The 57,671-nt window shown below is 48.4% G+C and carries 58 protein-coding genes, 1 riboswitch and 1 other annotated feature (2 of these 60 cut by a window edge); of the genes, 12 read left to right on the top strand and 46 right to left on the bottom strand.

Annotated features, from left to right (window positions below; translation table 11 throughout):
- Both ASG16_RS19930 and ASG16_RS19925 read right to left on the bottom strand, forming a co-directional pair.
- Positions 1-180, bottom strand: the 5' portion of a protein-coding gene (locus ASG16_RS19930; RefSeq protein WP_056491089.1) for an IucA/IucC family protein. The gene continues 1,626 nt to the left of window position 1, outside the view; only the first 180 of its 1,806 coding nucleotides appear in the window; the start codon lies at positions 178-180; its stop codon lies off the left edge, out of view.
- A 219-nt stretch (positions 181-399) separates the two neighbouring features.
- Positions 400-1,527, bottom strand: a complete 1,128-nt coding sequence (locus ASG16_RS19925) for a D-alanine--D-alanine ligase (protein WP_056491171.1) — start codon at positions 1,525-1,527, stop codon at positions 400-402.
- A gap of 234 nt (positions 1,528-1,761) precedes the next feature.
- On the opposite strand from ASG16_RS19925, the gene ASG16_RS19920 reads away from it, so the two are divergent.
- Both ASG16_RS19920 and ASG16_RS19915 read left to right on the top strand, forming a co-directional pair.
- On the top strand, positions 1,762-2,253 hold the full coding sequence (locus ASG16_RS19920) for a hypothetical protein (protein WP_056491086.1): 492 nt from the start codon (positions 1,762-1,764) through the stop codon (positions 2,251-2,253).
- Positions 2,254-2,352: 99 nt separating this feature from the next.
- Positions 2,353-2,541: a DUF4177 domain-containing protein gene (locus ASG16_RS19915; RefSeq protein WP_056491083.1), complete on the top strand. Its 189-nt coding sequence runs from the start codon at positions 2,353-2,355 to the stop codon at positions 2,539-2,541.
- Between the two features lie 65 nt (positions 2,542-2,606).
- Here ASG16_RS19915 and ASG16_RS19910 read toward each other — a convergent pair whose 3' ends face one another.
- Positions 2,607-3,902 carry a class I SAM-dependent rRNA methyltransferase gene (locus ASG16_RS19910; protein ID WP_056491080.1) on the bottom strand — a complete coding sequence of 432 codons (1,296 nt, stop codon included), beginning with the start codon at positions 3,900-3,902 and terminating at the stop codon, positions 2,607-2,609.
- A gap of 89 nt (positions 3,903-3,991) precedes the next feature.
- Between ASG16_RS19910 and ASG16_RS19905 the strand changes: the two genes are divergently transcribed.
- Entirely contained in the window at positions 3,992-4,975 is a 984-nt protein-coding gene (locus ASG16_RS19905; protein ID WP_056491078.1) for a Na/Pi cotransporter family protein, read from the top strand.
- Here ASG16_RS19905 and ASG16_RS19900 read toward each other — a convergent pair.
- The 13 genes from ASG16_RS19900 to lepA form a co-directional block, all read right to left on the bottom strand.
- The gene (locus ASG16_RS19900; RefSeq protein WP_056491075.1) at positions 4,941-5,606 is read right to left on the bottom strand and encodes an LrgB family protein; all 666 of its coding nucleotides are present in this window, start codon (positions 5,604-5,606) and stop codon (positions 4,941-4,943) included. The genes ASG16_RS19905 and ASG16_RS19900 overlap by 35 nt on opposite strands.
- Positions 5,599-5,994 (bottom strand): CidA/LrgA family protein, encoded by a 396-nt coding sequence (locus ASG16_RS19895; protein ID WP_007727662.1) that lies wholly within the window; start codon positions 5,992-5,994, stop codon positions 5,599-5,601. The genes ASG16_RS19900 and ASG16_RS19895 overlap by 8 nt, the downstream gene beginning before the upstream one ends.
- Positions 5,995-6,095: 101 nt before the next feature.
- Positions 6,096-6,761: a deoxyribose-phosphate aldolase gene (gene deoC, locus ASG16_RS19890; protein ID WP_056491071.1), complete on the bottom strand. Its 666-nt coding sequence runs from the start codon at positions 6,759-6,761 to the stop codon at positions 6,096-6,098.
- A 4-nt stretch (positions 6,762-6,765) separates the two neighbouring features.
- Entirely contained in the window at positions 6,766-7,194 is a 429-nt protein-coding gene (locus tag ASG16_RS19885; protein ID WP_056491068.1) for an NUDIX hydrolase, read from the bottom strand.
- Positions 7,191-8,549: a tRNA (N(6)-L-threonylcarbamoyladenosine(37)-C(2))-methylthiotransferase MtaB gene (mtaB, locus tag ASG16_RS19880; protein ID WP_056491065.1), complete on the bottom strand. Its 1,359-nt coding sequence runs from the start codon at positions 8,547-8,549 to the stop codon at positions 7,191-7,193. Before mtaB ends, ASG16_RS19885 begins: the two co-directional genes overlap by 4 nt.
- A 101-nt stretch (positions 8,550-8,650) precedes the next feature.
- Positions 8,651-9,409: a 16S rRNA (uracil(1498)-N(3))-methyltransferase gene (locus ASG16_RS19875; protein WP_056491062.1), complete on the bottom strand. Its 759-nt coding sequence runs from the start codon at positions 9,407-9,409 to the stop codon at positions 8,651-8,653.
- An 18-nt stretch (positions 9,410-9,427) separates the two neighbouring features.
- Positions 9,428-10,369: a 50S ribosomal protein L11 methyltransferase gene (gene prmA / locus ASG16_RS19870; protein ID WP_047072560.1), complete on the bottom strand. Its 942-nt coding sequence runs from the start codon at positions 10,367-10,369 to the stop codon at positions 9,428-9,430.
- 99 nt (positions 10,370-10,468) lie between these two features.
- Positions 10,469-11,596, bottom strand: a complete 1,128-nt coding sequence (dnaJ, locus tag ASG16_RS19865; RefSeq protein ID WP_048032266.1) for a molecular chaperone DnaJ — start codon at positions 11,594-11,596, stop codon at positions 10,469-10,471.
- 150 nt (positions 11,597-11,746) lie between these two features.
- Complete coding sequence (gene dnaK, locus ASG16_RS19860; RefSeq protein WP_056491059.1) at positions 11,747-13,576, bottom strand: molecular chaperone DnaK; 1,830 nt, start codon at positions 13,574-13,576, stop codon at positions 11,747-11,749.
- A 51-nt stretch (positions 13,577-13,627) separates the two neighbouring features.
- The gene (gene grpE / locus ASG16_RS19855) at positions 13,628-14,173 is read right to left on the bottom strand and encodes a nucleotide exchange factor GrpE (RefSeq protein WP_056491056.1); all 546 of its coding nucleotides are present in this window, start codon (positions 14,171-14,173) and stop codon (positions 13,628-13,630) included.
- A 52-nt stretch (positions 14,174-14,225) separates the two neighbouring features.
- Positions 14,226-15,251 (bottom strand): heat-inducible transcriptional repressor HrcA, encoded by a 1,026-nt coding sequence (gene hrcA / locus ASG16_RS19850; RefSeq protein WP_056491053.1) that lies wholly within the window; start codon positions 15,249-15,251, stop codon positions 14,226-14,228.
- A 153-nt stretch (positions 15,252-15,404) separates the two neighbouring features.
- The gene (gene hemW / locus ASG16_RS19845; RefSeq protein WP_056491048.1) at positions 15,405-16,547 is read right to left on the bottom strand and encodes a radical SAM family heme chaperone HemW; all 1,143 of its coding nucleotides are present in this window, start codon (positions 16,545-16,547) and stop codon (positions 15,405-15,407) included.
- Positions 16,548-16,785: 238 nt separating this feature from the next.
- A complete protein-coding gene (lepA, locus tag ASG16_RS19840) occupies positions 16,786-18,603 on the bottom strand; it encodes a translation elongation factor 4 (RefSeq protein ID WP_048032261.1) in 1,818 nt (605 codons plus the stop codon).
- A gap of 191 nt (positions 18,604-18,794) precedes the next feature.
- Between lepA and ASG16_RS19835 the strand changes: the two genes are divergently transcribed.
- Together ASG16_RS19835 and ASG16_RS19830 are read left to right on the top strand one after the other, a co-directional pair.
- On the top strand, positions 18,795-19,283 hold the full coding sequence (locus ASG16_RS19835; protein ID WP_111914463.1) for an HIT family protein: 489 nt from the start codon (positions 18,795-18,797) through the stop codon (positions 19,281-19,283).
- Positions 19,261-20,139, top strand: a complete 879-nt coding sequence (locus ASG16_RS19830; RefSeq protein WP_056491045.1) for a GNAT family N-acetyltransferase — start codon at positions 19,261-19,263, stop codon at positions 20,137-20,139. Before ASG16_RS19835 ends, ASG16_RS19830 begins: the two co-directional genes overlap by 23 nt.
- Positions 20,140-20,193: 54 nt before the next feature.
- On the opposite strand, the gene ASG16_RS19825 is transcribed toward ASG16_RS19830, so the two are convergent.
- From ASG16_RS19825 to ASG16_RS19790, 9 genes are all read right to left on the bottom strand, one after another.
- Complete coding sequence (locus ASG16_RS19825; protein ID WP_056491042.1) at positions 20,194-21,198, bottom strand: hypothetical protein; 1,005 nt, start codon at positions 21,196-21,198, stop codon at positions 20,194-20,196.
- Entirely contained in the window at positions 21,168-21,716 is a 549-nt protein-coding gene (locus ASG16_RS19820; RefSeq protein WP_056491038.1) for a sigma-70 family RNA polymerase sigma factor, read from the bottom strand. The genes ASG16_RS19825 and ASG16_RS19820 overlap by 31 nt, the downstream gene beginning before the upstream one ends.
- A 57-nt stretch (positions 21,717-21,773) precedes the next feature.
- On the bottom strand, positions 21,774-22,787 hold the full coding sequence (locus ASG16_RS19815; protein ID WP_056491035.1) for a methyltransferase domain-containing protein: 1,014 nt from the start codon (positions 22,785-22,787) through the stop codon (positions 21,774-21,776).
- Between the two features lie 24 nt (positions 22,788-22,811).
- Entirely contained in the window at positions 22,812-22,985 is a 174-nt protein-coding gene (locus ASG16_RS30710; protein ID WP_157966778.1) for a hypothetical protein, read from the bottom strand.
- Between the two features lie 23 nt (positions 22,986-23,008).
- Positions 23,009-24,052, bottom strand: coding sequence for a dipeptidase (locus ASG16_RS19810; protein ID WP_056491032.1), 1,044 nt, complete (start codon positions 24,050-24,052; stop codon positions 23,009-23,011).
- Between the two features lie 253 nt (positions 24,053-24,305).
- Positions 24,306-25,121, bottom strand: a complete 816-nt coding sequence (locus ASG16_RS19805; protein WP_056491029.1) for an ABC transporter ATP-binding protein — start codon at positions 25,119-25,121, stop codon at positions 24,306-24,308.
- Positions 25,118-26,176 carry a FecCD family ABC transporter permease gene (locus ASG16_RS19800; protein ID WP_241970802.1) on the bottom strand — a complete coding sequence of 353 codons (1,059 nt, stop codon included), beginning with the start codon at positions 26,174-26,176 and terminating at the stop codon, positions 25,118-25,120. Before ASG16_RS19800 ends, ASG16_RS19805 begins: the two co-directional genes overlap by 4 nt.
- A gap of 24 nt (positions 26,177-26,200) precedes the next feature.
- The gene (locus ASG16_RS19795) at positions 26,201-27,220 is read right to left on the bottom strand and encodes an ABC transporter substrate-binding protein (RefSeq protein ID WP_056491023.1); all 1,020 of its coding nucleotides are present in this window, start codon (positions 27,218-27,220) and stop codon (positions 26,201-26,203) included.
- Positions 27,221-27,390: 170 nt separating this feature from the next.
- Positions 27,391-27,590, bottom strand: a riboswitch (cobalamin riboswitch).
- A 16-nt stretch (positions 27,591-27,606) separates the two neighbouring features.
- Positions 27,607-28,698, bottom strand: coding sequence for a M24 family metallopeptidase (locus ASG16_RS19790; RefSeq protein WP_007727724.1), 1,092 nt, complete (start codon positions 28,696-28,698; stop codon positions 27,607-27,609).
- A gap of 124 nt (positions 28,699-28,822) precedes the next feature.
- Here ASG16_RS19790 and ASG16_RS19785 point away from each other — a divergent pair, with 124 nt between their 5' ends.
- Positions 28,823-29,593 carry an alpha/beta fold hydrolase gene (locus ASG16_RS19785; protein WP_056491017.1) on the top strand — a complete coding sequence of 257 codons (771 nt, stop codon included), beginning with the start codon at positions 28,823-28,825 and terminating at the stop codon, positions 29,591-29,593.
- 51 nt (positions 29,594-29,644) lie between these two features.
- Here the strand turns inward: ASG16_RS19785 and ASG16_RS19780 are convergent, their stop codons facing one another.
- The 8 genes from ASG16_RS19780 to gpr form a co-directional block, all read right to left on the bottom strand.
- Entirely contained in the window at positions 29,645-30,550 is a 906-nt protein-coding gene (locus tag ASG16_RS19780; protein ID WP_056491014.1) for an ABC transporter permease, read from the bottom strand.
- 16 nt (positions 30,551-30,566) lie between these two features.
- Entirely contained in the window at positions 30,567-31,577 is a 1,011-nt protein-coding gene (locus ASG16_RS19775; RefSeq protein WP_082195900.1) for an ABC transporter permease, read from the bottom strand.
- A gap of 93 nt (positions 31,578-31,670) precedes the next feature.
- Complete coding sequence (locus tag ASG16_RS19770; RefSeq protein WP_056491011.1) at positions 31,671-33,326, bottom strand: ABC transporter substrate-binding protein; 1,656 nt, start codon at positions 33,324-33,326, stop codon at positions 31,671-31,673.
- Positions 33,327-33,438: 112 nt separating this feature from the next.
- The gene (locus tag ASG16_RS19765; protein ID WP_056491007.1) at positions 33,439-34,410 is read right to left on the bottom strand and encodes an ABC transporter ATP-binding protein; all 972 of its coding nucleotides are present in this window, start codon (positions 34,408-34,410) and stop codon (positions 33,439-33,441) included.
- Between the two features lie 18 nt (positions 34,411-34,428).
- The gene (locus ASG16_RS19760; protein ID WP_017247685.1) at positions 34,429-35,397 is read right to left on the bottom strand and encodes an ABC transporter ATP-binding protein; all 969 of its coding nucleotides are present in this window, start codon (positions 35,395-35,397) and stop codon (positions 34,429-34,431) included.
- A 313-nt stretch (positions 35,398-35,710) separates the two neighbouring features.
- The gene (locus ASG16_RS19755; RefSeq protein ID WP_007727739.1) at positions 35,711-36,019 is read right to left on the bottom strand and encodes a YqxA family protein; all 309 of its coding nucleotides are present in this window, start codon (positions 36,017-36,019) and stop codon (positions 35,711-35,713) included.
- Positions 36,020-36,024: 5 nt separating this feature from the next.
- On the bottom strand, positions 36,025-37,203 hold the full coding sequence (locus ASG16_RS19750) for a stage II sporulation protein P (protein ID WP_056491004.1): 1,179 nt from the start codon (positions 37,201-37,203) through the stop codon (positions 36,025-36,027).
- A gap of 140 nt (positions 37,204-37,343) precedes the next feature.
- Positions 37,344-38,444: a GPR endopeptidase gene (gpr, locus tag ASG16_RS19745; protein ID WP_056491168.1), complete on the bottom strand. Its 1,101-nt coding sequence runs from the start codon at positions 38,442-38,444 to the stop codon at positions 37,344-37,346.
- 177 nt (positions 38,445-38,621) lie between these two features.
- Here gpr and rpsT point away from each other — a divergent pair, with 177 nt between their 5' ends.
- Positions 38,622-38,897 (top strand): 30S ribosomal protein S20, encoded by a 276-nt coding sequence (gene rpsT / locus ASG16_RS19740; RefSeq protein ID WP_012685714.1) that lies wholly within the window; start codon positions 38,622-38,624, stop codon positions 38,895-38,897.
- A gap of 62 nt (positions 38,898-38,959) precedes the next feature.
- Here the strand turns inward: rpsT and holA are convergent, their stop codons facing one another.
- From holA to ASG16_RS19720, 4 genes are all read right to left on the bottom strand, one after another.
- Positions 38,960-39,997 (bottom strand): DNA polymerase III subunit delta, encoded by a 1,038-nt coding sequence (gene holA / locus ASG16_RS19735; protein ID WP_056491001.1) that lies wholly within the window; start codon positions 39,995-39,997, stop codon positions 38,960-38,962.
- 241 nt (positions 39,998-40,238) lie between these two features.
- Complete coding sequence (locus ASG16_RS19730) at positions 40,239-41,096, bottom strand: anti-sigma factor family protein (protein ID WP_056490999.1); 858 nt, start codon at positions 41,094-41,096, stop codon at positions 40,239-40,241.
- A complete protein-coding gene (locus ASG16_RS19725) occupies positions 41,096-41,641 on the bottom strand; it encodes an RNA polymerase sigma factor (RefSeq protein WP_012685711.1) in 546 nt (181 codons plus the stop codon). Before ASG16_RS19725 ends, ASG16_RS19730 begins: the two co-directional genes overlap by 1 nt.
- Before the next feature lie 53 nt (positions 41,642-41,694).
- On the bottom strand, positions 41,695-44,097 hold the full coding sequence (locus ASG16_RS19720; RefSeq protein WP_056491165.1) for a DNA internalization-related competence protein ComEC/Rec2: 2,403 nt from the start codon (positions 44,095-44,097) through the stop codon (positions 41,695-41,697).
- 204 nt (positions 44,098-44,301) lie between these two features.
- Between ASG16_RS19720 and asnB the strand changes: the two genes are divergently transcribed.
- The 3 genes from asnB (at position 44,302) to comER (ending at position 47,965) form a co-directional block, all read left to right on the top strand.
- Entirely contained in the window at positions 44,302-46,227 is a 1,926-nt protein-coding gene (gene asnB / locus ASG16_RS19715) for an asparagine synthase (glutamine-hydrolyzing) (protein WP_056490995.1), read from the top strand.
- A 119-nt stretch (positions 46,228-46,346) separates the two neighbouring features.
- Positions 46,347-47,057 carry a helix-hairpin-helix domain-containing protein gene (locus ASG16_RS31595; protein WP_056490992.1) on the top strand — a complete coding sequence of 237 codons (711 nt, stop codon included), beginning with the start codon at positions 46,347-46,349 and terminating at the stop codon, positions 47,055-47,057.
- A gap of 74 nt (positions 47,058-47,131) precedes the next feature.
- Positions 47,132-47,965, top strand: a complete 834-nt coding sequence (gene comER / locus ASG16_RS19705) for a late competence protein ComER (RefSeq protein WP_056490989.1) — start codon at positions 47,132-47,134, stop codon at positions 47,963-47,965.
- Positions 47,966-48,057: 92 nt separating this feature from the next.
- Here comER and leuS read toward each other — a convergent pair whose 3' ends face one another.
- From leuS to ASG16_RS19660, 9 genes are all read right to left on the bottom strand, one after another.
- Positions 48,058-50,475, bottom strand: a complete 2,418-nt coding sequence (leuS, locus tag ASG16_RS19700) for a leucine--tRNA ligase (RefSeq protein ID WP_056490987.1) — start codon at positions 50,473-50,475, stop codon at positions 48,058-48,060.
- A gap of 64 nt (positions 50,476-50,539) precedes the next feature.
- Positions 50,540-50,784: a binding site (T-box leader), on the bottom strand.
- 39 nt (positions 50,785-50,823) lie between these two features.
- Positions 50,824-51,573, bottom strand: a complete 750-nt coding sequence (locus ASG16_RS19695; RefSeq protein WP_056490985.1) for a class I SAM-dependent DNA methyltransferase — start codon at positions 51,571-51,573, stop codon at positions 50,824-50,826.
- A gap of 6 nt (positions 51,574-51,579) precedes the next feature.
- Positions 51,580-51,936, bottom strand: coding sequence for a ribosome silencing factor (gene rsfS / locus ASG16_RS19690; protein WP_047072622.1), 357 nt, complete (start codon positions 51,934-51,936; stop codon positions 51,580-51,582).
- Positions 51,936-52,526, bottom strand: a complete 591-nt coding sequence (gene yqeK / locus ASG16_RS19685; RefSeq protein ID WP_048032237.1) for a bis(5'-nucleosyl)-tetraphosphatase (symmetrical) YqeK — start codon at positions 52,524-52,526, stop codon at positions 51,936-51,938. The genes rsfS and yqeK overlap by 1 nt, the downstream gene beginning before the upstream one ends.
- Positions 52,510-53,103: a nicotinate-nucleotide adenylyltransferase gene (locus ASG16_RS19680; protein ID WP_056490983.1), complete on the bottom strand. Its 594-nt coding sequence runs from the start codon at positions 53,101-53,103 to the stop codon at positions 52,510-52,512. The genes yqeK and ASG16_RS19680 overlap by 17 nt, the downstream gene beginning before the upstream one ends.
- Before the next feature lie 14 nt (positions 53,104-53,117).
- Positions 53,118-53,408 carry a ribosome assembly RNA-binding protein YhbY gene (yhbY, locus tag ASG16_RS19675; protein ID WP_007727776.1) on the bottom strand — a complete coding sequence of 97 codons (291 nt, stop codon included), beginning with the start codon at positions 53,406-53,408 and terminating at the stop codon, positions 53,118-53,120.
- Between the two features lie 29 nt (positions 53,409-53,437).
- Complete coding sequence (locus tag ASG16_RS19670; protein ID WP_048032235.1) at positions 53,438-54,289, bottom strand: shikimate dehydrogenase; 852 nt, start codon at positions 54,287-54,289, stop codon at positions 53,438-53,440.
- 74 nt (positions 54,290-54,363) lie between these two features.
- The gene (gene yqeH / locus ASG16_RS19665; RefSeq protein ID WP_048032234.1) at positions 54,364-55,485 is read right to left on the bottom strand and encodes a ribosome biogenesis GTPase YqeH; all 1,122 of its coding nucleotides are present in this window, start codon (positions 55,483-55,485) and stop codon (positions 54,364-54,366) included.
- On the bottom strand, positions 55,482-56,006 hold the full coding sequence (locus ASG16_RS19660) for a YqeG family HAD IIIA-type phosphatase (protein WP_012685700.1): 525 nt from the start codon (positions 56,004-56,006) through the stop codon (positions 55,482-55,484). Before ASG16_RS19660 ends, yqeH begins: the two co-directional genes overlap by 4 nt.
- 214 nt (positions 56,007-56,220) lie before the next feature.
- Between ASG16_RS19660 and ASG16_RS19655 the strand changes: the two genes are divergently transcribed.
- Both ASG16_RS19655 and ASG16_RS19650 read left to right on the top strand, forming a co-directional pair.
- Positions 56,221-56,769: a TetR/AcrR family transcriptional regulator gene (locus ASG16_RS19655; RefSeq protein WP_173628766.1), complete on the top strand. Its 549-nt coding sequence runs from the start codon at positions 56,221-56,223 to the stop codon at positions 56,767-56,769.
- A 106-nt stretch (positions 56,770-56,875) separates the two neighbouring features.
- Positions 56,876-57,671, top strand: partial view of an MFS transporter gene (locus ASG16_RS19650; protein ID WP_056490980.1) — the 5' portion only. The gene runs 422 nt beyond the window's last position; the window shows 796 of its 1,218 coding nt (coding positions 1-796); its start codon is at positions 56,876-56,878; its stop codon lies beyond the right edge, outside the window.

Here is a 57,671-nt window from a genome sequence, read left to right as displayed (position 1 = left end):
CTGCTGCGGGAGTTCGCAATGAAGGTACGTACCAGTTGTACTCGGCTGGATGATTTTCGTTAGCTGCTTCGTAATCTCGTCTTTCCGATTGATCCACTCGCCCTTACCTGTTTCTCGGAGATAACAATTGAGAAAGCTCTGCATCGTTGCATGCTCTGCGATATGCTTGACTACGAACATGTTACCTCTCCTCTTGCTTGATCCAATTTTTTCATTCAAGCATTGCGACTTACATAACTGGTAAAACGTCCCATGTATAATGTAAACGATTATCATTCTCATTTCAAGTGATAATATTTAGCTTGTACAGTTAGGAGAGATAGTCTGACAGAAATTAGTTCCATCATCCTAGACAAAAAGAAAAAAGATGCCGATTCATCAGCATCTTTTTTCTCATGATTAATCCAACTCTTCCGCATCTACGACGTTGCGACCTTTATCCGCATGTCGCTCGATAGCGAGTTGCACCAGACGATCGATCAGCTCGCTGTAGCTCACACCTGCTGCTTGGAAGAGCATTGGGTACATGCTAAACGGCGTAAAGCCTGGCATCGTATTCACTTCGTTGATATAGAGTTTGTCGTTTTTCTCATCCCAGAAAAAGTCAACACGGGAAAGGCCAGAGCCATCGAGTGCTTGGAATGCCTGCTTGGCTATTTCCGCGATTTGTTCGGATACATGCTCGGGAACGATGGCAGGAATGGAAAGCTCTGTTCCCGCCCCCTTGTACTTGGCTTCGTAATCGTAAAATTCTTTAGCGGCAATGACTTCCCCAACGACAGAAGTCATCAGCTCTTCATTCCCCAAAACGCCAATTTCCAACTCACGGACTTGAACGAACTCTTCTACAATCAATCGGCGGTCGAATTTGGCAGCTACATCTAATGCGTGCTTGAGTTCCTCACGATTTCTCGCTTTATTAATCCCTACGCTGGAGCCCATATTCGCCGGTTTGACGAAACACGGAAAGCCGAGTTCACGCTCGATCCGATCCATGACATCGTCCTGGCCTTTTTCCCATTGAGAACGCAGCAAGCCTACATATTTCACTTGCGGAAGTCCAGCCTGTGCAAAGACGGTCTTCATCATCCATTTATCCATTCCGACAGCGGAAGCCATTACTCCGGTTCCCACGTACGGGATATTTGTCAATTCCAACAATCCTTGAATCGTCCCATCTTCGCCAAATGGTCCGTGAACCACAGGGAAAACAACATCCATTTGCTCATTCATGGCAAACAGCGCCCCTGGCTTGCTTGCGATTGCCAGCTCTTGCCCTGTCTCTGTTGCCTCGTTAATAACTGATGTTTTTGCCGATAAACGCAACGCTTCGATCTTATCCGGCAGTTGACCTGCCAGTGTTTCTCCAGTCACCCAAGAGCCATCCAATTGAACGTACACAGGTGTTACCTCATATTTATTTGCATCCACGGCCTGCATAATGGACATGGCCGTACGCAATGAAACTTCATGCTCTGAGGATTTTCCTCCATAAATAATGCCCAGTCGAATCTTTTGATTTCCCATCTGTGTCATGCTCCTTTCCCCTCCGTACGAAACCCGGAGAGTCTACCCAGTTTCTACTCTCTCCTATGCTATGCAAAAGCCCAACATCTGCTCTATTTACCGGGCCGAGCCCGTCATTTAGCATACACAAACCAAACGCCAAAAACAAGAGAAGCAAGTATCACCTGCTCACGTTTTTTCTCATACCATATAAATAAAATTCCTGTCATGGAGCTATTTTTTGGAGGGATTTCCATGAGAGATTATTTACTGTACTGCACGTACTGCTCTTCTTACACTTTATTGCACAGCTATGATAAGGACAGCGGCTCTTTCTTGGGGGAATATTCCCTGCTGCATAATAACTACACCCGTGACCCAATCGTCTTGAACAAATTTCTCCTTGCCCATCTCGGTCACACCATCCGTACCATTCCCTCTAAGACGGATGACTACCGCCATATCATCTGCAATGCATCACATTTTTTGGAGGATGATATTGACAAGTACGTGGAGGAAAGTCAGCAGCGGGCTAAATTCAAGGAGCGTGATCGGAAAAGCGAACGCGAAATTGGTCAGGTCCAGCTTTATCTGGTCGAGCATCTCTTGACCCACGAGCTTCAGAACTTAAGCCTGGCCCGCGCTTCTACCCCCGCCGAAGGACAAGTCTTTTTAGGCAAGGAACTCGGGTTCAAGCAGGCTCTCGATCTCGTCAGGCGTGTAAAAAATGACAAGCAATTGTCATGAGCACTTATTTCTTTATTCGAAACGATTCACATTCTTTTGCAACTCTTTCCGCTCGTCGCGCGTATAAAAAGAGAGACGATACAAGCGGGGGGAAAGAACATGTTTGAATACAAATTCGTCCGAGTTGAGCTGTCCTCTTTTCGACGCCAACCAAAAGAAGATTATCAGACCGTTGTCCACGAGCACGCCAAGGAAGGCTGGCGTTTGGTGCAAATCTTTGCTCCAAGCATCGGGGGCGACGGTTTGGCCAAATACTTCGAATTGATTTTTGAAAAACCAAAGGCTTAAATGAGGCTGAAGCCGAAAAGAAAAACAGCGCCGTATGAAAGCGGACGCTGTTTTTCTTTTTCTCTCTATCGACGATCTCTTACTTCAAAGATGGCAAATTTCAAGTAATGAGCCTCATCAGCCCCACTGATTTGCGGATGATCCTTGCCCGCGCCTCGCCATTCAATCAGGCGCAATATCTTTTTCGCATCGATCGCTGCTTCTTGGATCGTTTGCAGGAACAGCTCAGGGGACATATGGTACGAGCAAGACGCGGTAACGAGAAACCCACCTGGACGGACGAGCTTCATTCCGTTTAAGTTAATGTCTTTGTAACCGCGGCAAGCGCCCTTCACTGCTCCACGGGATTTCGCGAACGCTGGCGGGTCAAGAATGACCACATCCCAGCTCTTACCTGCCTCTACATTTTCACGCAAGTAATCAAACGCATTCGCCACCACAAAATCAACGCGATGCAAGAAGCCATTGAGTGTAATGTTTCGCTTCGCTGTTTCGATGGCGTGATCGGAAATATCGAGGGCTGTCACTTTTTTCGCACCGTGCTTGCAAGCATTCAGGGTAAAGGAACCAGTATGTGTAAAGCATTCCAATACCTCGGCGCCATCCCAAAACGGATTTTTGACCACTTTACCACGCTTGTCCACAGGCACCTGCTTTGTCTCGCCTTCTACCTCCATGCTCGTCAGGGTTATGCCGTGCTTTTCGCCCCAGCCTTTCATCAATGGCGCAATGGAAGCACGATTTTCCCGTTGATCATAGAAGAAGCCGGTCTTTTGCCCCTCTACGATATCCACATAGTATTTCAATCCGTTTTCTTCGATCAATACCTCACGAGGACACTCTCCGTACAGGACTTCTTTGCCCTGTGTCAGCCCTTCCAGTTCACGGACAGGTACATCATTGCGCAAATAAATACCGGTCGGTGCAAATACCTCTACCAATGCATCCCGAATCCAATCGATGCGCTTCTCCATCCCCAATGAGAGGACTTGAACAACCAAAGTGTCTTCGTAGCGGTCGACGATGAGTCCTGGCAAAAAGTCGGCTTCCCCGTAAATGACACGGCAAGCCCGTGGGTTATCCACAAATCTCGTCCGGAATTCTGCCGCTTCCTTGATTTTCCCCAAGAAAAAGTCGTAGTCGATCTCTTCTTTTTGGTCGTAGCTCAAAATGCGCACGATCATTTGTGAAGCTGGGTTGATGTAGCCCTTTGCCAAAAAATGTCCTTTGTGATTGGTGACCTCGACGATTTCACCTGGTTCTACATCCCCTTGAATTTCTAATACCTCTGATTGAAAAATCCACGGATGTCCTACTTCTAGCCGCTTTTTCCGATGTTGATTCAATAGCACACGTGCCATGCAGCTATTCCTCCTCTTGTCATGCTTGCCCTTGTACAGGCATAGCGTTATAGTAACTTGCTAAAAATGGACAGGGAGGAACGTATCTTGTGATAGTCTCCATCCTCGCCCCTTTTACCTTTGGGCTCACGTTTTTTCTTTTCGGTATGTACGCCATGCGCTCCGGCTTTCAAAACCTCGCCGGCAAAAAAATGGAAGAATGGATGGGGCGCTTTACTCGTACCCCACTCCATAGCTTCTGGATTGGTCTCTTCGCTACTTTTGTCTTACAAAGCTCCAGTGCAGTAACTGTCCTGACGATTGGGCTGACGAACGCAGGCATCATCCAGTTCACGCAAACCGTCGGCATCATTTTGGGAACCAATCTGGGCACGACCGTGACAACGGAGCTGGTTGCGCTCAAGCTCGAGTCCTTTGCCATCCCCATGCTCCTCATCGGAGTGGCTCTATGGCTGATGCCGCGCCGAAACATTCGTTGCATCGGTCTCGTCGTCGCCGGCTTCGGACTGATCTTCCTCGGTATCGATACATTGAAAGTCATGGCGAAGCCTTTGGAGCAGTCTGAGACGTTTCGTTCGCTTTTTCTGGAAAGCAGACATTCCATCTGGATCGGTTTGATAACCGGGATCATTTTCACCGCTCTCATTCATAGCGGTTCCGCTACGACAGTCATCACGATGGGTCTACTCAGTCATCAAATTCTTTCGATGGAAACGGCACTCGCCATTGTATTGGGCGCGAACGTCGGAACTTGCTTTACCGCTGTCATCGCTGCAATTGGCACGAATACGGCATCCAAACAGGTCGCATGGTGCCATACGCTCTTCAATGTTGCTGGCGCGATTGTTTTTTTACCGTTTCTTTCCCAGCTTGCCCTCGTCAGTGCATTTTTAACGGATAGTCCTTCTATGCAGATCGCTCATTCACAGACGATCTTCAATCTCGTCTGCTCGTTGGTCGCGCTGCCATTCGTCCCGCAGATAGCCCGGTTTATTCAATGGCTAATCCCTGATAAGCGTCGTCCTACTGACCACACCATTAGAAGGAAAATGGTATCAAGTAGATGGAAGTAATAACACCTGCCACGATCATTGCGACACTGGACGCTGCCGTTTGAACAGGAGAAACACGGTTCAGGCTAGCCGTGCCAATGGCGTGTGCACTCGTACCAATGGCGATCCCGATTGCCCAATCATCTTTGATTTTTCCCCATTTGAGAACAGGACGGGCAATCATCACACCGACCATCCCCGTCAGCGCGGTAAAAAAGGCTGCAAGTGCAGGTTCCCCACCTATGGACCGGCTCAGCTCCAACGCAATCGGGGTGGTCACAGATTTACTGAGCATGCTTTTGTATACGAGCTCATCTGAACCCAGACACCAATGAACCGCCATAACGACGAAGATCGCAACTGCGCAGCCTGCACATACACCAAGCATAACACCGCGCCAAATATGAGCAAATTCCTTGATCTGTTTAGCCAGTGGAATAGCGAGTGCCACCGTTGCAGGGCCGAGCCAAAAGGAAATCCACGATCCTCCGGCAGCAAACGCCTCCCAATCACCGCTAAACGCCCACCACATGGTCCAAACCAAGATTACAGCCACCAAGAGAGGCTGCAATCGTTGGAATCGAGCGTTGATCATTGTTGCGCCTTTGTACCCTGCTATGGATACCAAAATGGCGAAAAATGGACTAAGCATCCAGAGTCCTCCCCTCTTGCTGCAAGGACGATTCTGATTTTTGTTTATGATGCTTCAAATACCATTGCACGACTACGCCAGTCACAAGCATGACCAGCAACGGACCGAGAACCATCGATAGTATGATTGGCAATGGATTTTGCGTGAATACGTTTAAATAGGAAGCAACTCCGACGATGATCGGTACGAAAAAGAGCAACATATGTCGGATCAGAAAAGTACCCGCTTGTTCCACCCAATCCATTCGTATCCATCCCATACACAGTCCCAGTGTTAACAGCAGCATTCCCACCAGGTTCCCGGGCAGGGGAATATGCAGCCATTTGCTCGCAGCTACGCCTACCCCATAAAAAGCCAACAGGATGACGATTCCTTTAACAAATTTCATTTTGCTAATCTCCTCCCCGCTCCCTATCCTCTCTCTATAGGAACATCAGCATGTAGGACGGAAAAAGCCCGGCCTTACCTCGGCCAGGCTTTTCTTTCGTATTAGTATCCGCTGCCTGTTGTTTTTGCTCCAGTTACGATGGAAACACCGGAGCTTGTACCGATACGGCTCGCGCCTGCTTCGATCATCGCAACCGCTGTTTCGCCGTCACGAACGCCACCAGACGCTTTTACGCCTACATTTGGTCCTACGGTTTTACGCATTAGCGCGATATCTTCAACCGTTGCTCCACCTGTTGAAAATCCTGTGGAGGTTTTTACATAATCAGCACCAGCTTCTACGGAGAGCTTGCACGCAACTACTTTTTCTTCTTCGGTCAAGAGGCAAGTCTCCAGAATCACCTTCAAAAGAATATCACCAGCAGCTTGCTTCACAGCAGCGATGTCATTTTTGACAGTTTCCAGGTCGCCGGATTTCAGGGCACCTACGTTCAGTACCATATCTACCTCAGTTGCTCCGTTTGCAATCGCATCGCGGGTTTCGGCTGCTTTGGACTCAATGGTGCTCGCTCCCAGAGGGAATCCGATAACCGTGCACACTTTCACATCAGAGCCTGCCAGAAGTTCAGCAGAGCGTTTTACCCAATAAGGGTTTACGCATACAGACATGAAGTCGTGCTCTCTTGCTTCTTGGCACAGCTTGTCAATCATCTCTTGAGTAGCATCAGGCTTCAACAGCGTGTGATCGATATATTTGTTCATGTTCATAGAACTACACCTCTATCCCTAAATGTTCGAATGCAAGGCGAAAAATGCTGTCATTGTTTCGGTATCCTCGTTGCAGTTGCAAATCCCAAGCTTCCTTTGCTGGATGCCAATGAACATCATTGATTTCTTCTAGCTGTACGGTGATCTCCGTGTTGTAAGCTTCCACCAAATAATAATGGACTTCTTTGTCGATGGATTCGCCCGACACCGGATGCGTATACACGTAGGTGATCATGTCGAGCTTGGACCCCAATCGTCCTGCTACGCCTGTTTCTTCCAAAACTTCGCGCAGAGCCGTTTCTTCGATGGTCTCGCCCATCTCCTGCTTCCCTTTTGCGAGTGTTACTTTGCCATAGCGGTCTTCAATCAATAGGAGCATGTACTCTGTGTCTTGCTTCTGGTATACAACGCCTCCTGCCGATATCTCCCTCATATAGCTCGCTCCTTCAGGTAAGGAAGCGCCCCTGTTTCCACTACGCGAACAAAAGTCCCTTTGCAGTATTCCGAGCCTGGTTCATCCAGTCTGACCTTGCAAATCTTGCCGATCATGCTCTCATCGCCAGGGAAGACGACGTTCAGGTAGTTGTCCGAATAGCCCATCAGAAGACCGCTATCTGGTGCTTCCTTAAACGGACGCTCCGGAATGACTTCCAGTACATCCCCTACGAATTTCTTGGAGTATGCCAAGGTCAATTCCTGATTGAGCTCCAAAAGCTTCGCTACGCGCTCGTTCTTTTCCTCTTCAGGAATTTGATCTGTCATACGCGCTGCTGGTGTACCTGTACGCATGGAGTACGGGAATACGTGCATCTCGGCAAACCCGATTTTTTTCATAAACTCGTATCCATTCCAGAATTGCTCTTCGGTCTCACCCGGGAAGCCTACAATGACGTCAGTTGTAATTGCTGCTCCTGGCAATGCTTCGCGTACTTTGACCATTCTTTCGTAAAACTCAGCAGTCGTATACTTGCGGCGCATGCGTTTCAACACTTCGTCATCTCCCGCTTGCAGCGGTACATGCAGATGGCGCACGACACGATCGGAATTGTTGATGACCTCGATCACTTCATCGGTGATTTGGCTCGCTTCGATCGAACTAATACGGATTCGCTTGAGGCCTTCGACTTGATGAAGGTCAAGCAACAGCTTGGCCAAGTTGTAGTCTTCCAAATCCTCGCCGTATCCACCCGTATGAATCCCAGTCAAAACGATTTCCAGATAGCCCGCTTCTACCAGCTTTTGAGCCTGTTCAACGACGCTTTCCGGTTTGCGGGAACGCATCAGACCGCGCGCCCAAGGAATAATACAAAACGTACAAAAGTTATTGCAGCCCTCTTGAATCTTGAGGGAAGCACGTGTGCGATCCGTAAAGTTAGGAACGTCAAGCTCTTCGAACTCGCGAGCTTTCATAATGTTTCCTACTGCGTTGATCGGCGTGCGTTCTGCACGAATTTGATCCACGTACTCGATCAGCTTCTCGCGCCCTTGTGTACCAACTACGATATCTACACCAGGAATTTGCGCAATCTCACTTGGAGAGGTTTGCGCATAGCAGCCAGTTACAGCTACGATCGCCTCAGGATTACGGCGAATCGCACGACGAATCACTTGGCGGCTCTTCTTATCTCCTGTGTTCGTAACCGTACAAGTATTAATGACGTAAACATCTGCATCATCTTGTTCAAAGTCAACTCTCTCGTAGCCGTCTGCCTTGAACAATTGCCAGATGGCCTCTGTTTCATAGCTGTTTACTTTACAGCCCAATGTATGAAAAGCAACGGTAGACATTGCCATTCCTCCTTTTCCGTGAAAAACGTCTCGACGTTTTTCATAAAAGTGGATGCGACCGCTTGCGGTCAACGAAACGATCATGACCGTTTCGTTCCTGCTCATCCTTTGCGAAGTGATGAAGCCTTTCGTTCAAACTGATAGGAAGCGCAGGCCAAAACGTACTGGCTTGCCGTTTCCGTGCGCAAAATGCGTGGGCCAAGGGAAACTGTCAGGAACCCTTTGCTCTCTGCTTGGGCCACTTCCTCAGGAGAGAAGCCTCCCTCCGGTCCAACGAGAACGAGAAGGGAATCACCCGCAGTCATCTCTTCTAGCACTTGATGAATCGTGGTACTGCCTTCTTTTTCATAGGCAATGGCGCAATGCGTATACGACTGGCCAGCTTGAAGTATCTCACGAAATGAAACAGGAGATAAAAGCTCTGGCAAAACAGCACGATGAGACTGTTCAGCAGCCTCCTTGACAATTTTGCGCCAACGCTCCAGTTTCTTCGCTTCTTTTTTGGCGTCCAGCTTTACAATGGTTCGCTCAGAAGAAAACGGGAAAAAAGAGTACGCCCCAAGTTCCGTCCCCTTTTGCAAAATCCACTCCAGCTTCTCGCCTTTTGGAAGCCCCTGACCAATTGTGACCCGGATCGGCAGTTCTCGTTCTTCTTGGAGCATTTCCATTACTTCTGCCCGTACTTCCTTGGCAGAAAGATAGACAAGCTTGGCCCGTGCCGACTTGCCCGCTCCATCAGAAATGATGATTTCTTCGCCTTCCCGAGCACGCATTACATTTACGATATGGTGTACATCGTCTCCGACAATCGTTAGCTCATTCTCAGTAAAGGAATGTGGCTCGACAAAATATCGTTGCATCTCGCCAACCCCACTATTCTATCGTTTTTTTGCTACAATTGCTACCCAGTCATCGATGAAAATGGTTTCCACGACCTCAAGACCCGAAGCCGCCAACGCCGCTTTCACATCCGCTTCACGTGCAGCAATAATACCTGACGAAATAAAAGTGCCACCTGGTTTCAACACGCGGAATACATCGTCGGTGAAACGCACGATGACTTCTGCCAAAATGTTCGCCACGACCACTTCCACCTGCTCCTCGATGCCGTCTAGTAAGTTGTTTTGTCTTACGTTGATATGCTCATGCACTCCATTTAATTCGGTATTGGCCTGTGCAGAGCGAACAGCAACTTCATCCAAGTCCATCGCCAGCACATCTTTTGCTCCGAGCTTGATAGCAGCAATACTCAAAATAGCTGTGCCTGTCCCAACATCATACACTTGATCACCTTTTGCCAGATACTTCTCAAGTGCACGCAGACAAAGGATGGTCGTCGGATGTGTACCTGTTCCAAATGCCATGCCTGGGTCCATCTCAATAATAATCTCATCTGGATGCTTCGGCTCATACTCTTCCCATACTGGCTTGATAGTCATGCGATCAGACACATGGACTGGTTTGTAATATTTTTTCCAGGCGTGGGCCCATTCATCTTCGTGGACATCGTTTACGGCAATCGATGCCTTTCCGATATCCAAACCGTACTCGATCAACTGCGCCAATTGCTCTTTCAGCTCTTCTACAACGTCAAGCAGCTCGCTGCTGTCAACCGGCAGGTATGCTTTAACGAATACGCCCTCGGCCGGAAAATCATCAGGAGAAAGCTGGTAGATTTCGCCAAAGGGGGTATCCCACTCACGATAAAGCACCTCCGGGTCTTCAATTACGACACCATTGGCACCCAATTCATACAAGAGGCTTGACACCGCCTCCGTAGCCTCCGCTGTAGTATGGATACTGATTTCTGACCATTTCACGAATCTACCACTCCCCACATAAGCTCCCAATTGGGCTTTTCATTTAATCGACTTTGCTACATGAAACTTTAGGCAAAAAGCGGACAAAACCGCGACGGATTACTCGCCGCGGAATGCCCGTTTCATTTTTTCGAAAAAGCTTTCGTCTTCTCCTCCATGCTGTCCTGGCTTTTCTCCAGACAGTTCGGCGAGCTCACGCAACAATTCCTTTTGTTTATCACTCAGCTTGGTCGGTGTAATGACGCGCACTTTCACATGCTGATCACCGCGGCCGTTCCCACGCAAATGCGGAACACCTTTACCACGCAAGCGGAAGAATGTTTCTGTTTGGGTACCCGTCGGGATCTTCAACTTCACGCGACCATCGACAGTCGGCACTTCAATCTCATCTCCAAGTGCTGCCTGCGCGTAAGTAAGCGGAACCTCACAGTAAATATCATTTCCTTCACGCTCAAAAAACTCATGACTCTTCACACGCAATACGACGTACAAATCTCCAGGAGGTCCACCGTTTGCGCCCGGTTCACCCTCGCCTGTTACGCGCAATTGTGCTCCATCGTCCACACCCGCTGGGATGTTGAGATGAATTTTGCGGCGTACCTTGACACGTCCACTGCCACGGCAAGTTGAACATTTTTCTTTGACGACTTTCCCTTTGCCTTCGCAAGTCGAGCAAACACGGCGATTGACGATTCGGCCGAATGGCGTGTTCGCCACCACTTCTTGCTGTCCTGTACCACTACAAGTCTTACATGTATCTACTCCGGAACCAGGCTTCGCGCCAGAACCAAGGCACGTATCGCATTCTGCTTCCTTTGGAATTTCCACGTCAGTTTCTTTTCCAAAAATCGCGTCGATAAAGTCAATGCTGAGGCCAAATTGCAGGTCCGATCCTTTGCGTGGTGCATTTGGATTCGAACGTCTGCCGCCACCACCGAAGAACATATCAAAAATATCTCCGAAGCCGCCCATGCCTGATCCATCAAAACCTCCGCCACCGAAGCCCTGATTTGGGTCTTGGTGACCAAAACGGTCATACTGCGCACGCTTTTGTGGCTCGGACAGGATGTCGTAGGCATCCTTTACTTCTTTGAACTTTTCTTCCGCGTCAGCCTCTTTATTTACATCGGGATGGTACTGACGTGCCAGCTTGCGATACGCTTTTTTGATTTCATCAGCGTCCGCGTCCTTTGCTACGCCCAGAACCTCGTATAAATCACGTTTCATCTCCTACATCACTCCCATGACAGTCAACTGTTATCATAGCATGTGACAGACCTGAAAAAAAGTCAAAGTCAGCATTCCGTGACTTTGACTTTCATGGGTCACATCGTGGGAAGTGAGGGAAGATATCTCTCCCCTCACAGTTCCAGCGTGTTACTTTTTATCGTCTACCACTTCGTAGTCAGCATCAACGACATTGTCTTTCTTCGGCTCTTGACCTTCAGCGCCGCCGCCTTGTGCTGCTTGCGCTTGAGCAGCCTGCTCATAGAGCTTTACCGAAATTTGTTGGATGATCTCGGACAGTTCATCTTTCGCTGTCTTGATCTCTTCGAAGTTGCCGCCTTCCAGAGCCGCTTTCACTTTATCTTTCGCAGTATTAGCGCGATCGATTTCAGCTTGGTCGATCTTGCCTTCTACTTCTTTCAGTGTTTTCTCAGTCGTGAATACGAGTTGGTCAGCTTCGTTGCGAACTTCTACTTGCTCTTTGCGTTGTTTGTCCGCTTCTGCATTCAATTCAGCATCTTTTACCATGCGATCGATATCATCGTCGGACAGACCGGAGTTAGAAGTGATCGTGATACGTTGCTCTTTACCTGTACCCAGGTCTTTTGCACGTACGTTTACGATACCGTTCGCGTCAATATCGAAGGATACTTCGATTTGCGGGATACCGCGTGGCGCTGGCGGGATATCGGACAAGTTGAAGCGTCCGAGCGATTTGTTGTCGCCCGCCATTTGACGCTCCCCTTGGAGAACGTGAATTTCTACAGATGTTTGGTTATCCGCAGCTGTAGAGAACACTTGGGATTTGCTTGTTGGGATCGTCGTGTTACGATCGATCAGCTTGGTGAATACGCCGCCCAATGTTTCGATACCGAGGGACAGTGGAGTAACGTCGAGAAGAACGACGTCTTTCACGTCACCAGTCAGTACGCCCGCTTGAACAGCCGCTCCCAGTGCTACTACTTCGTCTGGGTTCACACCTTTATGTGGTTCTTTTCCTGTAAATTTCTTGATCGCTTCTTGTACCGCTGGGATACGAGTAGAGCCACCAACCAGGATAACGCGATCCAGTTCGCTCGGAGTCAGGCCTGCGTCTTTCAGCGCTTGACGAGTTGGGCCCATCGTACGCTCAACCAGTTCAGCAGACAGCTCTTCGAACTTCGCACGAGTCAGGTTCATCTCCAAGTGCTTTGGACCTGTTGCATCTGCTGTAATGAACGGCAGGGAAATGGTTGTAGTCAATACGCCGGAAAGGTCTTTCTTTGCTTTTTCCGCAGCGTCTTTCAAACGTTGTTGAGCCATACGATCCTTGGACAGGTCGATGCCATGCTCTTTTTTGAATTCGCTCACCAGGTAGTTCATAACAACATCGTCGAAGTCGTCTCCGCCCAGTTTGTTGTCACCGGAAGTCGCTTTTACTTCGAAGAAGCCATCGGACAATTCGAGAATGGATACGTCAAAGGTACCGCCACCCAAGTCGAATACGAGAACCGTTTGATCTTCTGTTTTCTCCATACCGTATGCAAGTGCAGCTGCTGTTGGTTCGTTCACGATACGCAGTACTTCCAAGCCAGCAATTTTACCAGCATCTTTTGTTGCTTGGCGTTGGCTGTCATTGAAGTAAGCTGGAACCGTAATCACTGCCTGCGTCACAGATTGACCGAGGTAGCTTTCCGCGTCTGCTTTCAGCTTTTGCAGGATCATAGCAGAGATTTGCTCAGGTGTGTACTGGTTGCCTTCCAGCGTTTCTTTATGGGTGCTACCCATGTGGCGCTTGATGGAGATTACGGTATTGTCTGGATTGGTGATCGCTTGGCGTTTTGCTGCTTCCCCAACGATGCGCTCGCCGTTTTTGAATGCTACCACGGATGGTGTGGTGCGGTTACCTTCCGCATTGGCAATAACGACTGGCTCGCCGCCTTCCATTACTGCTACACAAGAGTTGGTTGTTCCCAAGTCAATTCCGATTACGCGACTCATACAAAATGTCCTCCTAACACTTTACGTCTAGTGAATTTTCGTTTTTTGAGATTACTCGTTCACTTGAACCATCGCCGGACGAACGACGCGGTCTTTGAACATATATCCTTTTTGCAGCTCGGCTACCACAACACCTGATTCAAACTCAGGGTTTTGTGTTTGCATAACCGCTTGGTGGATGTGAGGGTCAAATGGGTTTCCTTTTGCCTCGATTGCAGCCAAGCCTTCTTTATCGAAAACTTGGACCATCTGACGATATACCATGTTTACACCCTCCAAAAGGGTGTCTACTGTCATGGATTCCTTGTCAGCGGCAAGTGCTCGCTCGAAGTTATCGAGAACTGGCAGAAGCTCTTCCACGATTTTAAGAGAAGCGTATTTAGCCAGATCTTCCTGCTCTTTGCGAACACGGCGGCGAAGGTTATCCATATCAGCCATGGCACGCAGCATGCGGTTTTGGTGATCCTCAGCCTGAGCCTTCCAGTGAGCAGCCTCTTGCTCCCAGTTCATCTCGGATGTTTCTGTTTGGTCTGCATCCTTTGCTACTTCTTCCTCGAGAGTCGGGTCTTGCGTTACTTTTTCCTCGCTCAACGTCACTACCTCCTGGCGGCTTTTCCCAGTCAAAAGACTGTTTAGCCATTCACTCCATTTATTTCTCAAACTGCGAAGTCAGCATGCGCGATAGGCCTTCCGCCAAATGGTTGAGCACAGTAATGACCTTGCCGTATTCCATTCGTGTCGGCCCAAGTATCCCCACCATTCCTACTGGCTTGCCTCCAAGCGAATAAGAAGTGGTAATAATACTGCATTGCTTAATCGCGTCTAGCTGGTTTTCCTGTCCGATGCGTACCGTGAGACCATCACCCTGCATGCCGATCACATTCATCAACTGATCGTGCTGCTCTAATAGCTCAAGAATATCCTTGACTTTATCCACGTCCCGGAATTCCGGCTGGTTCATGATCTTGGTAGCACCGCGTAAGTATACTCGTTCTTCTTCTTGTGTCAGCGAGTTGTTGAGGAGCTGAAGAATTTCTTCATACTGCTCCGTATGACGCTGCATTTCACCGGAAATCTCTTGATAAAGACGTTGCCGAAGCTGCCATAGTGGCACGTCGGACAGCTTTGCATTCAACAGATTGACGAGTCTCTCGATTTCTCCGGCACCAATGCCTTCTGGAAGATCGATCAGCTTGTTCTCCACTCGTCCGGTATGCGTCACTACAATCGCGACAGCCTGAGTAGCACTGAGAGGAACGATTTGAATATGTTTTAACCGATGCTCAAATATCTCTGGACCCAAGACAATCGCCGTGTAGTTTGTCAACTGAGAGAGAATTTGGGCAGTGTACTCTACCACTTGTTCTGCGTGGAGAATACGTTCGGCAAACAACTGTTTTAGTTTACCCAACTCAGCTTCCTCCAAAAGATGAGGCTGAATCAAGTTATCGACATAGAAGCGGTATCCTTTTGTAGAAGGAACGCGTCCCGCCGAAGTATGGGGCTGTTCTAGGTACCCCAAATCTTCCAAGTCAGACATCTCGTTGCGTATCGTTGCCGAAGAGAATCCGATGTCGTCCCGTTTGGAAATGGTTCGGGAGCCAACAGGTTCGGCAGAATGAATGTAATTATCGACAATCGCGTTTAAAATCATTTGTTGACGGTCTGATAACATGGATGTCGCTCGCCTCCTGTTGGATTGTTAGCACTCATGCTTATCGAGTGCTAAATCTATATACTAAGGTATCAATAGTAGAAGGATTTGTCAACGAACTTGAGCTAGTTCCAGAGACAAAAAATCTCATTTTTCGCGAGTTTCGCTTTGTACTTAACGAAGAAAGCGTGCAAATACCTCATTTCCGAGCGGAAGCCCCTGTTTCGTCAGCTTCAAAAACCCGTCCTGTTCTTGCAGCATTCCTTTGGCTACCTCTTCTTCTATTATTGTCCCAAACACATCATGAACAGTTGCGCCAAAACGGGATGCAAACGCCGAAAGGTCAACTCCTTCTCTCAACCTCAGCCCCAAAATCATCTGTTCCTCCATGGCATCCTCGCGTGGTACTTCGAATTGTTCTACACGCGGCAGCCCTTCCTTGCACTTCTGCATGTAAATCGCAAGCGGACCAGCATTTACGTGTCGGTGGCCGCACACATAGCCGTGGGCCCCTGCACCCAACCCATAGTATTCACGATTGAGCCAATAGGTTTTATTATGTTTGCTCTCGAAACTCGGTTTTGCAAAATTGCTAATTTCATACTGCTTGTACCCGTGACGCTCCATCTCTTCTATTAAGACCATGTACATCTCAAGCTCTGTCTCTTCAGATGGCAGTGGTAGCTGATCCTTCTGGTAGAGCGTGTGGAACAGCGTGTTCTCCTCCACCTTGAGACTGTACGCGGAGAAATGGGTGGTGCCTAGCCCAAACGCCTTGTCCAACGTCTGGCGGAAAATGTCTAGTGTCTGGTCTGGCAACCCAAACATCAGGTCGATGCTGAAGTTGTCGAAGCCTACTTTTTTCGCATTATCGATACTGCGGTACACAGCTTCTTGGTCATGGATTCGTCCCAGTCGTTTTAAAAGCGCGTCGTCAAAGGACTGCACACCAAAGCTCAGGCGATTGACACCCAACTCACGCATGATTCGCAGCTTTTCCACATCTGTCGTTCCCGGATTCGCTTCCATCGAGAACTCGATATCATCCGCCCAGTACTTGCCCAACTGCTTTTGTACCAGTTCCAAAAACGCGCGCATTTGGGCATGATCGAGAAACGTAGGCGTCCCTCCACCGACAAAAATCGTTTTCACCTGCTCAATCGGCTGCTGTCTGAAGGTGATCTCCATTTCGCTTTTCAATGCGTCTAAGTAATCCCAAATGAGCTGCGGATTGTTCGTCACAAATGAGTTGAAGTCACAGTAGTAACATTTATTCGTACAAAAGGGAATGTGAATGTAAACCGATTGTGGCATCATGTCCCTTTCCCTCCTAAAATTGATAAAATGAAAAGTCAAAAAGTCGGTTTTTCAGCACCGAGAAAGTGGCGAGAACCTGATGAAGGAGGAGCGGAGTGTAGGGGTCCTACATGAGCACCGGACTTCGAAGGTGAACGCCATTTTCGATGCCGAATCAACTTTCATAAATGGCTTCGTGATCAAAAGCCGACTTTTTGACCACCGCTTTTAATGGAAAAGACCTGACACAAGGTCAGGCCTACTTCTTATCATCCATGCGCAATACAGCCATAAACGCCTCTTGTGGTACCTCTACGGAACCGACAGACTTCATGCGCTTCTTTCCTTCTTTTTGCTTTTCGAGCAGTTTGCGCTTACGCGAGATGTCCCCACCGTAACATTTAGCAAGAACGTTTTTACGCAACGCACTGATCGTTTCACGAGCGACAACCTTGTGTCCGATGGTCGCCTGAATCGGCACCTCGAATTGCTGACGAGGAATCAGTTCCTTCAGCTTTTCGCAGATGACTTTTCCACGAGGATAAGCTGTGTCTTTGTGTACGATAAACGACAGAGCATCCACCACTTCGCTGTTGAGGAGAATATCCATTTTCACCAGCTTGGAAGCTTTGTACCCACCTAGCTCGTAGTCAAAGGATGCATAGCCTTTTGTACCCGACTTCAGCAGGTCAAAGAAATCGTAAACGATTTCCGACAAAGGCATGTCGTACTTCAGTTGCACACGGTTCTCGCCCATATACTGCATGTCGAGAAACTCACCGCGTTTACCTTGGCACAACTGCATAACATCACCGACGTATTCTTTCGGCACCATGACTGTCGCCGTAACGTAAGGCTCCTCGACCATTTCGATCTTTTGCGCTTCCGGCATTTTAGACGGGTTGTCGATTTCGAATACTTCCCCGTTCGTTTTGGTAATGCGGTAAATAACGCTCGGCGCGGTCGTAATCAAGTTAATGTTGAATTCCCGTTCGATCCGCTCCTGGATGATCTCCATGTGCAGGAGTCCCAAGAATCCACAACGGAAACCAAAGCCAAGTGCTTGGGAAGTCTCCGGTTCAAACTGCAGGGAAGCATCGTTTAGCTGGAGCTTTTCCAATGCATCGCGCAGATCGTTGTACTCGTTCGTTTCGATTGGGTACAAACCGCAGAAAACCATCGGGTTGATCTTGCGGTAACCAGGTAGCGGTTCAGGTGCAGGGCGATTCGCATCTGTAATGGTATCCCCCACACTAGTGTCTCCCACTGTTTTAATGGAAGCAGCTACGTAGCCTACATCTCCAACCGTCAATTCTTCTACTTGCGTTTGACGTGGTGTGGATGTACCGATTTCGGTTACCTCAAATGACTTGCCTGTCGCCATCATCTTGATCTTCATACCTTTTTTCAAGGTTCCGTTGATGACACGGATGGAGGCAATAACGCCACGATACGCATCAAAATAGGAGTCGAAAATCAAAGCTTGGAGAGGTGCATCCGGGTCTCCCTCTGGAGCAGGTACTTTTTGCACAACGGCTTCCAGTACTTCTTTAATCCCGATACCCGCCTTGGCAGAAGTCAGAACCGCATCGCTGGCATCCAGACCGATCACGTCCTCAACCTCTTGCTTCACGCGCTCAGGCTCTGCACTTGGCAGGTCGATCTTGTTAACAACTGGAATGATCTCCAGGTTGCTGTCCAACGCCAAATACACGTTAGCCAAAGTCTGGGCCTCGATCCCTTGTGCCGCATCCACGACGAGGATAGCCCCTTCACAGGCAGCCAAACTGCGGGATACTTCATACGTAAAGTCGACGTGTCCAGGGGTGTCAATCAGGTGGAGAATGTATTCCTCACCGTCATCTGCTTTATAGTTCAAACGCACGGCATTGAGCTTAATCGTAATCCCGCGCTCTTTTTCCAGCTCCATCGTGTCAAGAAACTGGGCTTCCATCTCACGTGCAGTCAAAGCACCGGTCAGCTCCAAAATGCGGTCTGCCAGCGTCGACTTTCCATGGTCAATGTGGGCGATGATGGAAAAATTTCGTATCCTTTTTTGTCTTTCACGACGATCCATGTGTTGTTCGTTCCCTCCCACGCGAATCCATTCAAACGTTCAGATTGCGCCTCACAAAAAATACACTAACAGTAATTATAACAAACCGATGATATAAAGAGCAACCAAAGAGAATCAGGCATTTGCCTCCTTTTTCTCGTATCCAAACTTTTCCTGTGCTAAAGTGGTAACTAGCATGGAGGTGGCTAGGTGTGAAACTACAGCAAGGCGATTGTTTGGGCTGTCGGTTGGCGCATGGAATCGAAGTAGCGCATATCGTCTATGAAAACGAATGGGTCGCGTGCCTCTTGGATATCGATCCTTTTTCGGAAGGTCACATGCTCATTCTCCCGAAGCAGCATTCTGTAGAGTGGACAGACTTGGATGAACGTACGATGCAAAAGGTATGCGAGGCAGTCACATCTCTGTCCCATGGCCTTAACAAGTTGTACAAGCCCGATGGCATTACTATTTGTCAAAACGGCGGTGCTTTCAACGAGCTGACTCATTTTCATATGCACGTCATCCCTCGATTTCAATATGATGGTTTCGCGTGGAGTGATCCGCTTCACGAGCATGGAGCTGCGAGCCGTTTGGCCGCTACCCGTACAAAAGTGGCGGAAGCATTACACAATCTCTTCGGCGATACCGCCGTGAACACAAAGAAAGAAACGGAGAATGATCAAAGTGAACAGCGTTGACTCTTGCTTGCATTCCTTAACGATATCGGATATTCCTGGACTCATTGCCTTATCTGATTCCGTAGGCTGGGATTACGACGAAGCTGAAATTCGCACAATTCTGTCTATCGGAACCGTATATGGTCACAAAGACACGAGTGGCACCCTCCTTTCATGTGCAGCTATCATCCCCTACGATGACAAGCTTGCGAGCATCGGTATGGTGATCGTCCATCCCTCGTCACAAGGCAAAGGATTTGGCCGACAGCTCATGAAGGCGTGCATGACGTCTGTTTCTACCGATACAACGATCATGCTCATTGCGACTCCAGAAGGCGAGCCACTGTACAAAAATCTCGGGTTCCAGACAGTGGATCGTATTCAAAAATTTATCGCTGAACGCCTTGTGCCTAAAGCACCTCGACAAAACGAAGTCCCTGACGAATTTGAAATTGTACCAATGGCGTTGAACGATTTTCCGGGCGTGGTTGCATTGGACAAAGCAGCACATGGTAGCAGGCGCACTCATTTTCTCGAGACACGCATGAGACAAGCTACTACCTGTCTCGTAGCCAAAAATCGCTCCGGCAATATCATCGGGTATGGCTTCGCCGTTCAAGGCCCAGTCAACCTAATCGCGGGACCGATCGTCGCAGAAAATGCCATCATGGCTGAACACCTCCTGTACAAGCTGACACAACATCATACCGGACGTGTGCGGATAGACGTACCAGATGAGCAAGCAACGTTTCATAATTATTTGAAGCAAACCGGCTTTACACAAGTTTCTCATCCCCCAGTGATGGTTGCGAATGGCCATAGCCTGCCCCGCCGCAATGGGACATACTTGGCGATAGGTGCTCAAATATACGGATAAAAATAAATAGCGAAAAACGGACCTTCTTTTACGCAAAGGTCCGTTTTGTCATTCTTACTTTTTGTTTGGTCGATTGTGAACTTGCTCCAGCACTTTAGGTGGAAACAATTTTTGCAGACTGCTCTGGTAGTTGCTGCCGTCCTCGGGCATTTGGAAGTCCGTTACCCGATAATCATTTCCATTGTAGGCGATTTGAAAGACCATGGGTGCACGGAGCGCGGAAGAGTTGCTACCCGTTATTTTCACCCAAGCATATACGGTTCGTTTCGCAGCATCGGGCGCTTCCACACCGAGGAGCTCAACGCTTATCTCGCGCTGTTTTCCCAGCCACCCCAGCTTATCGTTTTCTGTCCCCAAATACTGTTGAATAATAGGCCCGACAAGTTGACGGTTCGCGGGTGCTATCCCTTTTTTCACCTCGACAAAAACTTGTCCGAGATGTTTGCCTCCTGTTCTTACTTCCAGCTTCCATTTTCCTGGTTCTGGTAACACAATCCCTGAAGGAAAATGTCCATCTGCATCGTATAACGGGTCCATAACCTCGTACCTGCCCAACGACAGACGGGTCCCATTGGTGTTGTAAGCAGCGATCTCTACTTCCTCTGCGTAGTCCCCATTCAACAGCCATATCACCCGCTGCGTCTGCCCTTCGTAGAAACCGTCCTGATCTGTCATGATGCGGACAGGCCTTTCTCCCAAATAAGAAAAGGATTGATTGTCGTAAGTGGATGACAAAGAAGGCGACAGCTTCCATAAATCGGCTTCGACGATTTGTCCTCCTGGTAACAAGGCGGGTACTTGTGTCTCTTGTTGGGAAGGTCTCATCTCATGCTGTGCAGATTGTCTCTCCTCCTGAATGGGAAGCCCGAACCACAATAGCAAGCCCATCGTCAGCACAACGCCTGGCAAGGCTAGCTTCCTCCAGCCAGTCATCCACCCTGTCCCGGGCCTCACCCTCTGCCGCACTCGCTCTTCCATCGATGCAGTGAACTGTACATCACGAAAAACGGTCTGATCTGCCCGTTCCTTTAAGTCCGTGAGCCATCGGTTTTCGTCCATTCCCAGTCCCTCCCCTCTCCCATTCTCTTCCGAAGCTGCTGTCTGGCCCTATGCAACCGAGTTCTGACTGTTCCTTCCGTTACCCCAAGCACATCCGCCACCTCTCCGATGGATAAATCCGCATAGTAATGAAGGGCAATCACTTGACGATAGAGTGGAGGAAGCTGCAACACTTCTGCTACGAGCTGGTCCCTCTCGGCTTGATCGAGCACAAGACTTTCTGTAGAAAGCTCCCCATCCTGTCTAATCCACGAGCGGGGAAGGATATGACGAAACGACCAAGAACGCAAATAACCTTTGCACTCATTAACCGCGATTCGATACAACCACGTGTGCACACTGCTCTCCTGCCTAAATCGGGGAAGATGCCGATACACCTTGACGAATACATCCTGTGTAATATCCTCTGCCAAGCTGCGATCTTTGACCAAAAAAGTGACGAGTCGAAGCACGCGGGTCCCATACTCCCTCATGATTTGTTCAAACGCAGCATCTGTCGTTTGCTGCAATTTTTCCAAGGGCGCGACCTCCTTCACTCGCATTTATACTGGTTAGATGCAGCAGCAGACGTTTTGTTACAAAGTGGTGGAAGAAATTTTTTTCGCCAAAATCGTCCAGCGAGTGGCTCCACCCGGTGTCCCGACAGGTTCCGCGAATGGATACCCACCATGCTGCCAACGATCCATATCATAGCCCGTGTCCGCTTGACTCGGTTCGCACTCTTGCTTGTGGAATACATTCTCTTTGCTATAGGTGACATGAAAGCCTGATCCTTCCAGTAACAGCTCAAGCTCTGTAGGCAAAAGCAGCGCCATCTCGCGCTCTACACGATACCTCGGCTGCTCGATCTGATCAAGAAAAGTCTCATAAGTAAGCGTGTAGCGGAACTTTTGGTCCAAGAGCGAGGTTTCACCCTCTACCTTTTGATACACCATACGGTCCGGGAAAACGAATTTGCGTTGCATCGTTGTCCATTGAGTTTTTACTGGCGGCAAGAGTAAATCAATGGCCACTGTCCCGTCCTCTGTTATGTAATCGTGGATGACCGAAAGCAATTGACGTTGCTTGGCCCTACAGGTGGCCTGCTGAAAAATCCCTTCCGGAAGAAGCACATGCGTAAATTGCCGATCAAGCTCCAACTCCCATATATTTTGTTCTACCAGCTCCAGCCGTTCTTCTTTTCCTTTCAACATGCGCCGTTTCTTTTTGGAGGCCATCTCCAGCATATCCGGGCTCCAATCGATCCCGCAGACGGACAAGTCATTCCGTGCCAGCTCAATGGCAATTCTCCCTGTTCCAACACCCAGCTCCAGCACGGAGATTGGTGATTGCTCCGCTTCTCCCAGCAACCAGTTTCGATAAAAAGCGATGCTGGCCTTCCCGGCAAACTGATCGTAATACGTAGCTTCTACGTTTGTGTACTTCGTTTCAGGAAGCGGCAAGTGCCGACCTTCCTCGTCCATCCCGCATTCGGTACACACAGAACCTGCTAAATGAGGAAAAGGCACCCCAGGCGGGACGCCATTTTTCGTATCACCTAGCCACTCATCGTAACGGAACTTGCATTTTTTGCAACTGTAGATAGTCATAATGCTTTAGATACCTCCTGAAGATTACTTACTTCCCCCAGACTGCAAGAGAGGGAGCTTGATATGACTCGGATACTGGCTGTCATGGTAGACACGTTGCGAGGCAATGACTGTCTCGGTTTCCAATCTGTATCCCGCGCTGAGCTGGCTGCATAGAGAACGGCCAAAAGAGACTTGTTTGCACCCAGTCTGTACCATCCGTCATTCCTCCTGTATCTGATCTACTTCCACACTTCCTGATACACTCTGAGGAAATTACCACCCAAGATTCCTTCGATTTCTGTATCTGTGTACCCGCGCTTCATCAGCTCACGCGTCATTTCCGGAAGTGACGCATGACCTTTTACTACATCAAATGGCATCTCTTTGGTTTTGGCAATCTTATCCAAGGGCAAATATTTCGTCAAATCATCGCACAGATCTAGGCCCATACCAATGTGCCTTGCTCCGACAAGCTTCTTCATATAGTCAACATGATCAATCAGTCTCTCAATAGTTGCGCCAGCGCTGCTCGCCGCTGTGAACATGCTACATGCATTCAACCCGACAAGTCCGTCCTTTTCCGCAATCGCTTTGATCTGCTCATCTGTCAAATTCCGCATCGTTGGCACGACTGTTCGGCTGTTGGAATGAGAAGCAATCACTGGCTTTTCAGCGATTTCCATCACGTCCCAGAACCCTTCGTCATTCAAATGGCTCACATCGATAACGATGCCCAGCTTTTCCGCTTCCTCGATGAGATGCACACCGAAATCAGTGATGCCTCCTTTTTTCCCTTCGCGCACCGGTGCAAAAAAGCTGCCGTCCCCAACGAAGTTGCGCCGACTCCATACCAGCCCCATCATCCGTACACCAAGCTCATAAAAGACACGCAAGAGACTCAAATCGTTATGCAGCGGCTCTGCCCCTTCCAACGACAGGATGAACGATACTTTTTGTTCCGCTCTTGCCCGTTGCAAATCATCTAGATTTTTGGCGATGACGATGTGCTCGGGTGACTCTGCCGCCTCTGCATGCATAGCGCTGATCTGGTTGAGCGCCTTGCGCAGACTCATCTCCGGTACAAAAGCATCCTCTACAAACACCGCTGCCACGATGGAATGCACACCCCCTTGCTGGAACCGTGGCAAATACTCCGTCTCGATCATTTTGGTTCGACCGTATCCACGCTGAATCTCCACATCCATCAGCAGATCAAAATGCCCATCCAGAACGTGAACACCGTCATGAAATTTGCGCGCCTGTTCTTTCGTTACTTCCGCCATTCGGGTCATCTCCCATCTTGTTTTATGGATTTTTCTTATCGAGATAGAAATCGAATATATCCAACAAATTCGCGACGTATTGCACAGCTCCTTTGATCAATAAGAGACCCTTTTCATCCAACTGGTCAGCCTAGTAGGCCCTGTTCGCTCGTCACATCCTGTCCCAGGCTTCTTATGGCGTCCGCTTAACAAAAAAGGACGCCGACCAGGCATCCTCTCATATGAAAACCAAAGAAACTCAGCTCCGCCACCCCTATCCGTTGGCTCCACTCACGACCTTCTGGACAGATGGCTTCACACGGATCGCTTCCGAGTAGAAATACACATGCTTTTTGCCTGTAATGGGGTGCGTCGTCACTTCTGTCTCTACTCCGAAAACATCTAGGATCAGCTTGGGTGTCAAAACTTCCTCTGGCGTCCCCGATGTAACGATTTCCCCCTCACAGATCACGTACAGCCGATCGCAGTACATCGCAGCAATATTGAGATCATGCAACGAAGACAAGACCGTAATCCCCAGCGTTTTGACCAGATCCATCACCTGCAACTGGTATCGAACATCCAGATGATTCGTCGGTTCATCAAGGACAAGGAACTGGGCTTGCTGCACCAAAGCTCTAGCAATCAGCACCCGCTGCTTCTCCCCACCTGATAAACTGAAAAAGCTGCGATCAGCGTATGTATGCATCCCTACCCTCTGTAGTGCATCTTCACAGATCCGAACGTCCTCTGCGTTATCTGACTGAAATAGCCGCTTATGCGGAGCACGTCCCATATTCACGATTTCGGTTACCGAAAAATCGAATTCAACAGAGGACTCCTGCCGTACTGCCGCCATTCGCTGAGCGTTTTGACGTGAGGTTAACTTGTATACGTCGTCGCCATCAAGCGAGATCCATCCCGAACGTGGCTTCAATACGCGATAAATGCTTTTTAGCAACGTGGATTTTCCGCTGCCATTCGGCCCGATCAGCCCCACAAACTCTCCGGACCGCACCTCCAGACTAACATGGCGAAGAATTCCCTTTTTCTCCAGTTCGACCGATATATTCTCAACCAACAAATTCATCGTCCGCTACCTCCAAAGGAATAAGAACTCCGCAACATCAACCAGATAAAGAATGGACCTCCACACAGCGCTGTCAAAATACCAATCGGCAGTTCTTCCGGTGCAAATGCAAGCCTGGCGACTACATCGACCCAGATTAGAAATATCGCGCCAAACAATGCGCTGACAGGCAGGACACGTCTGTGATCTGATCCGACCATCACACGGACGATGTGGGGCATCATTAATCCGACAAAACCGATTGATCCCGCAATGGACACAATCACCCCCGTAAGCAGTGCCGTGATCACCAGGAGAAGCTTGCGGAATTGTACCGTATTAACCCCCAATGTCCCTGCTGACTCCTCGCCCATCAGCATCGCATTGAGCGAGCGGTATTGGGCCATTAAGACGATGAGGCAGATGACGACAATCAATGTAGGGATCGTCAGGTACTCCCATTTCCCCCCAGCCAGACTGCCACTTAACCAAAACAGGACTGTCCCAATTCCATGCTCATTCGGCGCTGAAAAAACAAGAAGACTGGTAATGGCCGACAAGATCGCAGATATCGCAATTCCAGCCATGAGCAGGCGTACCGTCGAGTTTTGTCCTCCAATACGGGATAGCGTAAAAATGAGAATAATTGACACAAGGGAGCCTGTAAAAGCGCCAAAGGATAGTGCATACTGCCCGTACATGCTGAATGCTCCGAATATAATCACCGAGGTAGCGCCAACCGAAGCACCTGAAGATACGCCTAATACATACGGGTCAGCCAGGGAGTTGCGAACCAACGACTGGATGGCTACTCCCACGACAGACAGACCTGCGCCGACGATCGCCCCCAAGAGAACACGTGGAAAGCGTATATCCCAAATAATCGTTTGCTCCCCTTTGGACCAATCCACCTCAATCCATTGGTTCAACATCGGAATTTTTGATAAGGCGATTTTCCATACCGTTGTCGGCTTAATCTCCACTGAACCCAAGGTAACTGCAAACGTAATGGAGAGGAAGAGTCCGACCAGTAGAGTAATGATGATATAAGGTAACTTGATCTGTTGCAGTGCTATTCCCTCCCTTAAAAGGGTCGTACTCTATTTGAATTTATCCGGGTAGAGTCCTTCCGCCAAAATTTTTAGCGCAATCGGTCCTCGAACGCCTTCAGAAGCCGCAGACAATGGCAATACCATTAGTCGTTGATTTTTAATTGCCGGGATATCCGCCAGTTCTTTTTTGGTCAAAAGGAAATTACGTTTTTGCTCGACGGTTCTATCACCGTAGTCTACGATAATAATCACGTCTGGATTGCGACTCACTACTTGTTCCCAACTAACCTCTGCCCAACCCTTTTGAATGTCATCAAAAATGTTCTTACCGCCAGCAGTCTTGATTAAGGACGTCATGTAGTTGTTGGCTGCTGTGAATGGCTTATCTTCCCCGTTGTCGTACACGAACACGTTAAGTGGCTCGTCCACCTTGCCAATTTTACTAAGCGTTTGGTCCATTTCACTCTTCATTTTATTGATCAAATCATTGGCTTTGTCTTCCACACGGAAAATGCGTCCAATATTCGTAATGTCTGCAAACACATCGTCGATAGTCGGGCCAGGCATGCTTGATGACGCTTGCAGATACGATTTGATGCCGACCTTTTCCAAGTCCTGCATAGATCCTACGCCCTTTTCGCCGAATCCGCTTTTCCATCCAGCGTACACGAAGTCTGGGTTGGCTGCCAGCAGCACTTCTTTCGTTGGATACTTATCAGACAGTACCGGAATCTTGTCGTAATCTGCTTTGAGCTCTGGAAGGATTTCATCATCTAGGTAAGCGGTTCCGACCATTTTATCAGCAAGGCCCAGTGCCAGCATGATTTCGGTGACGTGTTGGTTCAATGTCACGGCACGCTCAGGTGCTGTTGGATAGGTCATTTCGATGCCATTATTGGTTAGTGTTACTGACTTGCCCTCTGCTGCTGGAGCAGCCGTTTGTTCTGTTTTGGCTGGAGCCTGTGTTGTCGTAGAGGAGCCGCATGCCGAAACCAAAAGCATGGCAGCTGTCATGATACCGAAAGCTAGTCCTTTCATTACTGTATGTGTTTTGTATGCCTTAAACATCTGTCATCCCCTTTTCTGTATATATATGATGGGTTGAACCAAATCCTCCAAAAAAAAAGCACCCCCCATTTCAATCGGGAGGTGCATGACAAACGTAGATATAGCGATAAGCAGGCGCAAAGGCGCCCGTTCATAGACTACTTCCACATCTGCCCCATCCTCGTGGGTCGATTGTATATGCTCGCATGGCAGGTCTCCTGGCTTACGAATCAACACCCCCAGCTACCTTCCCATTTTTTGTCTTGCAAAAAACAGTGGCTATTCGCTAGGCGCTCCTCGTTACAGTGGCGGGACCGCGCCGGTTTCTCACCGGACTTCCCTTTTAAGCTGACGGCATTTACCATCTAGCACCATTCGATACGTATTCAATTTTTACGATTTATTCATTAGTTGATAGAAGTCAGTTTTTTCGGGAACTGCGTGAGAATTTCAACGCCCGTTTCCGTAACCAATACATCGTCTTCAATCCGCACGCCGCCTACACCTGGCAGATAGATGCCCGGCTCGATCGTAAAGACCATCCCTGGACGAAGTACTTCTTGGTTCTGGCTGTGAACAGACGGATATTCATGTACATCCATCCCAAGTCCATGCCCTAGACGGTGCATAAAGTATTCTCCGTAGCCTTTTGCGGTGATGACATCGCGCGCAGTTTTGTCCAAATGTGCAAAGGTCACACCCGGACGAATCTCAGCAATTGCCGCTTCGTTGGCAGCCAATACTGTCTCGTAAATTTCTTGAAGCTGGGCACTGATCTCGCCTACAGCAAAGGTACGGGTAATATCCGATACATATCCGTTCGCTGCTACCCCAATATCAAACAAAAGCAAGTCGCCTTCTTGCACTTGGCGCGTTCCTGGTTTCCCGTGTGGCAGTGCCGACTTCTCCCCTGCCAATACCATGGACGTAAAGGATGGACCTTCGGCACCCAAACGCTTCATCTGGAATTCCAGCTCAGCTACGATTTCTGTCTCGGTCATGCCTGTCTTGACTTTTTTCAGGGTCTCCCGCAAGGAATCCTCGACCAACTGAACCGCGTGCTTCAGACGATCCACTTCATCCGCGGATTTGATCAAACGCATTTCACGCAGTGGCTCTTCCACGTCTACATAGCTCGACGCCAGAACAACCTGTCCAAGTGCTTCATAGCGCTCGACAGTCATATGACTTTTCTCAATACCCAGCTTCGTCAAGTTCGCTGGCAACACTTGCTTGAGGATTTCATACGGGTTTTGGATATCCGTATGTGTATGGATATCTTGAACGAACGAAGCCTCTGCCGCTGCCTCACGATCAAGAGCAGGTACAATTAAAGAAGGTTTTCCCTCCGCAGGAATAACGAGACCCATAAAACGTTCATGCGGGTCTGTAAAAAATCCGGTCAAATAGTAGACGTGCTTGGGAGAGGTAATCAACACCGCGTTCAGCTCTTGCTCTGTCAAAAACGTGTGGAGCTTCGAAATGCGCTCTTGAAACAACTTCTTCACCCTGCTTTCACCAATTATTCTATTGCGAGAATACCACTTCCCCATCAAAAAAAGAAGACTTCAATTGAAAAATCTACTTCGTATCGGACAACCTAAGAGTGGGGTGAAAACGAAAATGGAACAAATACTCGTCCATCAGGATGGCAAGCAGTTTGCTTTTCACATATCAGGGAAAGGCCAGCCGCTATTGTGTATCCATGCACCATGCATCGGCTCTATCAATTTTGTTTATCAGCAAACACTCGCAGATACATATCAGCTCATTGTCCCTGATCTGCCCGGACATGGCGACAGTTCACCGATGGAGAAGCCCTTTTCCATTGGGGAGCTGGCAGAACGGCTCCATAAACTTGTCGGGTCACTCGGCATTGAACGTCCCTTTATTTTGGGGTACTCCCAAGGTGCTACTATCGCCCTTGAATACTGTCTTCGCTATCCTGATCATGTACAAGGCGGAATACTCGCGAGTGGTTTTTCCGAAGTGAATGACCTGTATTTGCATGGACGATTTTGGGTGGCCCAGGCGTTGTCGATGCTTCACGGCGTCCCTCTTCTTGCCCGTTCAATTGCTTCCTCCCATGTCGATGACCCAGAAATGCGGGAAAAATGGACGGCCCACGCCTCCAAAACAGATCCCAACAGCTTAAAATACCTTTACGCTGCGGGACATCGTTATCAGTGTACGGAGCGTCTGGGCAACATCCAGCTTCCGATTTTACTTGCCTATGGCAAACAAGATCAACGGATGCACCATTATGCGCAAATGCTTACCATGAAATTACCAAAAGTAAAACTCGAGATGATCCCTAACGTGAAGCATCAAGTCATCACGAAAGCTGCTCCTGGTTTCAATCAGTTGTGCCGCACCTTCATGGAAGAAGGATAAAGAAAAAGACAGAAGGACGACTCCAGCTCCTTCTGTCTTTTTACAATTTAACTAGCTCTTCATCCGCGGGTCGAGTGCATCGCGCAAGCCGTCTCCAATTAAGTTAAAGCCGAGAACTGTCAGCATGATAGAGAGCCCTGGAAAAATAACAGTCCAAGGTGCTTTCTGAATGTACTGACGCGAATCAGCGAGCATTTTTCCCCATTCCGGTTCTGGCGCTTGTGCTCCCAGTCCGAGAAAGCCAAGTGCTGCTGCTTCGATTATCGCTGTGGCGATCCCCATCGTCCCTGTCACAATGATTGGTGCGAGGCTGTTCGGCAAAATATGCTGCATGATAATCCGGGAATTTTTCATCCCGATTGCCCGTGCGGCCATGACGAATTCTTCTTCCTTCAAGCTCAATACGCGGGCACGCACCAAGCGCCCAAAGGTCGGAATGTTAATAATCGCAATCGCAATCAAGGCGTTTTGCAAAGAAGGCCCCAAGATGGCAACGACAGCGATTGCCAAAAGAATACTTGGAAACGCAAGCATAATATCAAAGAGACGCGAAATGATTGTATCAATCCATCTGCCATAATATCCTGCCACAAGACCGAGCAAGGTCCCTGCGAGAACGGAGCCAATGACAGAGAACGTCCCTACCCACAAGGAGATTTGTGCCCCATAAATAACGCGACTAAACACATCGCGACCATTGTAATCTGTTCCAAACCAATGCTCTTCGGAAGGTGGCTTGTTTTTCATCACGAGCTTGCCTTCGTCGTACGGATAAGGCGCAATCCATGGAGCTAATACCGCCACAACAATGAAAAACAAAATAATCCCGAAGCCCACCAGCGCCAGCTTGTTTTTTCGTAGCGTCCTCCATGCATCCTTCCAAGGAGAGACTACTTCTTCTTGCTTCACTTTTAAAGGTACTACCTGATCTTGTGGTTGTAAGTGTGGTTGTGCCATGTCTCTTCGTCCCTCCTTAGCGATATTTGATGCGTGGATCGATATAGGCGTACAGAAGGTCGACCAAGAGGTTGATCAGGACGAAAATCGTCGCGATCACAAGGATACCGGATTGGATAACCGGATAGTCACGGTTTCCAATGGCGGTCACAATATAACGACCGACACCTGGCCATCCGAAGATCGTTTCTGTCAAAACAGCTCCACCCAACAGCAACCCTGTTTGCAAACCAATTACCGTCAAGACAGGGATCATTGCATTTTTCAGCGCATGCTTGTACACGACCCAAAACTGCGTCAGCCCTTTTGCACGAGCGGTTCTGACATAGTCGGCACGCATGACTTCCAGCATGCTCGAACGAGTGATGCGTGCAATGATCGCCATCGGAATCGTACCTAACGCAATTCCTGGCAGGATCAAATGCTTGATGACTTCCCAAAGCTGATCCCACTGACCAGCGATCATCGTATCCAGTATATAAAAGTGCGTAATGGCCTCTACGGGATTACGCGAATCGTCGCGACCAACTGATGGCAGCCATTTCAATTCTTGGGCAAACACCCACTGCTCCATCAAACCTAGCCAAAAAATTGGCATGGATACACCGACCAAGGCGATCAACATCGCACAGTAGTCAAACCAGGAGTTTTGCTTCCACGCAGAAAGAATCCCTGCATTTACACCGATAAACACAGCAATAAGCATACTTACAATCGTAAGTTCAGTCGTCGCCGCCAAATAAGGCAAGATTTCATCTGAAATCGGCGCATTCGTTTGCAATGATTCCCCAAGATTTCCACTCAAAATATCTTTCATATAATCGAAATACTGTATGTACCACGGATTATTCAAACCCAATGCCTCTCGTATGTCTGCAATCGCTTGTGGTGTTGCCTTTTCTCCCAAAATCGTCAAAGCCGGATCACCAGGGATGGCACGAATAATGGAAAAAACGATGATTGACATGCCCACTAAGACAGGAATGAGCATTAAAATTCTTCGAATGCTGTAAGCTAGCAATGCCATCTCCTCGCCTTCCTGCATAAAATTATCGCCAAATGAATGAAAGAAGGGTAAGAAGAGGTATGCACTCCTCTTACCCAATTACTATGAATCAGCTTACTTGAAATCTACCTTTTCCAAACTTTCAGATCCTTTTGGATGCGGGTTGTAGTCTACGATATTCGCTTTTCCTGCCAAAGCTGGTGTAGAGTGTGCCAGCGGAACCATTGGCACATCTTTGAAGATGATCTCTTGTACTTGTTTGTACAGTTTTTCGCGCTCTGCTTGGTCTGGAGTAGACTGAGCCTTCATCATCAATTGAGAAGCTTCGTCGTTTGCCCAGCGTGTATAGTTGTTGCTACCAATGCTGTTCTTGTCGAGCAAGACAGCCAAGAAGTTGTCAGGGTCGCCATTGTCACCTGTCCAACCAAGCATGAACATTTCTTGCTCACCCAAACGAGTCTTTTCCAAATACGTTGCCCATTCCATCGTCACGATCTCAGCATCAACCCCGATTTTCTTCAGGTCTTGCTGGATTGCTTCTGCAATCTTCACACCTTCTGGCATGTACGGACGTGGAACTGGCATTGCCCAGAACTTGATTTTAAAGCCGTTTGGATGTCCTGCCTCCGCCAGCAATTGTTTTGCTTTATCGAGGTTAAACTCACGATCTTTAATATCGTTGTTATGTCCCCACATGGTTTTTGGCATTGGGTTGACTGCTGGTTCTCCAACTCCATCGAAGAAGGCTGTTACGATTTCAGGTTTGTTAATTGCATAAGCAATGGCTTCACGAACTTTTGGATTGTCGAGTGGCTTCTTCTCTACGTTAAAGCCGATGTATCCGATGTTATTAGTAGGGCGCAGGAAGAGTTGCAGGTCTTTATTGTCTTTTACTGCTGGGATATCATCTGTGTTCAGACCATCCATCAAGTCGATCTCACCAGATGCCAAAGCAGTCAGACGTGCCGTGTTTTCCGGAATAACCTTGAACACCAATTTATCCAGCTTTGGATATCCTGGGTTCCAGTAATCAGGGTTTTTCTCGAGCGTGATCGTGTCGTTACGCTTCCACTCTACGAATTTGAAAGGCCCTGTACCGATTGGATGCTCATTAAATTTCTTAACATCCTTTTTCAATGCCTCAGGCGAACCAATCGCGAAAGGAGACATTGCCAGGTTGGCAAGGAATGGAGCCAATGGACGAGTCAAGGTGAATTTTACAGTGGTTGGATCGACTGCTTCCACGGATTTGATGACGTGATTCGCGTCACCCTTGTATCCACCGAATTGGCTGATGTAATACTCGAAGCCCTCTGGTGAATGTTGTGGGTGGCTCTTGTCGCTCCAGCGCTCAAAGTTGTATTTGACCGCCTCTGCATTGAAATCCGTTCCATCGTGGAACTTCACGCCTGATCTCAGCTTCAGCGTATAAACGAGACCATCAGGAGTTACTTCCCATTTCTCAGCCAGCGATGGAGCGAGCTCTGTTGAGCCATCCGCGAAGCCAATCAATGTATCCATAACGTTCTCTGTTACCTTAAATGTCTCACCATCTGTTTGCGTGATTGGGTCAAGCCCTTTTGTGTCTGCACCGCGACCAACGATTAATTGCTTCGGTCCAGTTTTTGCAGGCTCAGTAGCAGGTGCCGGAGTTTCTGTCTTTGGTTGTTCTGCCGGCGCTTGTGTCGTTGACGTGCTAGAGCATCCAGCAATCAGCATGGCCAACGCTACTAGGCTGGTCATGGTTGCGGAGAGAACTCTCTTCTTCATGAAAACATCCCCCTTTTTCTAATAATGGTCGCATGTTCCTTTTTGGTAGATGGTCGGTCGATACAATACCTCCTGCTTTGCATCCCCCCTTTACAAGACTCCCTTTTGTCGATTAGGACTTGTATAAGTGACAAGCAACAAAGTGACCGTCGCCTGTGTCCGCAAATTCTGGACGCACAGTACGACACTCCTCTGTTACATGGGGACACCTCGTATGGAATGTACAGCCACTTGGAGGTTTTGCAGGGCTCGGCACATCTCCCTGGAGGATAACTCTTTCTCGTACCGCATCAGGGTCTGGTGAAGGGACCGCCGACAGTAGCGCTTTCGTGTACGGATGGAGCGGATTGGAATACAATTGGCTACTCGTCGTCAGCTCGACAATTCGGCCAAGGTACATCACGCCTACCCGATCACTGATATGACGCACGACACTCAAATCGTGGGCAATGAACAAGTATGTAAGGCCGAATTCGCGTTGCAAATCCTGCATGAGATTGAGCACCTGCGACTGAATGGACACGTCCAGTGCAGACACAGGTTCATCCGCAACGATCAATTTGGGCTTGAGCATCAGCGCTCTCGCAATGCCGATCCGCTGCCTCTGTCCTCCGCTAAATTGATGCGGATAGCGGCTCGCGTGATAGCTGCTCAGACCAACGATCTCCAGCATTTCCTGCACACGCTTTTTTCGCTCTGCCGAAGAACCCAAACCATGTACAATCAAAGGCTCTTCCAAAATTTTTTCAATATTATGTCTAGGGTTAAGCGAAGCAAACGGGTCCTGAAAGACAATTTGCATATCACGTCGCATCTTTCTCATCGAATCTGTGGAAAGCGACATGACATCTGTACCGTCAAAGTTGACTTCACCGGAGGTCGGTTCAATCAGTCGCAGCAAGGAACGTCCCGTCGTGGACTTTCCACAGCCGCTCTCACCTACCAGCCCCAAAGTTTCTCCACTTTTAACGGTAAACGAAACATCATCTACCGCCTTTACTACACCTACTTCCCCTCCAAGAACACCGCCTGTGATTGGGTAGTATTTTTTCAAATTTTTTACGATCAGAAGATCTTCAGCCACCTGCATGCTCCTCTCGGGTTATTCGGTCAGCCAGCAGCGGGAAAGGTGATTGTCCCCTACCACTTTTAATTCTGGCATCTCACTGCGGCATCGGTCTGATACTTTATCACATCTAGGTGCAAAGCGGCATCCGACAGTAAGCGAACCTGGAATCGGGACGTTGCCTGGAATCGAATAGAGACGCTCCTGTGATCCTTCCAGCTTCGGCAACGAATTCAACAAGCCGATCGTATAAGGATGCTTTGGATTTTTTAAGATCGTACGAACATCGCCTTGTTCAATCACGTTTCCTGCGTACATCACCACGACGCGGTGACACATTTCCGCAACGACCCCAAGATCGTGGGTAATGAGCAGAATGGCTGTGTCTGCTTCCCGGTTGAGTTGACGCATCAGGTCCAAAATCTGCGCTTGAATCGTCACGTCGAGCGCGGTAGTAGGCTCGTCTGCAATCAAAAGCTCCGGATTGCAAGCCATTGCCATCGCAATCATGACGCGCTGTCGCATGCCCCCGGAAAGCTGGTGCGGGTATTCATCAACGATGGCTTCCGCTCGAGGAATTCCGACTTTTTTCAACATCTCAATGGCACGTGCTCTTGCGTCCTTTTTGCTCGCCTTCGTATGTAATCGGACTGATTCTCCTATCTGGTCTCCAATCGTAAACACCGGATTTAATGACGTCATCGGCTCCTGAAAGATCATCGCAATTTCATTCCCGCGGATGTCTCTCATTCGCTTTTCGTCGACAGATACGAGGTCCTCCCCCTTGAATTTAATAGAACCTCCCACGATTCTCCCTGGGGGATTGGGTACTAGCTTCATAACGGAAAGGGAGGTAACGCTCTTTCCACAGCCGGATTCGCCTACGATACCGACTACTTCTCCTTTTTGTACCGTGATCGTCACGCCATCAACGGCAGGGATTTGGCCGCGGTCCGTGAAAAAGTGCGTTTGCAGGTTTTCAATTTGTAGGACAGGATGTGACACGTGGCTCACCTCTCTCACCGATATATACTTCCAAAATAGACCTTTCAGTAGACATTATGACATTTATTCAATTTTTTCGCAACACAATAAATTCAAACTATTATCTCTTTACTGATTAAAAAGAATATTTCACTCTCGTTTTAAAATTATGTAAAAGAATTTTATGATAGCCCTTTCATTGTTGATGTAGCCTCACTTGCACTGTTTTAGCAGATCGAATGAAGCATCTGTGGTCACATGCAAAAGACCCGCCTGTACGGGTCTTTTGTCACTGGGGCTTTCTGCACCCCTTCTTTTTGCGCATAAACCATTTTCACGGTTCAAAAAAACTCCCAACCCAATCGACAAAACTCTGCGCCCCACTTTTAATGCTTCCACCTAAAGTCAAACCAATCCGACTGACGTAGTTGACCATTTCCTTAGGGTTGGCAGTTTGAACCTGCTTGCCCATAACCGCGATCTCCACTTGTCCTTGATCCACTTTTTTGATGGAAAAGGTTTGCGCCTGCCCCTCGGGCACTCCACTCACCTTGGATATTCCACGCTCAGCCGTTTGCAATCCCAGAACTACCCCGACCAGCAAGATGATTAACAGTCCAGTCAGCTTCATCGTCACGTTCATGCCCGTCACCTCTTTGCAGGCTCGTCAGAAACTGTTTTGCCTACTTTTTCAGCTTGCTGATAATAGGCTGCGAAAACATCAGCCAATGCTTCTGCCGTATTCTTGCTTTCCTGCACGCTGTTTTCCGTACCACCTATTTCTATTAACAGACTTCCCGGGGAGAGGGACTGATTATACTCGCCATGATCCGTTTTTGCGCCTTTTTCCATCACGCCACGTGAAAGCTCTGGGTACATTTTTTCCATCAACTCATGAAGCTCTGTTGCAAACGCCTCATTTTTTTCGTAGCTTTTGTTTCTTTTTCCGATAACGAACAATACTCTTCCATACGTTTTTCCTTTGATCGTGACCGTCGTACGCTCTCGTGGTGCCGTGTCTCGATGCAGATCGAAAAAGTAGTACAGTTCCTTGTTTTTCTCCGTTGCGGATTTGACTACTTGCAAAGATTCCGCGTAGGAGAAGGAGTAATGCATTTTTTTGTTCAACAGTTGCTGATAGATGTCGTCGGTGCTCACATCCGAACCAATTCCTCTGTCATTCAACGCTTCTGATAAATGCTTGCTGATTAACGATATATTTCTCGTAGGATGATCGACGGAGGTTCCCACCGGCTTCGTCTCACTAAACCACGATTCCCGATTGTGCGAGTTGTAGACGTACACGATTTTTTTGCCGTCCGTGATTGAATTGGGGACAGGAGCTGGCTTTGTTTGGCCTGACTTCGTGGTATCCTCCGGCTTTGGCTCTACGATCGGAACTACTTGCGATTGATCCGCTACCTGTCTCGGATGGGCGGGATATTCTAAATAAAAATCCGCGAGAGAAGCTCCTTTTCCCTGTACGACAAACCTGGCATCCTCTGTCGTCACCATCCCAGGGAGCTCCCTGCCTAGCAAGCTACGCAAGTCTCCCGGCTGTATATTGGTTGCCAAGCGAAAGAGAAAACCCGTTACGCTATTCGTGCGATCATCAGCCTGTGCTTGCACCGTTTCGGACAAAACAGGAATCTCCTGCCCCATCCACCCCAAAATCGCCAGACTGGAAATATGAGAAGCGGCCTGTTGAATGGCGGAGGAAGAAATTGCGATTCGGTTCCCGCCGAGCGAAAGCACTCCTGTCATGACAAACAGGAAGGCAGTTATAAAGGAAAGAACAACGAATTGGCGTTGAATGAGGGTCGCCATCTGTCTCACTCCTCTAGCTGTAGCATGGTTGCACGTAGGGAGAACTTCCCCTCGCGCTTGTCTATGCTTTAGCTTATGAGGCTCATAGAGACGATAGAACCCTTTTCTAGCTTTTCTCTCTCACTCTAGCTTTTCATGACTTAGTGGGTATATGATCCGCTATTGTCTTCATTTACGGCACTGTGCAAGGCGCGATTCAGACCTGTTGCGATCACATTCGCCACGCCTTCAATAAAATCATCAATTTCTTTTGGAGTGACAACCAGATCCTGTCCCAGCGGTCGAAGGACCTCATGAATCAATTGCCGTTTCTCTTCTTCTGGCAGTGAACCTACCAATCCCATGAATGTCTTGCGGGATTCCAAGTCAGGCAAATCCTCTTCCGTATACGGTTCCTTTCGCTCCGGCAGCGTACTCAATGCCAGTTTGTTAAACGCCCGCTTGCTCTCCACCATCGATTGTCCAAAATGCCCTAGCAAGTACGTAATCGCATCATTTACAATCGTGGAGGCAAAAACGACCGTAGGCACTCCTATAGCAATCACAGGCACACCAAGTGTCGCCTGATCAATCGCTTTCCGCTTGTTTCCGACCCCTGATCCGGGATGAATCCCTGTATCCGATATTTGAATCGTCGTGTTGACCCGATGCAGAGCACGTGACGCAAGAGCATCAATACAGATGACAAAATCGGGTTTGCTTTTTTCTACGACACCAAAAATGATCTCACTTGTTTCTATCCCCGTAATCCCAAGGACACCCGGTGATAGCGCACTGACTTCCCGATACCCTTCCCCGACAGTTTCAGGCGCTAGTGTATACAGATGGCGTGTAATCAACAAATTTTCTACAACCATCGGTCCAAGCGCATCCGGGGTCACATTCCAGTTGCCGAGACCCACGACGAGAGCCTTTTTGTTCTCTGTGATTCCCAGTTGTTTGAGAAACATCGCAAATTCGACGGAAAATCGCTTGGCTACCTGCTCCTCAATCGATGTATCATTATCCCGCAGCTTTGGCACTTCAATCGTGAGGTAATGCCCCGGGAGCTTGCCGATTTCCTTCCCCGCTTCCTCTGTTTCCACATGTAATCTCGTTACTTTCACATTGGGCTCGCTGTCGTCAGCTTGCAGCCAAACGCCCCCAATGTCACTCTGGTTTTGCTGCTGGGCAAGCTCATGAGCCTCCAAGGCCAAATCCGTACGAATGGAATAACCAGACAAATCAATGTTATGTGCCATGTTATCAGCTCCTTTGATCCGAAGTGAAAAAAGTACTGACCATTTTGTTCCTGCTACTAGCTTGCTTGAATCCTTCATTTTTATTCCGAATCCTTTCTTGCAAATGGGTTCGCCCCATGCTAGAATTACTTTGTTGTATGACTGTATGTCTATGGTCGTATTAAGGAGGTGACACACATGCCAAACATTAAATCCGCGATTAAACGCACCAAAACAATCGAAAAGCGTCGCGCACACCGTGCTTCTCAAAAGTCTGATCTGCGTACTTCCATCAAGAACTTTGAGAAAGCTGTCGCTGCTTCCGATGTAGCATTGGCGAAATCTACTCTTCTGGTGGCTGTGAAAAAGCTGGACAAGGCCGCTTCGAAAGGTCTCATTCATAAAAACGCAGCAAACCGTCAAAAGTCTCGTTTGATGAAAAAGCTTAACGTTCTGAGCGCTCCTGTAGCGTAAGAGACCAAGCACAAAAAACCCCGTGAACATCGTGTTCTAGGGGTTTTTTACTGTAAAAAACGTCACGACCGTTTTGTTCGTTCGTCATGTGCACGTGCAATGAATAATTCGAGGGCGAGACGCTTGTCCACTTGCCCTGACTTCATCCGAAAATCTTCTTCCGCCAGAATGCCCAGCAGTTTTTTCAACGACTCCTCAGAAAAATGACGCGCTTGCTCCATTGCTTTTTTCACCGCGTAAGGATGCATTTTAATCATGCCTGCCATCTGTTGCTGCGAATAACCACGCGGAGCCAATTGCTTGACATGCAACAGCATGCGGAACTGCCTCGCCAAGAGAGCCAGCAGCTTGATCGGCTCCTCTCCTGTTTTCATGCAGTCATACATCATCCTGAGTGCCTTGTCCAATCTCCCTGAAGCGACCTGTTCAATCAACGCGAATACATCCTGCTCTAGCGTACGTGCCCCAAGCAGCTCAATGACGTCGTCCGTGATGCTTTCACCCACCCCAACAAACAGGGCCATCTTTTCGATTTCCTTGTTCAGAAGGCGCAGCTCGGCTCCCACTCTCTCCACAAGCTTCATGGCTTGCTGACGATCGATTTTCGCCTCGTATTTACCTGCTTGCCGCTCTACCCAGCCATACAAATCTCCGTCTTTTAACAACGGAAAAGGGATCACTTTCGCCTTTTGCTGCAGCGTTTTGACCAGCTTTTTTCGTTCATCGAGCTTGTCGGCTTCAGTATGTAGAATAAGTGTGGTGTAGGGGGGCGGATTTTGCAAATAATCGAGCAGAGCATCCGGGTCGCTTTCTACCTTAGTCGAAGGCTTACTTCCTGTTAAAAAGTAGGCTTGTCTGGCAATCACCAATCGATGCTCACCCATAAACGGCAAGGTTTCCGCATCTTGCAGAATTTCACTCAATCCTGTTTCGGTACAATCATACACACTCATATTCAAATCCATAAATTCTGGATCAATCATTTCTTTACGAGCCAACGCCAAAAAATCTTCGGCCAGAAAAGACTCCGGACCATATAAAACGTAGATCGGCAAGAATTGTTTTTGCCGTATTTCGCGAATAGCCGATAGGAGTGGCATACGTTTTCTCCCCTTTCCTTCTTCTTACCTGCGTTATTATAGCACATGTTGAACAGAGCAAAGCGAAAAAAAACCGCCACCAGTGAATCGGTAGCGGTTTTTTCATCCGTTGGCACCTCTATGTAAACGTTTAGGGAAAAGCCCCGGGATTCCTCCTCCCCAAACGGTAAGCAGGGGGTGCTTGATAATGTACTATACGCAAAATCCCCGCAAGCGGTGCCAGTCCATACGCGGAAAAAAGTTAGTCATTATCTTTATCTTTTTTCTTATCTTTATTTTTTCCCTTGTCTTTCTCCTCTTGCTTGTCCCCGCCGTCGTCCTTATCGTCATTAGCAGGTTCTTTGTCTTCTCTGTCCGGATTCTCTTCCAGTCCGATCGGCCATACCGGTGGCTTATCATCTGTATATACTGGAGTTGGAGGTACTGGCTTCTTTTGTGGTGGCGTCGTATTCGTTTTCTTCGGTGGCGGTGTTTGCTTTTGAACGTTCTTTGCCGGTGGTTTTTTACTCTTCGTCTGAGTAGCCGATCCAGTAGACTTTTTTGTCTTGTCCTCTTCCTCTTTAGAATTCGATGGTATTGGATTATTGCTTGGAGGAGTAGGTGCATCTGGCCCAAGAACTTTGGGTGGTTCCACGACCGCTGGTGTCATATCCGTTCCGTTCTGGAACGAATCGACTTCATGCTTCTTGCCATCACCGCCCGAAAACAGCATACCAACCAATAAGCTTGCAGCGACGGCCGTACTGCCAAGACTAGCCATCCACACTTTCATCCGCTTCCACTTTTTTGATTCCGGCAGTGAAGACGACTCGCGCTTAACTTCCAGAGTGGGCAGGATTTCCTCGTTCACCGTAGATTTCACCGCAGCAGGCTTTGCAGCGGCTGACTCCAGCTTGGGGAGGATAGAATCTACGATGCTGAACGGAGGTACGACAGGGGGCAGATGTTCTAATTGTTGTGACACATCTTTCAAACGGTTGTACATAAGTTGCAGATCAGCATCTTTCTGGATCAAACGCTGGAGTAGTTGCTGCTCTGACTCCAACAGATCTCCATCCAGATCCCGCTGCATGAGTTCAAAAATCTCTTCGTTGGTCATCAACCGATCCCCCCTTTCTGGTAGTCGTACAACAGCTCTTGTAACTGTTGCCTAGCCCGAAATAAATACGACTTTACCGTGTTAAGCGGCAAATCTAGTGCCTCCGCTATTTCTTGATAGGATAAATCCTCTAGATAGCGGAGTACTACAACCATCCGGTATTGCTTTGGCAATCTTCCGATGGCTTCCTGGATGTCATTCGACAGCCCGGTGAGAAGGATTTCTTCTTCTACGTTGTTACGATCAGGAATGATCAACTCGTGCTCGTCAATTGAGACCGTTTCCTTCTTCGCGCGAAATTTATCCATACAGACGTTGCTGACAATGCGTTGTACCCAGGTAGAGAACTTTGCTTTTTCCTGATAGGTGTCCAACTTTCGATAAATTCGAATGAGGACTTCCTGGGACGCATCAAGCGCGTCTTGTTCGTTCCCTAGAATGTAATAAGCGCTTCGGTAAACGGAGGTCTCAATAGATCGAAGCAGTTCGACTAGCGCGTCATGATCCCCGGATTGCGCCATCCTGATCAACTCTGCTTCATGCATATTCTCTTCTCCCCCCTACAGACGGTTCGCTCATTGAAAAAGTTGCAAACAGATTATGTATCCAATATTTGGGCCTGCCAATATAATCCCGCAGGTGTAATCACCAGCGTAATCGCTCCATGAACATCAGTCCTGTACACGACGGAACCCGATTTTTTTAAGCGATGCAGTACTTCGGACGATGGATGCCCGTACCGATTTTTCACCCCGGCAGAGATTACAGCAACTTTTGGTGCTGTAACGGCAAGGAGCTCTTCGTTGCTCGAGGTATTGCTCCCATGATGGGCTACTTTCAAAACATCCACAGATGTCAAACCGTTTTGAACAAGCTGACTTTCCCCATCCTTTTCAATGTCACCCGTAAACAATACAGTCTTGTTGAAAGCCGTCAGCTGGAGTACTACCGAAGCATCATTTCCTGAGAAGGTCGATTCACCCGGGTGGAGCCACTTCCACTCGATTCCCGGCCCATCTGACCATGATTGACCCGGGAGCCCGGTTAGTATCGGAACTCCTTCTTGTCGAAAAAGCTGGACAATCTCGCCCTCCAATTTGGAAGGTGCTGTTCCATTCACCAATACCTCTCCAAAAGAAAAATGAGAAATCAGCGATTTTAATCCCCCGATGTGATCCAGATCGCCATGCGTCATGATAACACGGTCGATTTTCTCAATTCCTCTGGCCATCAGAAACGGCAGAACGACGTCTTTCCCCACCTCAAATGGGTCACGCTTTTCCATCCATGGTTCAGCAGCAGGGAACTGCATTGTCCCACCTGCATCCATTAAGTATACCTTCTGATCACCAATTTCGACAACGATGGAATCCCCTTGTCCGACATCAAGGAAGGTAATTCGCACTTCTTCGACTCCTGAAAACGGCTGTCTAGCCGCCACAATGAACAAGATAAATATAACGAAAGTAAGCATTATATCACGCTTTCGATGATAGCCAATCTTCCATAAAATGGGCAGAGTACCTAAAAAGCAGGTATACAAAACAAGCCACCACCACGAAGGATGCGGCCAATATGTGAAGGGGAGACTCATTTTTTCAATGGCAAACAGCGGGAGATGAATCCATTTCAGCATAGCCGTCGATACCCAAACAGGGATTACGGCCAAAAACGGGTGGACGAAATCGAGGACAACCGCAATATACCCGAACGGTAGCGCTATAGCCGAGAGAATCGGCGTCACTACCAAATTGACCAGCCAAGAAACAGGTGAAAACAAATGAAAATGGTAGATGAGAAACGGAAAAGAAACGAGCTGAGCCGACAAAGTAACCGCCACAAGTGAACGAATCCAGACGGGTACCCGAACAAACACTTGCAAGCTGTATGGCACATAAATAATCAGACCAAGTGTCACCGCAAAGGAAAGCTGAAAACCGACATGCCATAGCTGATATGGATTCACCACCAGCATCAGAATCAGTGCACCTGCCCAGACGTCCTTGCCGTCCAGCCTCTTTCCAAATACTTGACAGAGAAGACCGACACTCCCCATCAGCCCAGATCGGATCGCGGACGCGCTGGCCCCCACCAGAAGCACATACCCGATCAAGAACAAAATCGTTACGACAAATGCCAGTCTGCGTCTGATTCCAATCCGTTCCAAACACCACATAAACATGGAACTAACCATTGTCACATGCAACCCGGAAATCGCGAGGATATGACTTAAGCCCAAATTCGAATACATGGACGCAAGCTCAGGATTCACCTCTTGTCCAAGACCAAGCAGCAGCGACTTCATGTAACCCGCTATTTCTGGATCTGTAAATAATGCTTCAATTCGCTTGGCACCTGAGTCCTGCCATTCTTGAAAGCTCGCCGTCACAGAAAAAACAGGTGTCATATCAACCGCTTGATAGTTTGTTTCCCCTGTGACATGGACACCTTGCCAATACAAATAGCTGGCGTAGTCGAAGGCATGAGGATTGCGCGCAGAAGCTGGTAGGGATAGTTGGATCGGAGCCACGATCACACTGCCACGTCTCCACTGCTCTATTTGTGATGCTTCTTGGAAAGAACCAAGTTTAACACGAAGCGCAATTTTTTCGAGAGACTGATGCTCGTTCTGATCAGACTGATTTTCACCCCAGGATGTGATCGTGACAAAAAATCGCGCTACATCCCCGTCCCGTTTCACAGGTGAATCAATGACACCTTCTATCCAAATCCTCTGCTCCTTTTGTGCCAATGGTTTCACTTCTGAGGTGTGGAGATTCTCGTACCCATAAAAAAAGAGACCTGCTAGAATAGTAATCAATGAGTAGCATGCAACATATTTGCGGTACGGTAACGGGATACAAGCAACGAGTGCCCATGATACGCCTGCAGCCAACAGTAACCAAGCAGGATGCAAATAGGCGGAGGAAATGAGGCCGATCATCATCACTAAGCTTGCTATCCAAACTGACACTGCAATCCCCCCATCTTGTTCTTTCATGAACCGTTTTGTCGAACGATTCATGGTCTCCTTAGGGAGTATATCTAACCGAATGGGGACAAAAATAGAGAAGAAGAAAGGCTAATTCCCTTGTAGAATCAGCGTTTTCGAGGTCAATTACTGGCACTCATAAGAGATTGCGCTGATTGTCGATACATGATAGAGTTAGCAGGAGCAATCCAGTGAGAGGAAGAGTCATTTCTTATGTGCGGAATCGTATCACTCTATAACAAGCGGCAAAAGCCTGTTCAACAAGAAGCGATTAGTGCAATGACGGGTGTCATCCTGCACCGTGGTCCAGATGACGATGGTTTTCACCTTGAAGACAACATCGCCCTGGGCTTTCGTCGTTTAAGCATCATTGACGTGGAAGGCGGGCATCAACCGCTGTTTAACGAAACACGTGACATCTGGATTATTGGTAACGGTGAAGTCTACAATTACAAAGAGTTACAGCAATGGTTAAAGGACATCGGTCACGTTTTCCATACCGATTCTGATATTGAAACCATCCTCCACCTTTATGAAGAGGTAGGAACAGATGCACCTAAGCATTTGCGCGGGATGTTTGGCTTTACGATCTACGACTCCCGTAAAAAACGTCTGTTTGGGGCACGCGACCATTTTGGAATCAAGCCTCTCTACTATGTCGAGACGAATGATTCGATCGGGGTGGCCAGCGAGATTAAAAGCTTGCTGGAGCTGCCAGGATTCAAGCGTGAAGTGAATCCAACTGCTTTTTATCACTATTTGACGTTCCAATATGTACCTGATCCTGAAACGATGTTTGCTGGCATTTACCGTATACCGCCTGCGCACTCGTTCGTGATTGAAAACGACCAGATCAAGCTAGAAAGGTACTGGGATGTAGAATTCAAACCCGATGAAAGCAAGCCCTTCTCTTATTTTGTTGAGGGTACGCGCAGTGTCATGCTCGAATCTGTCGACAAACACCGGATTAGCGAAGTTTCTCGTGGAGCCTTCTTGTCCAGTGGCGTTGACTCTAGCAGTATCGTTGGGATGCTGCGTACATTCGAGCCAGTCAAATCTTTTTCTGTCGGTTCGGATATTCCTGGTTACAGCGAGCTCGATTATGCGAAGCGAACCGCCGCGTATTTGGGATCGGAGCATTTCGAGCGCGTGATAAACGCCAAGCAGTACATGGATGAATTGCCGCGACTGATCTGGCATCAGGACGAACCGGTAGCAGACCCATCTGCCATCCTGCTCTATTTTGTAGCGCAGATGGCGAGTGAGCACGTAACCGTCGTATTGTCCGGTGAAGGTGCAGATGAATTTTTTGGCGGATACAATATTTACAGAGAGCCTCATTCTCTCAAAATGTTTTCCGGGATGCCTGGCTGGATGCGCCAATCCATCGGATACATGGCTGAACGCCTCCCCGATCAGGTAAAAGGGAAAAACTTCCTCATCCGCGGATCGAAAACGGTTGAGCAACGCTTCTTCGGAAACGCACTGATTTTCAGTGAAGAGATGAAAAAGCGTGTCGTCATGGAAGATATAACTCGTTCGGAATCGTATGTATCTCCTTTCACCATTACAGAAGAGATTTACAAACGCGCTTCCGAATATGACGATGTGACCAAGATGCAATACTTGGACATTCACACTTGGCTCAGAGGTAACATTTTGATGAAGGCTGACAAGATGACGATGGCCAATTCTTTGGAGTTGCGAGTGCCTTTCATTGATCTAAAGGTATTTGAATTCGCCGCTACCATTCCAACGAAGTACAAAATTGCTAACGGCACGACCAAGCACGTGCTTCGTGAAGCAATGAAAGACTTCTTACCACCTGAGATCCAAACGAGAAAGAAGCTGGGCTTCCCTGTTCCGACTCGTCATTGGCTCAAAAACGAATTTTACAAATGGGCAAAAGAGATCATTTTCGAATCCAAGGTGGATAATTTGATCAATAAGGCCTATGTGCTGTACATGCTCGATGAACACCGTGAAGGCAATGCGGATTACAGTCGCAAAATCTGGACGATCCTGGTCTTCATGCTGTGGCATCAAATCTTCATTGAGCAAAAGCACAATTTTGAGCCTTATGTCAGCCCGAATGTAGACCTTCGCCGCAAAAAAAATTCGTTGCAGCATATCGGCTAACAGCGAAAACGTAATAAATAGATTTGCAGACCCTCTCTTACTTTTCGTAGCATCGTTTATAGAGAACGAGTTCACTCTATGAACGTTTTGCTATGTGAAGGACGGGAGGGTTTTTTGTTATGGTGCTGGAATGGTGGGAGCGTTATCGTCGTTTCATCTTGCTGACTGCGGCTCTTCTGTTTGTCGGTTGCAGCTATTGGTTATATCAGCGTGACCAATCGTATAAGACTGACGAACTACCTTTGCACTCTCCTGCTTATGCTGCATCGAATGTTGAAACAAAAGAAGGGACAGATGATTCAGCAGCTACTCAACCTGCCAAGCCTGTAAAAGCGACACCGGAAAAGGATAAAGAAAAGGAACCACTCCCCGCTCCTCTCTATGTCGATGTGAAAGGGCAAGTGAGAAATCCCGGTTTATATCAATTCGAACCAGGTACGCGTGTCGCAAATGCCCTCGAAAAAGCAGGAGGAGCACTGCCTGATGCTGACCTTGTCCAGATCAATTTGGCAGCGCCGCTCACAGATGGAGCTGCTCTTGTCATCCCGGCTAAAGGGGCAGCCCCGCCAGTCTCCGCAAGCATTGGCCTTGTACAATCTGCTTCTGCTGCCAGCGTATCCACCACTGGTGCCTCCACAGCCATTAATCTCAACACGGCAACTGTCGAAGAGCTCATGAGCCTTCCCGGGATTGGTGAAGCTCGTGCCAAGGCCATCATAGATTATCGGTCAAAACAAGGGCCATTTCGTTCAGCGGATGACTTGAAACAGATTGAGGGAATTGGCGAAAAGATGTTTGCCCGGATAAAGGATCGCTTGGTGGTACAATGAGTGTTCAGCATCCGGTCATGATCATAGGCACTCCTACATAGAATGGGAAAAGAATATTGGAGGGAGGTATGCCCATGAATAGAATCGGGTTCATTGGTACGGGCAGCATGGGCAGTATCTTGATTGAATCATTGCTGTCAGCCAAGGCGCTGACTCCTGGTCATGTCGTTATTAGCAACAGAACTCTTTCGAAGGCGCAGCAACTAGCAGAAAAACATCCCGGGCTCATTGTCGCGCACAGCAATGCCGATTTGGTCAAAGAAGCTACAACGATCGTGCTGTGCGTCAAGCCACTGGAATATAGCGTGATGCTGGAACAAATTGCTCCTGCCTTAACGCCAGACCACCTGCTGATTACGATCACCAGTCCGATCAAGCTTGCGGATTTGGAGTCTCACGTTCCTTGTGCGGTTGCAAGAGTCGTTCCTTCTATAACAAATGCCGTAATGAGTGGTGTCAGCTTATGTGAATTCGGATCACGAATCCAAGAGGAACAACGTCAATTTATACGAAGTCTGTTTGCGCACATTAGCTCCCCTGTTGAGATTTCAGAGCCTTTTTTACGAATTACTTCGGACATTGTCAGTTGTGGGCCAGCATTTATCAGCTATATTTTGCAGCAAATGATTCAAGAAGCTGTTGAAGAAACAAGCATTTCTACAGAAGCTGCTACTTACATGACCACGCAAATGTTAATTGGAATGGCAGATCTTTTACGCGAAGAAGCATTCACCCTCCCTACTCTGCAAAAGAGAGTCTGCGTACCCGGAGGAATTACTGGGGAAGGCCTGATTCCTTTGCAAGACGGTATTCCCGGTCTTTTCGCCCAAGTATTTCGTCGCACACAAGCAAAGTTTGCCGAGGACCAGGAACTGGTTGCACGAAATTTGAGCAATCAGCCGCATTAGCGCAAGACGAAGATTCGTTGACTTACGAAAAAAGGAGTGGATACCTGTCACTCACAGGCTCCACTCCTCTGCTCATTTCTTGCCGTCTTTTCTTAACGAACGACGATATTCACCAGTTTACCTGGAACAGCGATGACTTTGACGATCGTTTTTCCTTCGATCAGCTCTTTAATCATCTCGTTGTTCTTCGCCATCTCTTCCATCTGTTCTTTCGTCGAATCAGAAGCGATGAGCAGCTTTTCTTTGTTTTTGCCGTTAATTTGCAGGACGATTTCTACCTCGTCTTCAACCAGCTTCGCTTCGTCATACGTAGGCCATGCTGCGTATGCCAGGCTCTCGCTGTGACCCAGTTTTTCCCACAGCTCTTCACCCAAGTGCGGAGCGATTGGAGACAGCATTTTTACAAAGTCCTCCATGAATTTCTTCGGCAGAACTTCTGCTTTGTACGCTTCGTTTACGAATACCATCAACTGAGAGATACCTGTATTGAAACGCAGGCCCTCGTAGTCTTCTGTTACTTTTTTCACCGTTTGGTGGTACACGCGCTCCATGCCAGCCACGTTGGAGGTTTCCACGATTTTTTCGTTCAGCTCACCGTTGTCGCCCACAAACAGACGATATACGCGATCCAGGAAGCGACGTGCGCCATCCAAGCCTTTTGTCGACCAAGCGATCGAAGCATCCAGTGGTCCCATGAACATTTCGTACATACGCAGTGTGTCGGCACCATGACTGTTGATGATATCGTCTGGGTTTACGACGTTGCCTTTGGACTTACTCATTTTCTCGTTATTTTCACCCAGAATCATTCCTTGGTTAAACAGCTTTTGGAATGGTTCCTTGGTTGGTACGACACCGATATCGTACAGGAACTTGTGCCAGAAACGAGAGTAGAGCAAGTGCAGCACCGCGTGCTCTGCACCACCAATGTAAATGTCGATAGGCAGCCATTCTTTCAGTTTGTCTGGATCAGCCAACGCCTTGTCATTGTGTGGATCGATGAAGCGCAGGAAGTACCAGCAGCTACCCGCCCATTGTGGCATCGTGTTTGTCTCACGACGTGCTTTCATGCCTGTTTCCGGATCGATTGTGTTTACCCATTCCGCGATGTTTGCCAATGGCGATTCACCTGTTCCGGATGGTTTGATTTCTTTTGTTTTAGGCAATACGATTGGCAGTTCGGATTCTGGAACGACTTTCATCGTGCCGTCTTCCAGATGGAGAATCGGAATTGGTTCGCCCCAGTAGCGTTGACGGCTAAACAGCCAGTCGCGCAGACGGTACGTTACTTTGCGATTTCCTTTGCCTTCCGCTTCCAGCCACTCGATCATTTTGCTGATAGCCTCTTCTTTGTTCAAACCATCGAGCATGCCGGAGTTGATGTGCTCTCCGTCGCCTGCATACGCTTCTTTGGAGATATCTCCGCCAGCGATTACTTGCTTGATTGGCAGATCGAATGTTTTCGCGAACTCATAGTCGCGTTCATCATGCGCTGGAACTGCCATGATGGAGCCTGTTCCGTAGCTGATCAGCACGTAATCCGCAATCCAGATTGGCAGACGCTCGCCGTTAACCGGGTTGATAGCATACGCTCCGGTAAATACTCCTGTCTTTTCTTTCGCCAGATCGGTACGCTCCAGATCGCTCTTGCGCTTCGCTTGATCCAGGTATGCTTCCACTGCTTCTTTTTGAGCTGGTACAGTAATTTGCTCAACCAGCTTGTGCTCAGGAGCCAGCACAGCATATGTTGCTCCGTAGAGCGTGTCTGGACGAGTCGTAAAGACGGTAAAGGATTCGTCATGACCTTCGATACCAAAGGTTACTTCTGCCCCTTCAGAACGACCGATCCAATTGCGTTGCATTTCCTTGATGCTCTCTGGCCAATCCAGTTCATCCAGGTCAGCGATCAGTCTTTCCGCATACGCAGTAATTTTCAAGACCCATTGCTTCATTGGGCGGCGTTCTACTGGGTGTCCGCCGCGCTCACTTTTTCCGTCAATGACTTCTTCGTTCGCCAAAACTGTTCCCAAAGCAGGGCACCAGTTTACAGCTACCTCGTCAATGTAAGCCAAGCCGTGCTCATACAGCTTCGTAAAAATCCATTGTGTCCACTTGTAGTAATTCTGATCGGTCGTATTGATTTCACGATCCCAATCGTAGGAAAATCCGAGTGACTTAATTTGGCGACGGAAAGTGTTGATATTGTGCTCGGTGAATTCTGCCGGATCGTTTCCTGTATCGAGCGCGTATTGCTCCGCTGGCAAGCCAAACGCATCCCAACCCATTGGGTGGAGAACGTTGTAACCTTGCATCCGCTTCATGCGGGATAATATATCAGTAGCCGTATAGCCTTCCGGATGTCCTACGTGCAGGCCAGCTCCAGATGGATACGGGAACATGTCGAGTGCATAAAACTTTTTCTTACCCTCATCCTCGGAGGTTTTGAAGGTCTTGTTCTGCTCCCAATATTGCTGCCACTTCTTTTCGACATTTTGATGACTGAATACCATGGTAAAGCACTCCCATCTTAAAATAGGTGAAAACAAAAAACCTCACATCCCAGATCGCTATTGCGAAAGGGACGAGAGGTTGTTTACATTCCCGCGGTACCACCCAGATTGGCAAATGACAAGCATTCACCCACTTGTTTCATCCGTATCGGGGATAAGCCGCTCACCCTTACACAGTCATTGCTTGTATGACCTTGGGGGCAAGTGCTGGGAGGTGAGTTCAGATAGATCCGGGTTGACTTGCACCATCCGTCAACTCTCTGTGAATGCTCGAATCCTATTCCTACTATTCCTCTTAAACGCGTCGAAATCTGTAGTTATAACGCCATTATAGTCAATCCGAACCAATCATGTCAAACTTTTCGGCTTGCGGGCTGAAAAAAATAGGCGCTCACTCGCTTCTTGTGGCGGCATATCCGAGTAATCAGCCGTGATGACAATGTCTGTGAAGCCAGCACCTGTCAGCCAGCGCATCAGTTGGACAGGCTGGTAAGCCCGTTGCCAATGCTCTTCTTCCATCCGCTCGTACAATCCGTTTGGCTGACGAATGAAAAACGTTAGCTGATGCTCTACCTCCAGTCGCAGCGGGTCGCAAAAACATTGCCAAATGTACGAAACTTCATCTTCTACATGTGTGAACGTCTCGTCTCCGAAGATGTGCAGCATCTTGTACGGACTGTGCACATCAAACAGAAAGCTCCCACCAGGGGCGAGATGAGCGAAAACGCGCTTGAACGTTTCCTGCACATCCGCTTCCTCTGTAAGATAGCTCAAGGAATCACACAAAGAGATGACCGCATCAGCCTCGGGCAAGGACAGCTCTCGCATATCCTGCTCCACCCACGCTACTTCTACTTGCTCCTGCCTCATTTTGTCATAGGCGATTGCAAGCATTTCTGTTGAGAGATCCACTCCAGTAACACGGTATCCCCGCTTGGCGAGTGGGATCGCAATCGTGCCAGTCCCACAGCCAAGATCAATGACCCGCACAGGCTTCTCTCCCTTTGTCCAATGACGCTCAACCCAATCGAGCCACTGGTCATAAGGAGTATCCGCCATCAGCCTGTCATATACAGCGGCCATATGTGCGTATGCCATCTGTCCTTACCCTTGCGCGCTGAAGGAAACTTCCTCTGCGTCCTTCCACAGGCGCTCCAAGTTGTAAAACTCGCGATCTTCGCGATGGAAAACGTGAATGACGATATCGCCCAGATCAACCAGTACCCAGCGACCTTCATCCGCTCCCTCGATACCGCGGACGTCAAAGCCGTTTTTGTGGGCTTGGTCACGGATTTCGCGAACAATTGCCTGTACTTGACGCTCGTTGTTTCCGTGGCAAATCATGAAATAGTCTGCGATCACGGACAGCTTTTTAATATCGAGCACCTTCAAGTTCTCTGCTTTCTTGTCCTCTGCCGCCTTCACAACCAACTGGGCCAAATCTTCTACTGTTTTAACCATTAAAACCCTCCTTCTCTCCCTTTGCGGGAAACCAAATCGTTATATGCCGTCAATGTCAGCGGAAAAACCGTCTTTTGCTTCTCTATCAAAAATTGAATGGTGCCTCCCAAGGCGAGTGCCAGAGCGGCATCCAAATCATGCATGGCTTTGGCGCGAATAAAATCGACACCAGGGTAAACCCGGTTTGGTTCTATATAGTCTGCCACACAGACGACTTTTTCTAACAGGGACATGCCAGCCCGACCCGTTGTATGGTAGCGAACAGCTTGTAAAATATCTGCATCCGTTACATCAAGGTCAGTCTGGATCACAATGGCTGCTGCAAAGGCGTGCCACAGCTCTTTTTCCCCTTCCAAAAGCTCTGTAGGCATATCGTGACGAACGAGAATCTCGAACATTTTTTCCACAGGCCAGCACTTACAGTAATCGTGCAACAGTCCAGCAAGCTCGGCTTTGTCAGGATCAGCCCCGAACCTCTCTGCCAGCTCGCGAGCCGACGCAGCCACCCCTAGCGTGTGATTGTAGCGTTTTTCATGCATTTGTTGCCGTACGCGAACGAGAAGCTCTTCCCGATTATCCAAAAGTCTCATAGATTCGGTTCTCCTTTATATAGCGCTCCACGGCATCAGGTACAAGATAACGGATACTTTTCCTGGCAGCTGCCTTCTCGCGAATCATCGTGGAGGAAATGTCCCAAACAGGCATCTCCACAAATGTGACGTCCTCGCTCGATTTCAGGTCCAGTTCGGTTCCCGGCCTCGCTAGACCTATAAAGCGTACCATATGAATCAGCTCTTGGTACTGGTACCATTTGGGCAAGATTTTTACCATATCTCCTCCCATGATAAAGGAAAACCGGCAATCCGGGAACTGCCTGATGAGCTGAACCATCGTATCATAGGTGTACGATGGACCTTCTCTTGCGAACTCCACATCTGTTACACGAAACACCTCGTGATCAGACACGGCGAGCTGAACCATTTGCAAGCGATGTTGCGCCAGTGTCAGACTCTCTCTCTTTTTATGCGGTGGAACATGTGTAGGCATAAACCAGACTTCATCCAGGCCCGCTTGCTCTCTGGCTTGTTCAGCCGCCAGCAAGTGCCCACAATGAATCGGGTCAAACGTTCCTCCCATGATCCCTACTTGCTTGATTGGCTGTCTCATCGCATGCAGGTCAATTATGGCAGCTTGATCGTCTTGTTCTCCCGGGACTCTTTGTACAAGACAACCGTATGGCCAATCAACTGCACAAGCTCTGCTCCAGCACCTGCTGCCAGATCTTCTGCCACTTGATGTTTATCGTCATTATTGTTTTGCAAAATCGCTACCTTAATCAATTCACGTACTTCCAACGCTTCTTTGATCTGCGTAATCATGTTTTCGTTTACGCCGCCTTTTCCTACTTGGAAAATGGGGGTGAGATGATGTGCTTCTGCGCGCAAAAAGCGCTTTTGCTTGCCGGTCAACATCGGCAATGCCTCCTTTTACATCCTGCCTATCAGGTTGTTTTCTTTAATTGTTGCAAGACGACCTCACGCATAACCCCAGTTGGTGCTCGTTCGCCCGTCCACAGCTCGAAAGCCAGTGCACCTTGATTCACGAACATACCTATTCCGGAATGAACAGTAGCACCAATGGCACGCGCTTCTTTGAGCAGACGTGTTTCGAGCGGGTTATATATCAGATCGCTAACAGTTAAATCAGAATGAAGCCACTCTGCTGGCACAGGTGTCTCCTGTACGTTTGGCAGCATTCCGATCGATGTCGTATTGATCAACAGCGAAGAGTCTGTGATGGCATCTGCCCCTTCGCCCTGTTCTACGATTTTCGTAGGTACAATCGTCCCGACGTGCTCAGCCAATACTGCGGCTCTTTCCCGGGAACGATTGATGATGCGAATTTCCTTGACTCCTTGTTCAGCCAAGGTAAACGCCACTGCACGAGCAGCGCCTCCAGCCCCTACCATGGTGACCACTTGCTTTTCAAGAACGATTCCCGTCTCTTCCACAAGCGAACGAACATAGCCCATGCCATCTGTGTTGTAGCCAATCAAGCGTCCATCACGAGAAACGACGGTATTGACTGCCCCGATTCGTTTGGCAAGCGGATCGATTTCATCCAGCATCGGCATGATAGCGACCTTGTGGGGGATCGTGACGTTAATCCCTTTCAAGCCTAAGGCGCGAATACCTGCGACGGCATCTTCCAGATTTTCCGGTTCAACATCGAACGCAGCATAGGCAAACCCCAACCCGGTCTCTGAAAAAGCTGTATTGTGCATCATCGGTGATTGCGAGTGGGAAACTGGATGTCCAAACAGGCCAACCAGTTGTGTTTTGCTTGTAATCATGGAGCTTTTCCTCCCCGGACGTCTCTCTATAGCATATGGCAAGGGCAAGGCTAACTCGACTTTTCTTGCTTAAGCTAGATCAGCCCTTTGCGCATCCCAACACTAACGCCTTTAGGTGCATGCACGACAACACTCGCTTCGTGTTTTCCTTGGATGCTGACCCAGCCCAAACCGGAAATCACGATGTCAGTCGTCGTGGTGGACTTGTTGATTTTAAAGGTGTGCTTCACAAATGGTGGAAGTGCTTTCGCAGCTTCCTCCCCTGTTGGGGGTACCAGCAGGGTTCCATGGTGCTTTTGCATCACCTCGTCTGCTTTCTCCAGCTTCGTCCGGTGGATGTACAGGTCGTTGTCGGCATAGATGATGAACGGCTGTCTCTCTCCGCGTACGAAGTCGATACGGGCTAAACCACCCAAAAAGAGTGATTGTCCATCATCGAGCTGATACACCTTGGAGTTGATCCGGCTGGTTGGGGTAATCTTTCTCAGATCAGTCGGGGATACCATATGTCCAATCTGATCGCGATTAATGATTCCCGGCGTATCAAAAATGGAGCGGCCATCCTCGAGCGGAATCTCGATTTTGTCCAGTGTCGTACCAGGGAATGGCGAAGTCGTAATCTCCAGCTCAGCCGCACCGTAGTCATGCAAGATGCGGTTGATCATGGTCGACTTTCCTACGTTGGTCACACCGACAATGTAAACATCTCGACCTTTGCGCAGCTCTCCAATGCGATTCAACAGTTCATCGATATGAAGTCCTTTTTGCGCGCTGATGAGTACGACATCCTCTGGGCGCAGTCCGCGTTCTTTTGCTTCGTGCTGCATCCAGTTGCGCACGCGGTTCAGGTTGATGTTTCTCGGCAGCAGATCGACCTTGTTACCCACGAGCAAAATCGGATTTTTCCCGACAAAACGTGGCAAACCCTTGAGCCAAGAGCCTTGGAAGTCAAAAATATCGACTACCATTACGACAAGAGACTCCGTAGAACCGATGCCATCCAAAATCTTGAGGAAGTCGTCATCGCCCATTCCTACGGGAGCTACTTCATTATAATGCTTGATGCGATAACAACGCTGGCAAATGACTACCTTTCTGCCAAGCGCGGATTCAGGTGCATAGCCAGGCTTTTTTGCATCTGCTGTCTGAATGGCAATCCCACACCCAGCACAAGAGCCATGCATTTGTTCCGTCATGCTTTTCTCCTCCACGAAACCATTCCTTTCCTCTCCATCCAAATAAGGGCCACACGCTCCATCTGACGATTAAAGCGCGTCCAAAAACCATCCGTCTGGGCTACAGGAACAACCAGGATCGTATGAAATCCTAATCGATTTCCTCCCAGCACATCGGTAAACAATTGATCGCCAATGACAACAGTCTCAGCGATGGTTACATTCATCTGCCGCACTGCCTGCAAAAAAGCACGGTTTGTCGGCTTTTTGGCCGCATAAATAAACCCGAGATTTAAGGGGGCACAGAAGCGGTCTACACGCTCCTTGTTGTTGTTGGAGACAACAGTGACCTGTATGCCTGCCTCATGCATGCGAGCAAGCCAGTTGATGACTTCCTCGGTTGCATGTGGCCTGTCCCATTCCACCAAGGTATTATCCAAGTCTGTAATCACCGCACGGATGTTATTTCGTTTCAATTGATCTATGTCAATGTGATGGATTGATTCGACGAACTGACTAGGCATCAGCTTCTCTAAAAACACGGGGCACCTCCAAATGATGTGAAGCAATCAACCGCGATTTCGGCACCTACTATACCATAATCGACCACTTGGTTGCAAAACAAAAAGCATGATCACCACTTGCATTGCTCTGTCATCCTGTGTAAAATAGCGTTACCAAGAAAACTATTTTTGTTTTTATAGTTTTCCATTCCGTTGTTTTGGCTGGGGGTCGATTGCAATTAAAAACCGGATCATGAAAGGTTTTATTGAAGAGATTCGCGATAAAGGCATGAAATTTTCCATGGATGATTTGGCGAAGCGGCTCGGAATCAGTAAACGCACGTTATACGAGCACTTCTCATCCAAGGTTGAAATTCTGGAAACAATCATTCAGCAGTCCTTTGAAGAGGGCGATGAAAAAACACAGCAAATTCTCGCAGACGACAGTCTCTCTCTTATCGATAAAATCAAAGGCGTCATGATGGTTTTACCGACACACTATGAATTTTATGATTTGCGCATCCTCGAACAGATGAAGCGATATTATCCTGAGCAATATGCCCAGGTCGAGGCTTCTCTATCCGAGGATTGGCAGACGCTTCGCGTACTCATCGAACAGGGGATTCGAGAAGGACAAATCGTCAATATGAACGTTACACTCATGTTGAAGGTGATTGTCGATGCCCTTAATTCCACACTTGATCTGCGCTTTTACACGAAAAACCAGATTACAGTCTCAGAGGCGCTTTCCGCCATCGTAGATGTCCTCTTGTTCGGATTGGTACCAGCGGATAAAAGGTAACATTGACTCGTGGTCATTCCACTAACTTTGGAAAGACCACGATATCGCTATTCGCAAGAAAACCAATAAAACAAAAATAGTTTTTATAGTAAAGAGGTGTTCCATCATGTCCATTTTTACACAAATGACCAAACAACAACGAATAGGACTCTTGTTTGTCATCCTGATTCTTTTCATCGACATGCTGTTATACAGCTTGTTGATTCCGATTGTTCCTTATTTTACGGAAATGCTGGCGCCCTCCTCCACCATGATGGGCGTACTGTTTAGTAGCTATGCCGTCGCGATGCTCATTGCCACCCCTATTTTCGGGCCGATATCTGATCGGATCGGCAGACGGACCATGCTTTTGATCGGCTTGCTCGGTCTCGCCGCGTCCACGTTATTGTTTGCTTTCGCTGAGACAATGGCCTTGCTGATTACCGCTCGTTTTGTTCAAGGTATTGCTGCTGCGGCTACATGGCCAACTGCCCTTGCCCTCTTGGCGGATTTGTTTCCATCCAAAATGCGCGGAGCTGTTATGGGAATTGCATTGACGGCGATTTCGACCGGTACATTGCTTGGAGCGCCGATTGGCGGATGGTTGTTTGAAATCAGTGACCATCGCATGCCTTTCCTGGCTGCAGCAGCCTTTACCGTGATCAACATTGTGCTGGTCTACTTGTTCTTGAAGGAAGACACGACGAGAACTGTCAGTGAGAAGCTTCATGTCGGTGGATTCATCCGCAATCCACAAGTCATCTTTATCGCTGGAATCGTATTGTTGGCTGAGATTTCCCTTTGTTTGCTGGAACCGACGTTGCCCGTATTTTTTACAGAGAAACTCAGCATGACGCCGACAACGATTGGTCTTTTGTTTGGGGTCATGACACTCGCATACGGACTGATCGCCCCAGTTGCCG

It is taken from the genome of Brevibacillus sp. Leaf182, assembly GCF_001423865.2.
Classification (GTDB): domain Bacteria; phylum Bacillota; class Bacilli; order Brevibacillales; family Brevibacillaceae; genus Brevibacillus; species Brevibacillus brevis_C.
The sequence above is the reverse complement of the archived record's forward strand: the minus strand, read 5'-3'. Positions and strand labels throughout refer to the sequence as shown.

Excerpts from the sequence above, each read along its gene's own strand:
- ASG16_RS19925 (WP_056491171.1), bottom strand. The coding sequence starts at position 1,527 with ATGGGAAATCAAAAGATTCGACTGGGCATTATTTATGGAGGAAAATCC.
- ASG16_RS19920 (WP_056491086.1), top strand. The coding sequence starts at position 1,762 with ATGAGAGATTATTTACTGTACTGCACGTACTGCTCTTCTTACACTTTA.
- ASG16_RS19915 (WP_056491083.1), top strand. The coding sequence starts at position 2,353 with ATGTTTGAATACAAATTCGTCCGAGTTGAGCTGTCCTCTTTTCGACGC.
- ASG16_RS19910 (WP_056491080.1), bottom strand. The coding sequence starts at position 3,902 with ATGGCACGTGTGCTATTGAATCAACATCGGAAAAAGCGGCTAGAAGTA.
- ASG16_RS19900 (WP_056491075.1), bottom strand. The coding sequence starts at position 5,606 with ATGCTTAGTCCATTTTTCGCCATTTTGGTATCCATAGCAGGGTACAAA.
- ASG16_RS19895 (WP_007727662.1), bottom strand. The coding sequence starts at position 5,994 with ATGAAATTTGTTAAAGGAATCGTCATCCTGTTGGCTTTTTATGGGGTA.
- deoC (WP_056491071.1), bottom strand. The coding sequence starts at position 6,761 with ATGAACATGAACAAATATATCGATCACACGCTGTTGAAGCCTGATGCT.
- ASG16_RS19885 (WP_056491068.1), bottom strand. The coding sequence starts at position 7,194 with ATGAGGGAGATATCGGCAGGAGGCGTTGTATACCAGAAGCAAGACACA.
- mtaB (WP_056491065.1), bottom strand. The coding sequence starts at position 8,549 with ATGTCTACCGTTGCTTTTCATACATTGGGCTGTAAAGTAAACAGCTAT.
- ASG16_RS19875 (WP_056491062.1), bottom strand. The coding sequence starts at position 9,409 with ATGCAACGATATTTTGTCGAGCCACATTCCTTTACTGAGAATGAGCTA.
- dnaJ (WP_048032266.1), bottom strand. The coding sequence starts at position 11,596 with ATGAAACGTGATTTATACGAGGTTCTGGGCGTAGCAAAGGACGCGGAC.
- dnaK (WP_056491059.1), bottom strand. The coding sequence starts at position 13,576 with ATGAGTCGCGTAATCGGAATTGACTTGGGAACAACCAACTCTTGTGTA.
- hrcA (WP_056491053.1), bottom strand. The coding sequence starts at position 15,251 with ATGTTATCAGACCGTCAACAAATGATTTTAAACGCGATTGTCGATAAT.
- hemW (WP_056491048.1), bottom strand. The coding sequence starts at position 16,547 with ATGATGCCACAATCGGTTTACATTCACATTCCCTTTTGTACGAATAAA.
- lepA (WP_048032261.1), bottom strand. The coding sequence starts at position 18,603 with ATGGATCGTCGTGAAAGACAAAAAAGGATACGAAATTTTTCCATCATC.
- ASG16_RS19830 (WP_056491045.1), top strand. The coding sequence starts at position 19,261 with ATGATCAAAGTGAACAGCGTTGACTCTTGCTTGCATTCCTTAACGATA.
- ASG16_RS19825 (WP_056491042.1), bottom strand. The coding sequence starts at position 21,198 with ATGGACGAAAACCGATGGCTCACGGACTTAAAGGAACGGGCAGATCAG.
- ASG16_RS19815 (WP_056491035.1), bottom strand. The coding sequence starts at position 22,787 with ATGACTATCTACAGTTGCAAAAAATGCAAGTTCCGTTACGATGAGTGG.
- ASG16_RS30710 (WP_157966778.1), bottom strand. The coding sequence starts at position 22,985 with ATGGTACAGACTGGGTGCAAACAAGTCTCTTTTGGCCGTTCTCTATGC.
- ASG16_RS19810 (WP_056491032.1), bottom strand. The coding sequence starts at position 24,052 with ATGGCGGAAGTAACGAAAGAACAGGCGCGCAAATTTCATGACGGTGTT.
- ASG16_RS19805 (WP_056491029.1), bottom strand. The coding sequence starts at position 25,121 with ATGAATTTGTTGGTTGAGAATATATCGGTCGAACTGGAGAAAAAGGGA.
- ASG16_RS19795 (WP_056491023.1), bottom strand. The coding sequence starts at position 27,220 with ATGTTTAAGGCATACAAAACACATACAGTAATGAAAGGACTAGCTTTC.
- ASG16_RS19785 (WP_056491017.1), top strand. The coding sequence starts at position 28,823 with ATGGAACAAATACTCGTCCATCAGGATGGCAAGCAGTTTGCTTTTCAC.
- ASG16_RS19780 (WP_056491014.1), bottom strand. The coding sequence starts at position 30,550 with ATGGCACAACCACACTTACAACCACAAGATCAGGTAGTACCTTTAAAA.
- ASG16_RS19775 (WP_082195900.1), bottom strand. The coding sequence starts at position 31,577 with ATGGCATTGCTAGCTTACAGCATTCGAAGAATTTTAATGCTCATTCCT.
- ASG16_RS19770 (WP_056491011.1), bottom strand. The coding sequence starts at position 33,326 with ATGAAGAAGAGAGTTCTCTCCGCAACCATGACCAGCCTAGTAGCGTTG.
- ASG16_RS19755 (WP_007727739.1), bottom strand. The coding sequence starts at position 36,019 with ATGAACGTGACGATGAAGCTGACTGGACTGTTAATCATCTTGCTGGTC.
- ASG16_RS19750 (WP_056491004.1), bottom strand. The coding sequence starts at position 37,203 with ATGGCGACCCTCATTCAACGCCAATTCGTTGTTCTTTCCTTTATAACT.
- gpr (WP_056491168.1), bottom strand. The coding sequence starts at position 38,444 with ATGGCACATAACATTGATTTGTCTGGTTATTCCATTCGTACGGATTTG.
- rpsT (WP_012685714.1), top strand. The coding sequence starts at position 38,622 with ATGCCAAACATTAAATCCGCGATTAAACGCACCAAAACAATCGAAAAG.
- holA (WP_056491001.1), bottom strand. The coding sequence starts at position 39,997 with ATGCCACTCCTATCGGCTATTCGCGAAATACGGCAAAAACAATTCTTG.
- ASG16_RS19730 (WP_056490999.1), bottom strand. The coding sequence starts at position 41,096 with ATGACCAACGAAGAGATTTTTGAACTCATGCAGCGGGATCTGGATGGA.
- ASG16_RS19725 (WP_012685711.1), bottom strand. The coding sequence starts at position 41,641 with ATGCATGAAGCAGAGTTGATCAGGATGGCGCAATCCGGGGATCATGAC.
- ASG16_RS19720 (WP_056491165.1), bottom strand. The coding sequence starts at position 44,097 with ATGAAAGAACAAGATGGGGGGATTGCAGTGTCAGTTTGGATAGCAAGC.
- asnB (WP_056490995.1), top strand. The coding sequence starts at position 44,302 with ATGTGCGGAATCGTATCACTCTATAACAAGCGGCAAAAGCCTGTTCAA.
- ASG16_RS31595 (WP_056490992.1), top strand. The coding sequence starts at position 46,347 with ATGGTGCTGGAATGGTGGGAGCGTTATCGTCGTTTCATCTTGCTGACT.
- comER (WP_056490989.1), top strand. The coding sequence starts at position 47,132 with ATGAATAGAATCGGGTTCATTGGTACGGGCAGCATGGGCAGTATCTTG.
- leuS (WP_056490987.1), bottom strand. The coding sequence starts at position 50,475 with ATGGTATTCAGTCATCAAAATGTCGAAAAGAAGTGGCAGCAATATTGG.
- ASG16_RS19695 (WP_056490985.1), bottom strand. The coding sequence starts at position 51,573 with ATGGCATACGCACATATGGCCGCTGTATATGACAGGCTGATGGCGGAT.
- rsfS (WP_047072622.1), bottom strand. The coding sequence starts at position 51,936 with ATGGTTAAAACAGTAGAAGATTTGGCCCAGTTGGTTGTGAAGGCGGCA.
- yqeK (WP_048032237.1), bottom strand. The coding sequence starts at position 52,526 with ATGAGACTTTTGGATAATCGGGAAGAGCTTCTCGTTCGCGTACGGCAA.
- ASG16_RS19680 (WP_056490983.1), bottom strand. The coding sequence starts at position 53,103 with ATGAGACAGCCAATCAAGCAAGTAGGGATCATGGGAGGAACGTTTGAC.
- yhbY (WP_007727776.1), bottom strand. The coding sequence starts at position 53,408 with ATGTTGACCGGCAAGCAAAAGCGCTTTTTGCGCGCAGAAGCACATCAT.
- ASG16_RS19670 (WP_048032235.1), bottom strand. The coding sequence starts at position 54,289 with ATGATTACAAGCAAAACACAACTGGTTGGCCTGTTTGGACATCCAGTT.
- yqeH (WP_048032234.1), bottom strand. The coding sequence starts at position 55,485 with ATGACGGAACAAATGCATGGCTCTTGTGCTGGGTGTGGGATTGCCATT.
- ASG16_RS19655 (WP_173628766.1), top strand. The coding sequence starts at position 56,221 with ATGAAAGGTTTTATTGAAGAGATTCGCGATAAAGGCATGAAATTTTCC.